The sequence below is a fragment of the Micromonospora sp. CB01531 genome (assembly GCF_001905095.1).
In the GTDB taxonomy this organism is placed as follows: domain Bacteria; phylum Actinomycetota; class Actinomycetes; order Mycobacteriales; family Micromonosporaceae; genus Micromonospora.
Map to the genome: position 1 here is coordinate 1 of NZ_LWLS01000070.1, position 57,421 is coordinate 57,421.

The following is a 57,421-nucleotide window of genomic DNA, read 5'->3' on the forward strand; positions in this document are numbered from 1 at the left end:
CGCCCTGCCGAGTTCCCGGACGCTCACTAAGAGCGGATAGCCTCGTCGGGCAGCCGGCCGGAGCGTCAGTTTGTCTCCGATGACTCTGTCGCGACGCCCGTGCCGTGCGTGAAAATCGGGGGTGGTCGCCCGCCGACGTCGCGTTGCGTTGGTCGTCGTGTTGTCCTGGTAGGTGTTGGAGACTGTGGGGATGGACGTCTGGTCGGTGCCACCGATGGATACCCGAGGACTGTTCGGCGAAGAGCGTCGCGATCTCCTGTCTCTGCTCGATCGATTGACGGCAGATCAGTGGGCCGAATCCACGCTTGCTGAGGGCTGGACGGTCAAGGACATCGCGTTGCATCTTCTCGACGGCGACCTTGGGCGGCTTTCTCGCGAACGCGACGCAGATACCACCGGACTGCTTCCGCACGGCGGTCCGGCGGCCACCTTCGCCGCCGCCTTGCATGAGAAGAACCAGCGGTGGCTGGACGCAGCGAGACAGCTGAGCCCTCGGGTCACTCGGGACTTGCTGGCCTACTCCACCGAGCAACTGCAGGAGTGGACAGCCGAGGCAGATCTGCTCGCACCCACGCGGGTGAGCTGGGCTAGCGATAAGCCCGTGCCAGCGTGGCTCGACCTGGCCCGGGAGTTGACCGAGACGTGGGTACACCACCAGCAGATCCGCGCCGCAATCGGTCGCGAGACCGGCACCGACCGGCTGCCGACGGTCCTCCGCACCTTCGTCTGGGCGTTACCGCACCAATACCGCGTCCCCGCCGAACCTCAAACGACGGTGCTCCTCGACCTCGACATCGGCGGACAATGGAGCCTGGTCGCCGGCAACGAAGGCCGATGGAGCCTTCACGAAGGCGCCATCAGCGATCCGGTCGCTTACATCAGGTTCACGGCCGAGGCCGCTTGGCGATCCTTTACCGGCGCCGCGATACCACGTGGCGGGATCACTTACGCAGGCCCGAGCCAACTCACCGACCCAATGCAGGACGTACGCGGCATCATCGTCTAACGGCTGCTCACACCGAGCCGGATTCGTCTACATGAGGGGCACGTCCCACTGGACGACTGTCAGCTTGGGATTGCCGATCTCCGGCAGGCCACGGGCTTGACGGGCTGGTCCCGGCAGTCTCGCGTGGTCTTGGCTGGCCCCTGTTGTCCTCGCCCAATGGCACGTTAATGGCACGACGGGTGCTTGCTCCGATCGCCGGCCGGAAGCGATCGCCGATCCCCGGCTCGCAAAGATCAGAACTGCTGTCAGCCGGTGTCGAACACTGCCGCTAGCCTGGGGCGCCGACGCCGGCCGGCGTACTCGGTGCAGTTGGTGACCTCGACCGTATCCAGGTGGGGCGGTCAGCGGGCCTGGTGGGGAGTTGAGGCCATGATCCGGCGGAATGACCCGCTCGCCCTGTTGGCGATCGCCATGGGCACGGCGACCGGCATATTCGTCTGCGTAGCGCCCACCCACCTCCCCTACACCCCCCAAATGCTGCTGCTGTTGTTTCTTACGCCGATCGGCACGCTTGTGCTGCTCATCTACCTCGCGGGGCCGGCTGCCTTCGTGGCGGTAACCCGCTCGCATGTCGTCGTGGGCAGCCCGCTCGTCAAATACAGCATTCCACGGTCACTGGTCGACGGAGTCCGGATCGATGGGTTCAGCATCGAGCTGCAGGTCTCCGGGCACTCGCCCATCCCGATTGCCGCACTGACCCCGGGCGTAGGCGGTCACAACCGGGGTGCTTCCGGGCGGGTACCGAACGCGCTTGAGAAGGATCGCGACACTCTTGGAATACACGCCGGCGACGCTCGTAGCCGGCACGATGGTGCGCCGGTACCGGTATGTACACCTCGTCCTCCTGGCGGTGGACGTGCTGGCTCTGGTCGGGATGGTGCTCTACATCAGCACATTCACCAGTACGTAGGACCGAACCGGCTCACGGGCGGGCCGGGTACACCCAGAGAAACATCAGCCCCGGACGGGCTGGTGAGGCGGATCTCTTCGTCGGGCAGTCGCAGACCGTCCAGCCTCCCGGGCCGGGGACAAGGTGGAGCGCCCTAACGGACGAATCCGGCCGCTGCCCTTTTCTGTCCCAGCCATCACGCGCGGCTTGCGGGGTCTTGGTGGTTGTCTCTGGGCAAGCCGGCCGACGCCATCACAGCCTTGAAGGAGGCTCGACAACTCATCGCCGCACGCCGCAAGTCGACCGCCGTCGTCCTCGGCAATCTCGCCCTTGCCGGCATCCTTCGTCGTGACGTCGATGCCGCCACGTCCTACCTGCACCAGGCCATCGAGGTCAGCGACGCCCTCGACAACGCGCTGATGGAATCCACCATCGGCCTCTACAAGACCGAACTGATCACGCCCAGGCGGCCGGGCCTGACCCGACTTTGAACTGGCTCCGTGCCCTCATGTGGACCCGTCGACCGGGTTGGTGGGGACACCACCTGCTCCTCGACGCCGGTTTCCGGGACGTCACCGTCGAAGCGCACACCGGCGCCTTCACCGAGCGCGGCGGACGGCTGTTCGTGGCGTTTCCGATGTTCGTCGCCGCCGCCCGCCGGGCTTGATCGCCACCTGGCCCGCGGATGCGACAGCGCCGTGGCCCCGGGCCTCCCTGCCAGCTGATCTATGGATGCGGAAGACGCAGCCGCGTGAGACGAGCCTGATCCCCGCTGGCCCCATCCGGCGGCAGTATGGGCGGTCACACCACTACGTGAGGTGTCTGCCGCCCGATTCGCGCACCCACCATCGCCTGGTAGTGCGGGCACGCGGTGAAGTCGTCGTGCTCGCACTACCAGGCCACCCTCGATGAACCGCAGAGGGTCCCGCAAGCGTCGATACGCGCGACGAGCTCGTCGCGATGGCGTCGCAGGATCTCCCGCCGCCCTGCCGACGCGGCGACGTCATCGTGTAGCGCGGAGCCGCATCCGAGCCGTGGCACGAGTCCTACCGCCACACTACGGTGGCGGAGTAGCCGGTCCGCCAGGTCAGTGGCTGAGGTGGCAGGCCACGCGGGCGCCCGACGGATGGGCGTCGAGGGCTGGCTCGACCCGGGCGCAGATCTCCTGTGCCATCGGGCACCGGGTCCGGAATCGGCAGCCCGACGGTGGGGTCAGCGGGCTGGGCACCTCACCGGAGAGCACGATGCGCTGTCGCTCACGGCCCGGCACCGCAGAAAGCAGGGCCCGGGTGTACGGGTGCAGCGGGTTGGTCCGGATCTGCCGAGCGGTGCCCACCTCGACGACCCTGCCGAGATACATCACTGCCACCCGGTCGGACATGTAGTCCACCACCGCCAGGTCGTGCGCGACGAAGAGGTAGGTGAGGGAGAACTGCTGCCGTAGGGCGGCCAACAGGTTGAGCACCTGCGACTGGACGGAGACGTCCAACGCGGAGACGGGCTCATCGGCGACGATCAGCTTTGGCCGCAGCACCAACGCCCGGGCGATACCGATCCGCTGCCGCTGGCCGCCGGAGAACTCGTGCGGGAACCGGCCGGCCGCCGACGCGTCCAGACCGACCGCTGCCAGGATCTCCTTTATTCGATGGTCGCGTTCGGCGCGGCTGCGTACCCCGTTGGCGTGCAGGCCTTCTCCCACGATGTCCCCGACGTGCATGCGTGGATTCAGCGAGCCCACCGGATCCTGGAAGATGATCTGCAGGTCCCGGCGGATGGCCTTCATCCGTCGGGCGTCCAGTGTGGCCACGTCGATCCCATCGAAGATCACCTGCCCCGCGGTCGGTTCGATCAGCCGCAGGATGGACCGGCCGAGCGTGGACTTGCCGCAGCCGGACTCACCGACCAGGCCCAGGGTCTCTCCCGGCATGATGTCCAGGTCCACTCCATCCACGGCCCGGATCTGGCCGACGGTCCGGCGCAGCGCGCCGGCCCGGACCGGGAAGTGTGTCTTCAGGCCCCGGACCGAAAGCAACGCGGTCACCGGTTCACCTCCCCGGCTGCAGCGGTGCGGGTGGCCGAACCGGTGCCGATTGACCGGTCAACCGGGAGCCAGCAGCGGGTCTGATGCCGCCCGACGGTGGCCGTTGGCGGCGGTTCCGCACAGCGTTCGTGGGCATACCGGCAGCGGGCGGCGAACCGGCAGCCGGCGGGCCATTCCAGCGGGCTGGGCACCACGCCGGGGATCACCCGCAGCGGCTCGTCCCGGCTCATCCCGAGCACCGGTACGGCGTGCAGCAGCGCCTCGGTGTAGGGGTGCCTCGGGTTGGTCAGGACCTCCTCAGCGATACCCGACTCAACGATCTGACCGGCGTACATCACCGCCACGTCGTCGGCCATCTCCGCGACCACCCCGAGGTCATGTGTGATCATCATGATCGCCATGCCCATCTTCTTCTGCAGGTCACGCATCAGCTCCAGAATCTGGGCCTGGATGGTCACGTCGAGCGCGGTGGTGGGCTCGTCGGCGACCAGCAGCTTCGGGTGCGAGCTCAGCGCGATCGAGATCATCACGCGTTGCCGCATGCCCCCGGAGAGATGGTGCGGGTAATCCCACAGCCGGCGTTCCGGGGACGGGATGCCGACCAGGGCCATCAGTTCCACCGCCCGGTTGAGGGCCGCCTTCCGGCTGACCGGCTGGTGCGCCCGGATCGCCTCGACGATCTGGTGGCCTACCGGGTAGACCGGGTCGAGGGAGGTCATCGGTTCCTGGAAGATCATGCTGAGATCTCGGCCCCGAATCCGGCGGTGCTCGCGGTCGCTGAGCCCGACCAGTTCCTGGCCGTCGAACCGGATCCGACTGCCGGGCTGGATCTCGCCGGGCGCCTCGATCAGTCCCATCACCGACAGCGCCGTCGCGCTCTTGCCGCTGCCGGACTCGCCGACCACGCAGAGCGTACGGCCGGCTCGCACGGTCAGGTCCACGCCGTCCACCGCCCGGTAGACGCCGCGGATGGTGTGAAAATACGTCCGGAGATCACGGATCTCCAGTACGGGTTCCGTCATGTCCGCCTCCGACGCGGGATCTTGATCCGGGAACGCAACCGGGGGTCGAGCACGTCGCGCGCGCCGTCGCCGAGCAGATTCACCGCGAGGATCACCAGCACGATGCAGAGCCCGGGGTAGGTGACCAGGGCCGGATTGCTGAAGATGAAGTCGCGGGACTCGCCGAGCATGGTGCCCCACTCCGGGGTGGGCTGACGGACCCCGAGGCCGAGGAAGCCTAGCCCGGCGGCGGTGAGGACGGCGCTGCCAAGCTCCAGCGGTGTCTGCACGATCACCGGGGTCATCGAGTTGGGTAGCACGTGCCGCCAGAGGATCCGCCCCCGACTCACCCCGAGCGCGAGCGCGGCCTCGACGAACGGCCGTTCCCGGACGCTGAGCACCTGTGCCCGTATCAGCCGGACGAACCGGGGGAACGAGGTGAGCGCCACCCCGATGATCAGGTTACGCAGGCCGGGCCCGAGCACCGCGACCAACGCGAGGGCCAGCAGGAAGCTCGGGAAGGCCAGCACCACGTCGACCAGCCGCTGGACCACCAGGTCGACCCAACCCCGGTAGAACCCGGAGAGCGCACCGAGCGGCAGGCCGACCAGGACTCCGGTGGCAACCGCACCCAGGCCGATGATGATGGTGTACCGGGCTCCGAGGACCAGCCGGACCAGCTCATCGCGGCCCAACTGGTCGGTGCCCAGCCAGTGCGCTGCGCTCGGCGGTTGGAGACTGGCGGCCAGGTTCTGGTAGGCCATGTCGCTGGACGGGCTGCCGCCGGTCAGCCAGGGGCCGAGCACCACCAGCGCCAGGATCAGGCCGAGCAGGATCAGCCCGAGTCGGCTGCTGCGGTGCCGCCACAGCCGGCGGAGCAGCCGGTCCGGCCGCGCGCTGCGCGGGACGGGAATGGATACTGGGTCGACAACAGCATCAGTCATAGCGGATCCGGGGGTCGGCGTAGGCGTACAGGATGTCGGTCAGCAGGTTGACCAGGATGAGGGCCGCCGCGAAGACGAAGACGGTGCCCTGAACGGTGGCGAAGTCCCGGGCGCTGATCGAGTCGATGAGCAGACGCCCCAGGCCGGGCCAGGCGAAGATGGTCTCGGTGAGCACCGCCCCGCCGAGGAGCTGACCGAACTGGAGCCCGACCACCGTCATGATCGGCAGGGCGGCGTTGCGTAGCCCGTGCCGGATGACCAAGGCGCTCCGGCTGATGCCCTTGGCCCGGACGCTGCGGATGAAGTCCAGCTCCATCGTCTCCACCATTGCCGACCGGGTCTGCCGGGAGATGAAGCCGACAGCGAAGAACGACAGTGCCACGGTGGGCAGCACGACGCTTGCCCAGGAGTCGGAACCACCGGCGGGCAGCCAGCCGAGTTGGACCGAGAACAGCATGATCAGCAACAGCCCGACCCAGTACACCGGCATCGAAACACCGAACACGGAGACCCCGGAGAGGATCAGGTCGACCACGCTGTCCCGGCGCAGTGCGGCGAGCACGCCGAGTGTGCAGCCGACAACCACCGCGACCACGATCGCCAGTACGGCCAGCGTGACCGTGGCCTGCGCCCGGGCGGCGATCTCGTCGATCACCGGGGTGCCGGTGCGGGCCGAGACCATCAGGTCGCCCTGCATCAGGCGGGTGATGTACTCGACGTACTGGCTCCAGATGCTGCCACCCAGTCCCAACTGCTGACGCAGCCGTTCAACGTCCTCGGCGGTCGCCTGCGGGCCGGCCATCACCCGGGCCGGATCGCCGGGGATGATCCGCATGAGCAGGAAGCTCACCGTGGCCACCCCGAACAAGGTCGGCACCGCGATCAGCAGGCGCCGGGCGACATAGCTCAGCATCGGCACGCCTCTCGTCCACGGTTGGAGGTGGATCGACCGCCGGTCACTCCCGGATGGTCCATACCGACTCGACCGGTACGCCCGCGTCCCGTAGCAGGGTGTGCATCGGGCAGAGCCGGTGTACTTCGTGCTTGAAGTGCTCCAGCCGCTCACCGTGCTCGGTGGTGACGAGTTCGACCCGCTGCACCACCTTTTGGTAGTGATCGGCGATCGGCACGACCTGTGAGTACTTCAACCCGGTGCGCTTCATCTCGATCCGTCGAATGTCGATCCAGCCGTCGGCCTCGAAGGTCACCCCCTGGAGGTCGAACTTCATTTCCCGACGGAGGACGTACATGATCATGGCGGTGCAGGAGTTCAGTGCCGCGAGGGTGGCCTCCAGGGCGGTCGGACCGGAGTTCTTGCCTCCGAGGTCGACGGGTTCGTCGAGGTAGATCGGGGGCAGGTCGCGGATGTGGTTGACCGACTGGTACCGGCCCAGGTACTCGGTGCGGACAGTGATCGGTTGGATCCGCTCGTCGCCCTGGACATCGTTCGCGGCGGTGTCGATATCGCTCATGGTGCCGATTCCTCCTGATCATGATTGGCCGGTCGACCGGATCGACCAACCAGGGGTGGGGGCTCGAAAACGGTGATGGGAGGCAGCGGACCGGTGAACACCTCGACCTCGACCAGTGCGCTGTGCGCGCTCGGCCCCTGACCCAGGCGGGACGTGCCGTGGTCAGCGGTGAGCGTGTTGGCATTGCCGTGCACGTCGAGGGCGCCGAGAACGCCGGGACGCAACGGGTCGTACCAGGCCCCGGTGGACAGTTGGAGCACCCCGCGCCGGACCGCCGGGTCCAGCCGGACGCCGGCCAGGCAGGCACCCCGGTCGTTGTGCACCCGGACCACGTCGCCGTCGCCGATGCCGCGCTCGGCCGCGTCGGCCGGGTGCATCCGGCACGGTTCCCGGCCCTCGATCTTGCTGGCCCGGCTGACCCGGCCCATGTCGAGCTGTCCGTGCAGCCGGGTCCGGGGCTGGTTGGAGACCAGGTGCAGCGGGTAGCGGGTGGCGAGGTCCGCGCCAAGCCACTCGCGCGGCTCCAGCCAGGCCGGGTGCGGTGGGCAGTCGTCGTATCCGAAGTCGGCGATGGTCTGCGACCAGAGTTCGATCCGGCCGGACGGCGTACGCAGCGGCCGGCCGACCGGGTCGGCTCGGAAGTCACCGAGCAGCACCCGCCCGCCGCTGGCCGGGATCTCGGCCTGGCCGTCTCGCCAGAAGGTGTCGAAGTCCGGCAGGGTGATCCCCTGGCCGGCCGCCGCCGTCCGGGTACGGGCGTAGAGGTGCCGGATCCAGCCCAGTTCGTCGCGACCCTCGGTGAACGTCTCCCGGAAACCCAGCCGGCCGGCCAGGTCCACGAAGATGTCGTGGTCGTTGCGGGCCTGCCCCCGGGGCGGCACCACCTGGTGCATGGCCAGCAGGAACCGGTCCCGGGAGGAGGCGCCGAGGTCGTTGCGTTCCAGGGTGGTCGTCGCCGGCAGCACGATGTCGGCGTACCGGGCGGTCGGGGTCCACCACGGCTCGTGGACGATCACCGTCTCCGGCCGCCGCCACCCCTCGACCAGCCGGTTGAGGTCTTGGTGGTGGTGAAATGGATTCCCGCCAGCCCAGTAGACCAGCCGGATGTCCGGGTAGCGCCGCCGCTCGCCGTCGAAGTCGTACCCGCCGCCCGGGTTGAGCAGCATGTCCACGATCCGGGCGACCGGGATCCAACTGTCGGTCGGGTTGGGGCCGGTCGGCAGGGCCGGGGCCGGGAACGGGTACCGGCGGTGGCCGATGCTCGCCGCGTCGCCGTAGGCGAAGCCGAAGCCACCTCCGGGTAAGCCGATCTGCCCGAGCACGGCGGCGAGCGCAATCGCCATCCAGAACGGCTGTTCGCCGTGGTCGGCCCGCTGCAGCGACCAGGTGGCACTGATCAGCGTTCGGTGGGCCGCCATCCGGCGGGCCAGCGCCACGATGTCCGGCGCCGGCACGTCGGCGATCCGGGCCGCCCAGTCGGCCGACTTGGCTCGGCCGTCGGTCTCGCCGAGCAGGTAAGCGCGGAACCGGTCCCAGCCGGTGCAGTACCGGGTCAGGAACTCCTCGTCGTGCCGGCCCTCAACGACCAGGGTGTGTGCGAGGCCCAGCATCAGAGCGGTGTCGGTGTTCGGCCGGACGGCGAGCCACTGCGCGTCGAGGAAGTCCGGCGCGTCGTCGCGCAGCGGGCTGACCAGGACGAACTCGGTCCCGGCGGCGTGGATTGCGCGCAGCCGTTCGACCGCGTCGTGCCGGACCACCCCGCCCGCCTCGACCTGGGCGTTCTTCACCGGCGTACCACCGAACATCACCCACAGTCCGGTGTGCTCCTCCAGCACGTCCCAGGAGGTGACCTCACCGGCGGTCGGGCCGGCGGTGCCGACGACGTGCGGCAGGATCGCCGACGCCGCCGCGTAGCTGTAGTTGTGCACCTGGCCGGTGCAACCGCCGAAGCCGTTGAGGAACCGGCCGAGCTGGGTCTTCGCATGGTGGAAGCGGCCGGCGCTGGACCAGCCGTACGAGCCGCCGAAGATCGCGGCGTTGCCGTGCTCGGCACGGACCCGGGTCAGTTCGGCGGCGACCAGGTCGAGCGCCTCGTCCCAGGAGACTTCGACGAACGGGTCCGCGCCCCGCCGGTCCGAGGTAGCCCCGGGCCCGTGCTCCAGCCAGCCGCGCCGGACCGACGGAGCGGCCACCCGGGCGGGCGAGTCCAGCGCGTCGGGGATCGACGCCAGCAGCTCCGCCGGCTCCGGGTCATCCGGGTGCGGGTGCACGGCCACCAGCCGGTCGGCGGTCACCTCGGCGGCGAACGCACCCCAGTGCGACGAATGCGGGACGCGCCGCCGGCCGCCGGTCACCACCGGTTGCCCCCTTCGCGGAGCGCCCGGCGTTGCACCTTGCCGGTGGCGGTACGGGGGATCGCCGGGTGCAGGTGCAGCCGGCGGGGGGCGGCGTGCCAGCCGACCCGCTGGCCGACCCAGGTACGCAGCTCGCGGAGCAGGTCCTCAGGCCGGGGCGTGGTGCCCGCGTCGGCGAGCACGATGTGTGCGGCGACCACTTGCCCCTTTACCGGGTCCGGTTCGCCGACGCAGGCGGCGTCGACGACCAGCGGATGCTCCAGCAGTACGGTCTCCACCTCCACCGGCCCGACGTTGTAGCCAGCCGAGACGATGACGTCGTCGGCCCGCCCGACGTACCAGTACCGCCCCTCCTCGTCCCGGCGGGCCAGGTCCTCGGTGAGGAACCAGCCGTCGGCAAAGCGGGCCGCCCACTCGTCTTCCCGGCCCCAGTAGCCCGCGCTGAGGAAGTAGCCGTTGTCCCGGACCGCGACGCGGCCCTCGCCCGGTCCACGGACCGGGCTGCCGTCCGGGTCGAGCAGGTCGACCTCGAACCCGGGCAGGGCCACCCCCATCGAGCCCGGGGCGACCGCGGGTGCGCCGGGGTGCCGCAGGTTGCCGGTGACCATGCCCAGTTCGGACAGGCCATAGCTGTCGTGCACGACCACCCCGACGGTCCGGTCGAACCAGTCGATGGTGGCCGCGTCGAGCGGCTCACCGGCGCTGGTCGCGGCCCGGAACCCAGGCGGGACCAGCTTCGCCCCGGCGGCGGCGAGCTGCCGGAACGCGGTCGGTGCCGCCGCGACGTGCCCGGCGTCGACCGCGCGGACACATGACCACCAGCCCTCGGCGCTGAACGGCCCCTCGTACACCACCCGAGACACCCCCTGGCTCATCGGGGCGAGTCCGGTGGTGAACAGACCGAACGACCAGCCGGCATCCGCCCCGGAGAAGAGCACGTCACCGGGGCCGACGCCGAGGCAGTACCGGACGTACGGCAGCAGGCTGAGCACCGCCCGGTGCGGGATGAGACAGCCCTTGGGGCGACCGGTGGTCCCGGAGGTGTACATGATGGTCGAGGTCTCGTGCAGACCGGTGGCGACCGGCGCGGGCACCCCGTTCAGCCGGTTGATCATGTCGTCGAGCAGCGCGTCGCCCGGCTCGCCGGCACCACCAACCATCAGGGTCCGCAGGTCGGGCAGGACGTCCTGGACGGCGGCGAGGTTGGCCCGGTTGGCCGGGTCGGTGACGACCACCTTCGGGCCGCTGTCAACGAGCCGGACCCGCAGCCCGTCCCCGCCGAACCCGCTGAACAGCGGGACGTACACCGCGCCCAGTCGCCACACCGCGAGGGCGGTGGCGAACACCGCTGGCCGGCGGGAAATGAGGCCGGCCACCCGGTCGCCCCGGCCGACCCCCAGGGCCGAGAGCACCCCGGCGATCTCACCGGCCCGTCGCATCAGTGCCGCCCCAGAGTACCGGTGGGTGCTGCCGTCCTCCCGATGCCAGATCACCGCCGGGTCTGCGCCGAGGTGCAGCAGGCCGGCGTTGAACGACCCGTCGGCGCCGACGCCCAGGGCCCGGCCCTGCGCTGTCCAGTCCCACTCGGGGGTCACGTCGCGGGCGCTCATCGAGCCACCCCCGCCTGGGGCGCGGCCGGGCCCGAGGCCAGCCACTGTTCGTACCGGCTCGGGCGGGCCTGCAACCACAGCCCTTCCAGTTTGGCCGGCGAGCCGTCGGAGAACCGCTGCGGACGGAAGATGCCCAGCGGGATGGCCGGTTCCCCGCCCCGGATCTCCGCGCCGATGCTCGGGGCCAGCCCCATCCCGATGCAGATGCCGTGCCCGCTGAAGCCGGCCGCGCTGTAGACGTTGGCCAGGTGCGTCCAGCCGAGCACCGGATTGTCGTCCGGGGTCACCTCGATCACCCCGGCCCAGGCCCGGGTGAACGGGCGTCCGGCGAGGGCCGGCACGCGGCGGCCGACCCGGCGGGCCAACTCCTCGGCCTCCACCCACTCGGCGGCCATTCCCGGGGTCGGCGGCGCCTCGTCCAGGATGGGTTTGAAAGCGGCGCCGGACCAGACGTCCCGCTGGTGGGGGCGGACGTAGAAACGTGACCCGCAGTCGAAGGTGTGCGGCATGGTCGGCGACAGTGGCGGCACGTCCGCCATCACGAAGACCTGGGACCGACGCGGGACAATCGGCAGGTCACCGCCGTAGCTCCGGGCCAGCGTCGGTGCCCAGGCGCCCGCGCAGTTCACCACCGTCCCGGCCGGGATGGTGCCGACGGCGGTGACCACGCCGGTGGCCCGGTCACCGTCGCTCTCGATCCGGTGCACGGCGGTGCCCTCCAGCACCCGTACGCCGCTGCGCAGCACCCGGTTGCGCAGCGCCGCCGCCAGCAGTATCGGGTCGAGGTAGCCGTCGGTCGGGCCGAAGCAGGCGCCGAGCACACCGTCCAGGTCAACGTCCGGGGCGATCTCCGCGATCTCGTCCGGCGCGATCATGCGGGTGTCGACACCGAGGGCGTTCTGCCGGACCACGCCCTCGGCGAGCCGGTCCCGCTGTGCGTCGTCGGTGTACAGCAGCAGGTAGCCGACCTGCCGGTAGTCGACCGGGCCGTCCTCGGCCACTAGTTGGCGCAGCCGGGCCGAGGTCTCTAGCGCGGCGAGGATGTTCGCGTCCTGATAGAACTGGTGCCGGACCCCGCCGGCGTTGCGCGACGTTGACGCCCCACCCAACCGGTCCCGATCGACCAGTAGGACGTCCGTGCCGGCCGCGTCGAGTTCCAGGGCGACAGACATGCCGACGACGCCTCCGCCGACGACGACAACTTCGTATCCTCGCTGCTCCGCCTGCATGTCCGTGTACCGCCCTCTCAGCGATCCAGCCGGGTTTGCAATCGACCTGGGCCCACGTCCGTGCGGACCACTCCGTCGGTCATCAGGATTTCGCCACGTCGGATGGTCACCACCGGCCGTCCGACGAGTTCGCGCCCCTCCAGGAGGCTCATCCGGGCCCGGGTCTGCAACTGGGCGCCGCGCACTGTCCAGCGCCGCTCCGGATCCCAGACCACCAGGTCCGCGTCGCTGCCCACCGCGATGGTGCCCTTGCGCGGGAACAGCTTGAACAGCTTGGCGGCCGCCGTCGAGGTCACCTCTACGAACCGGGACAACGACAGCCGACCGGTACGCACGCCCTCGCTGTACAGCGAGCAGAGGAGGGTTTCCAGGTCCGCCATGCCCGGCCGGGTGCGGGCCACGCTGAGCGTGGGGTCGAGCTTCGCCTCCCGGGTCCACGGTGCGTGGTCGGTGCAGCAGGTGCTGATCGTCCCCTGCTCCAGCCCGCGCCACAGCGCATCGACGTCGGCGTCGGTGCGCAGTGGTGGGTTCCCGACGTACAGTGCCGGTTCGTCGCCGCTGAACCGTTCGTCGGTGAAGAGCAGATAGATCGGTCTGGTCTCGACGTGGACCGGCACCCCCCGCTCCCGGCCGTGGGTGGCGGCCCGCAGCGCCCGTTCGCTGGACAGGTGCACGAGGTAGATGGGCGCGCCGGTCACCTCGGCGAAGGCGACCGCCCGTTCCACCGCCGCCACCTCGCTGGCCACTGGCCGGGTGGCCGGGAAGTACGACAGGTCGGTGTGACCGGCCTGCACGAGCTGGTCGGTGAGATGGCCGATGATGCAGCCGTCCTCGCAGTGCACCAGGGTCAGCAATCCGGCGCGACCGGCGGTGGTCAGCACCGAGAGGTAGTCGCGGGCCCGGCTGTCGAAGTCGCCCATGTGCATGAATATCTTGAGGCTGGGGTAGCCGGCCGCCGCCAGGGCGGGCAGCTCGGCGATCCGCTCCGGGCTCGGGTCCAGCAGCACCGGGTGCAACAGGAAGTCGACGAGGCTCTGCTCGGCCGCGGCCCGGCCGATCCGGTCCAGTCCGGTCAGCAGGTGCTCGCCCGGGCGGGTGAAGGCGATGTCGCCGACCGTGGTGATCCCGCCGGCCGCGGCGGCCCGGGAGCCGGACGCGTAGTCGTCGGCCCAGGCCAGTCGCCGTTCGGCGGTCTCCACCGGGGTGAAGTGCACGTGCGCGTCGATCCCGCCGGGCAGCACCAGCAGACCGGTGGCGTCGATCTCGCAGCGGGCCGGGCCGACCCGTTCGCCGAGCTGCACCACGCGCCCGTCGCGGACGCCGATGTCGGCCGGTCCGTCGGATGCAGCGGTGATCACCCGCCCGCCCCGGATCACCAGATCCAGGTCGGCGGTGGCCACGCCCTCGGTCAGTCGGCTCACTGCGCGGTCCATCCCCCGTCGACCAGCAATGTCGTCCCCGTGACGTACGAGGACGCGTCGCTGGCCAGGAAGAGCGCGGCGCCGACGAGTTCCTCCGTCTCGCCGACCCGCCCGAGGGGGATGGCCGCCCGGACCTTGGCACCTTGGGAGCTGGCCAGGTACGGCTCGGTCATCGCGGTACGGAAGTAGCCGGGGGCGAGGCAGTTGACGCGTACCCCCCGGTCGGCCCACTCGACGGCGAGCGCCTTGGTCAGCATCTCGACCCCGCCCTTGCTGGCCGCGTACGCGCACATCCGGGGCACCCCGACCGAGCCGTGCACTGAGGAGACGTTGACGATGCTGCCGCCACCGTTGGCGATCATCAGACGGCCCGCCTCGCGGCAGCAGTAGAAGGTGCCGCTGAGGTTGACGTCGATCACGTCGTGCCAGGCGGCGTCGCTGAGGTTCTCGCTGCGGACCACGGTGGGGCTGATGCCGGCCATGTTGACCAGCACGTCGAGCGTGCCCCACTCCTCGGCGATGCGTTCGGCGACCTCGCGGACCGCCGCCGCGTCGGAGACGTCGGCCGTGAAGGGGCGCACCTCGCCGGGGTAGTCGGACAGCTCGGCGCCGAGGGTCGCCAACTGCTCGGCGCTGCGGGCGGTCACCGCGAGCCGGGCGCCGGACCGGCCGACGGCGGCGGCGATCGCCCGGCCGAGCCCTCGGCCGGCGCCGGTCACCCAGACCACCTTGTCCGCCAGCGAGCGTTCCCAGAACGGGAGCTGGTCGACCTGGTCGGCGGGAAGCATCATTCGCCCGGCTCCGTCACCACGCGGGCGGTGAGCCCGGCGATGGCCTCGTCGAGAGAGATCACGTCGCCGTACTTGGTGTCGATGTCGTTGAGCGAGGCGCGCATCGACGGGCCGGAGGCGTCCGCCACGCAGTCTCGGGGCACGAGCACTCGATAGTTGTGGGAGAGCCCGTCGACGACGGTGGCGCGGACGCAGCCGCTCAGGCTGGTGCCGCAGACCACCAGGGTGTCCACCGACAGCGCGGCGAGCCGCTGTTGCAGGTCGGTGTTGAAGAAGGACGATGGTGCCCGTTTCTCCAGGACCACGTCGCCGTCCACCGGGGCGATCAACTGGTCGATCTCGCAGCCCCAACTGCCTCGGACGTTCTCCACCAGGGTGGCGGCCTTCATCCCCCAGACCCCGGCGTCGGGCGCCTCCGGGTCGTACCCCATGTAGGTGTAGAAGACCGGGACCCCTTGCTCGCGGGCCGCGGCGAGCAGGACTGCGGTCGCCTGGACCGGGGCGAGGCTCGCCGACCGCCAGGTCCGGGTGTACGTCTGCTGGAAGTCGACAACGATCACGGCGGGACGGACGCCGAAGCCGACCCGGCCGCCGACGCCGTGACTGGCGTAGAGCTTCCGGGCTTCGTCCTCGGTGGTGGCGGCGGAGTCGTTGACCGGCATGTCTTCCTCACCCATCTCCGGGCCGCCCACCGGCGGCGATATGTCCGCCACCGTACAACAGACCGGACGTTCGGTCTAGTGCTCCGGAGGCGCTCCGAATAGGTCCGACGAATCGCTGCCACCAGCGGGAATCCGGCCCCGAAAGAGCTATTGACTGGCTTGCCGCCCTGGGGTTTCATGTGCCAGACCGAACGTTCAGTCGGCACCCTCCTCGGGAGGCGACGTGATCCGCTGTGGAGTGCCGTCCCGCCCCGCCGGGCGGCGACGGTGAACCAGGAACCGGGCGACCCCGACCGGTCGACGGCGCTCGCCGACGCGATCCGGGAACTGGCCGCCTGGTCCCATGAGCTGGACTGGCCCAGCCAGCCCGACGACACTCGGGATCGGTTCACCCTGCTGGTCTATGACACCCTCGCGGTCACCCTGGCTGGCGCCGGCACGGAGGAGAACCGGGCGCTGCGCACGGTCTGGCCGTCCGCTGGCGGGACTGCCACCGCTCTGGGGCAGGGCCGCTCCCCCGCCGACCGGGCCGCCTGGCTCAACGGCGCGGCAGCGGTCTCCCTGGAGCTGGACCCGGCCAGCCGGGTCACCCGGGGGCATGCCCCGGCCCAGACCATGTTCGCGGTCCTGGCCGCCGCCGAGGAGCACCGCGCCGATGCCGCCGAGACCTGGGCCGCCCTGCTGGTTGCGCACGAGGTGGCCTCCCGGTTCGGCCGGGCCTGCACGCTGCGTCCCGGACTGCACCCGCACGGCTCGTGGGCGGCGACCGGCGCCGCCGCCGGGGTCGCCCGGGTGCTCGGCCTGACCGCCCCGATGATCGCCGAGGCGATCGATGTCGCCGGTGGCCTGCTGCTCGCCGCCCCGTTCTCCGTGGCCCTCGACGGTGGGGGTGCCCGCAACCAGTGGGCCGGGTTCACCAACCACGCCGGGCTGCTGGCCGCCCGGGTCGCCGCGACAGGTCAGGGCCGGGCCCCGACCGGCGCGATGGCCGAGGCCCTGCACCTGGCCCTGGGCCGCCTGGACACGGCCGCGCTGACTGCCGGACCGGACGACCGGCTCGCCCTGCACACCGACTTCGTCAAGCAGCACGCCGCCTGCGGATACACCCATGCGGTGCTGGACGCCGCCCTGCAACTGCGGGCGGCCGGCGCGGTTCCCGTCGATCTGGACCGGATCGAACGGGTCATCGTGGGCACCAACTCGACCAGCGCGGAACTGGCCGGCCTGCGCGCCGACAGCCGGCTGGCGGCGATGTTCTCGCTGCCCTTCATGACCGCGGTGGCGCTTGCGCTCGGCGAGACCGGCCCGGCCGCCACCAGCCCGGCCGTCCGGCGGGACCCCGTGATCCGCCGACTGGCCGGACGGGTCACCGTCGAGGTGGACCCGGAACTGGAGGCTCGGATGCCCCTCGACCGGGGTGCCCGGGTCACCCTGGTCCGCACCGGCGCCCCGGACGCGGTCGCCGCCGTGCCCAATGCCCGCTGGGATCCCCGGCACGCCCCCGCGACGTGGGACGACGTCCGGGGCAAGGCCCGCCGTCTGCTTGGCCCGCTCGGCGTCGACGCCGAGCGACTGGAGCACTGGGTACGCGACACGGCCGTCACCCGGGGTCCCCTGCCGGCCCTGATCGACGAGTTCGGCGCGTTCGGCACTCCGGCTGAGGAGCCCCCGGCGTTCGGCGAGCAGGCCGGAGCGAGAAGCCAGGAATCCGGCACAAGGAGTCAGGAATGAGGAGTCCGGTATGAAGATCATCGCCCTCACGCCCGCCCACGTCGGCCCGGCGGAGATCCGCCGTCGGCAGGCCCGCTACGACTCGTTCAGCTCGACCGACTGCCCGGTGGTCGTCCTCGACCAGCCGGACGAACCGGGCGTACCCCGGTCCTTCGACACCCCGGACCTGATCAGGTCGGCCGACCGGTGCGTGGTGGCCCGCGCCCGGGGTCTCACCCTCGAACCCGGTGACGTGCTGATGCCCGACTGCATCCTGGACACCGCGCTGGAGACCGTTCGGTCCGGGATACCCGGTCACGCCCTGGGCATCCTGGAGATCACGGTCAGCACGCTGACCGGGCTCGGCCTTCGGTTCGGCGCGGTGGCCCGGAACCAGGCGGTGGCCGACGCGCTGACCCGGCGGATCCAGGACTACCACCCGGGGGACCTGTTCGTCGGCACCCGGATCCTGGCACTGCCGACCGAGGCGGTGGCGGATGCCGCGACCTGGGGCGCGGCGTTGCGCCGGCACGTCGACGAGTTGGCCGCGCAGGGCGCCGAGTGCGTGATCAACGGGTGCTCGGCGGTGGACGTCGACAGCCGCGGCATCCCGGTGATCGACCCGGCCCGGCTGGCCGTCCGGATCGTCAGCACGGCCGCAGCCGCCGGGCTGCCGCTGCCCCCGCTGCCGGCCGGCGGCGACCGGGGCGGCCCAGCGGGGGCACCCCGACAACCCGAATCACACAGCAGACACCCGGAGGTAGGGCCATGGGAACGGTAGCCGTATTCGGCGCGGGCGGACTGGTGGGTGCCACGGTGGCCCGGATGATGGCCCTGGCACCGGAGGTGACCCGGCTGCACCTGTTCGACATCAACGAGTCGGCGCTGCGGGTGGAGGCGATGGACGCCGCGATGACGGCGGAGAAGCTGCGCCCGCAGAGCCTGACCGTGCACACCCGTACCGTCGACATGACCAACGTTGAGGCGGTTGCCGAGGCGATCGACCAGGCTGCGCCGGACGTGCTGCTCCAAGCCGCGATCCCGCGCTCCTGGTACAGCTTCCCCCACCGATTCGATCCCGTGACCTGGCGACGGCTCAACCGGGAGGCCCGGATGGGGCCGTGGCTACCGCTGTTCATGCTGCTGCCGATGAAGCTGATGCAGGGCCGCGCCCAGGCCGGTTCCACCGCGCCGGTGGTGCAGATCTCGTACCCGGACGCGGTCAACCCGGCGCTGGCCGCCGCCGGGCTCGCCCCGATCTGCGGGTCGGGCAACTCGGAGAACATCTGCACGGTGATGCGGGTGGTCGCGGCCGAGCACCTGGGGTTGCCGGTGCAGGACGTGTACGTCCGGCTGATCGCCAACCACTTCCATGCCTGGGCGTTGGCCGCCGACGATCCGGAGTTCGCCGAGCGTCCGATGTGGTATCGCATCCTGGTCGGCCCGGACGACGTGACCGAGACGGTGACCACCGACGCGTACTGGGCAGACGTGCGGCAGCGCTATCCGCGGACCCGGCCCGCGTTTGCCGCCACCTCGGCGGTGAAGAACGCCAGCCGGCTGCTCCGCGATGACCTAACACTCAGCCACGTCACCGGGCCGGGCGGCCTGATTGGTGGGGTGGATGCCCGGCTCGGCCGGTCCGGTGTGGAGCTCGTCTGGCCATCGGGGATCAGCGAGGTCGAGGCCCGGCAGCTACTGGCCCGGGCACAGCAGGGTGACGGCATCGAGCGGATTGCCGACGACGGCGCGGTGCACTTCACCGAGGGTTCCGCGCAGGCGATGCGGGAGCTGATGAACTACGACTGCGACGTGCTCCAGCCCGACGAGGTGGAGCAGCGGGCCGAGGAGCTCATGTCCCGGATCCCCCATGACTAAGCACGGGTATCGGCTGGGCGTCGATGTCGGCGGCACCTTCACGGACCTGGTGCTGCACGACGAGGTCACCGGGGCGCAACGGGTGCACAAGGTGTCCAGCACTCCGGACGACCCGTCCCGAGCCATCGTCGAAGGGCTGCACCAGCTCTGCGAGCTGGCCAGGGTCGGCCCGGCCGACATCCGCCTGGTGGTGCACGGCACCACGGTCGCCACGAACATGGTCATCGAGCGCACCGGCGTCCGGGTGGGGATGCTGACCACCGAGGGCTTCCGGGACGTGATGCACATCGGGCGCAAGAAGCGGCCGTACAACTTCTCCCACTCGCAGGACGTGCCGTGGCAACGGCACCCGCTGGTCCGCCGGCGGGACCGGCTGACCGTGCCGGAGCGGGTTACCGCGCCGGCCGGTGCGGTGGAGGTCCCGCTCGACACCGAGGCGGTCCGGGCAGCGGCCCAGCGGTTCCGCGAGGAGGGGGTCGGCGGGGTGGCGGTCTGCTTCCTGTTCAGCTTCCTCAACCCCGAGCACGAGCGGCGGGCCGCCGAGATCCTGCGCGCAGAGCTGCCCGGGACGTTCGTCTCGGCCAGCCACGAGGTGGTCCCGCTGCACCGGGAGTACGAGCGGTTCAGCAGCACCGCGATGAACGTGTACGTCGGTCCGGGCACCTCGCGCTACCTGCGCAACCTGCAGGACTCGCTGGCGACGTACGGGGTGGCGTCCGGGGTGCGGCTGATGACCTCGTCCGGTGGGGTGGTCACCGCGTCGGCCGCCGCTGAACTACCGGTCACCCTGCTGATGTCCGGGCCGGCCGGTGGACTGCTGGCCGGGATCCAGACCGGTGTCGACACCGGGCACCGATCGGTGATCACCCTGGACGTCGGGGGCACCTCGTCGGACATCGGGGTGGCCCCGGACGGCGAGCTGCGGATGAAGCACCTGCTGGACACCCGGATCCGTGACTACCAGGTGATGGTGCCAATGGCCGACATCGAGACGATCGGCGCCGGCGGCGGGAGCATCGCCACGGTCTCCGGGCAGGGCGTGCTGGAGGTGGGGCCGGCGTCGGCCGGCGCGACCCCCGGCCCGGTCTGCTACGGCCGGGGCGGCACCGAGCCGACCGCCTCGGACGCGGCGGCGGTGCTGGGCTGGCTACGGCCGGAGACGTTCTTCGGCGGTCGGCTGCCGCTGCGCGTCGAGGCGGCCCGGGCGGCCGTCAAGGCCAGGATCGCCGATCCGCTCGGGCTCTCCGTGCCGGAGGCAGCGCTGGGCATCCACACCGTGATGACCCACACCATGGCCGCCGCGATCCTGCAACTGTCCGTGCGGCGCGGCCACGACCCGCGCCGGTTCGACCTGGTCGCTCAGGGGGGAGCGGGGCCGCTCTTCGCGTGCAGCGTCGGCGCGGAGGTCGGGGCACGCCGGGTCGTCGTGCCCCCGCACCCGGGCATCGCCTCGGCGCTCGGGTTGCTCAGCACGGACCTGCGCTACGAGTACGCCGCCTCGGTGTGGCAGTCCTCCGGTGCGCTGGACATCGGGCGGCTGGGGACCGTGCTGGCCGGGCTGGCCGACACCGCGACCGCCCGGCTGCGCGCCGACGGGCTGGGCCCGGACGAGACCGACCTGGAGTTCTTCGCCGACTGCCGGTACGCCGGCCAGGGCTATGAGCTGCGGGTGCGCACCATCGGCCCCCGGGTGGACGACAGCTGGGTGGCCGAGACGGTGGGCCGGTTCCACGACCTGCACGAGGCGACGTATCGCAGCCGGTTCGAGCAGACCGAGGTGCAGATCGTCAATATCCGGGTGATCGGGGTGGGCCGGATGCCCCGGCCGCCGCACCTGCGGGTGGCGCCGGCCCCGGCGGGGGCGACGCCCTGGCCGGTTGCGGTGATCAAGAGCTGGTTTCGGTACGACGACCGGCCCCGGCTGTTCGAGACGCCGGTCTACCAGCGGGCCGATCTCGCGCCCGGGATGCGGTTCACCGGCCCGGCCATCGTCGAGCAGCCGGACACCACCACCGTGGTCGAGCCCCGGTTCACCGGGTCGGTGGACGACGCCGGGAACCTCGTGCTGGTCCGAGAGGAGCGGGGATGAGAGCAGCAGGGACGGTCGAGCCGGTCGGCACCTCCCCCGGCCCGTTGACCGAGCGGTTCTGGCGTACCGTCGAGGTGGACCCGGTGACGTTCCGGGTGATCGGGGGCGCGCTGAAGTCGATTGCCGGGGAGATGGCGCAGATCCTCTACCGGATGGCGTACTCCTCGGTGATCCGGGAGTCGGAGGACCTGGGCGCCGGGCTGTTCGACGTGGACGGCCGGGAGTTCTGCGAGAGCGACTCGACGCCGATGCACATCGGCAGCCTGCCGGCGTACATCCGGGGTTGCAACGCGCGCTGGCGGGGCCGGTACGAGCCGGACGACGTGATCGTCCACAACCATCCGTTCTCCGGCTCGTCGCACTCTCCCGACTACGGGGTGCTGGTGCCGATCTTCTGGCAGGGGCAGCACATCGCCTTCGCCGGCTGCACCGGTCACCTGCTCGACGTCGGTGGCGCCGCCCCGGCGATCAGCATCGACGCGATCGACGTTTACGCCGAGGGCCGGCTGCTCGACGCTGTCAAGATCGAGTCTCGTGGGGTCCGCAACGAGGAGCTGTGGCGGCACGTCATGGGCAACGTGCGCACCGGCGAGGCCAACGCCGGTGACGTGGAGGCGATGATCGCCTGCTGCCGGCTCGGGGTGACCCGATTCGGCGAGTTGGTCGACCGGTACGGCATCGACACCGTGATGAGTTCGATCGAGCGCTGGCAGTCGTTGGTGGAGTCCCGGCTGCGGGCGGTCATTGAGGCAGTGCCGGACGGCACGTACCACGCGCCGGACGGCTTCTACGACGACGACGGGCTGAACCATGGCGTACCGGTGCCGCTGCGCACCTCGGTCACGGTCTCCGGTTCGGACATCGTCATCGACCTGACCGGCAGCGCGGACGAGACACCGACGGCCTGCAACTGCCCGTTCGAAGGCAGTGTGCTGCCGACCGCCAACTACGCGGTCCGCACGCTCTTCCTCGACGAGGCGAAGACCGACGAGTTCCTGCCGCAGAACGACGGTATCTTCCGGCCGGTGTCGGTCCGCGCCCCGCGCGGGACGATCTTCAACCCGACCTTCCCCCGGGCCACCTCGGGTCGCTTTCCGCTGATCAACCGGATTCCGGACCAGGTCAACCTGGCACTGGCCCAGGTACTGCCGGAGCTGGTCACCGCCGGCAACTCCGCCTCTGTGCAGGGGGTGGCCTACTCCGGGGTGGACGAGCACACCGGCAACTACTGGGTGCATCTGGAGATCGGTGAGGGGGCGTACGGCGGGCGGTACGGCCGGGACGGCATCGACGCGGTGGACAACCTGATGGCGAACACCCGCAACGCGCCGGTTGAGGAGGTCGAGCTGCGCAGCCCGCTGCGCTGTGAACGGTACGAGCTGCGGGACCATCCGCCGGCACCGGGCCGCTGGCGGGGTGGGGTGGGTAGCGTACGCCGCTGGCGGTTCCTGGTGCCGACCATGCTCGGCGCGAACGGGGACAGCCGTAGCGACGTGCCGCGTGGACTGTTCGGCGGGGCGGACGGGGTCAGCGGCCGTCTGGTTCGCAACGCCGGACGACCCGACGCCGTGGTGCTGTCCAGCCGCTTCTCCGGGCTGCGGTTCGCCGCCGGGGAGACCCTTGACGTGGAGGTGCCCAGCGGCGCCGGGTACGGCGACCCGCTGGAGCGGGACCCGTCGGCCGTGCTCGCCGACGTGCGGGACGGGTTGTATTCCCCGGACGCGGCACGGGAGGCGTTCGGCGTGCTGCTGACCGCTGACGGGTCCATGCTGGATGTCGACGGCACCGCGGGGCTGCGCGGCCGGCGGGTGGCGGAGCCGACCACCGGGCCGGTCGACCGGGTCACCGGGTAGGGCGCCGTGCACACCCGGGAGGCCGCCGAACGCATCGAGGCGTACGCCGAGGTGGGTGCCTTCATCTCGCGCACCGCGGAGGACTCGGCCGGCCCGGTGGTGGCGGTGAAGGACGTGGTGGACGTGGCCGGTCAGGTCACCACGGCCGGGAGCGTGGTGCTGCCGGCGGTCCCGGCCGGTCGGGACGCCCCGGTGGTGGCACGGATCCGGCGCGCCGGTTGCGCGGTGATCGGCAAGACCAACCTGCACGAGTTGGCGTTGGGTCCGACCAGCGAGAACCCGCATTTCGGTGTGGTGCGCAACCCGCACGACCGGAACCGGGTGGCGGGTGGGTCGTCCGGTGGGTCGGCCGCCGCGGTCGCCCTGGGCATGTGCGACTGGGCGGTGGGCAGTGACACCTCGGGGTCGATCCGGATTCCGGCGGCGTTGTGCGGGGTGGTCGGGGTCAAGCCGACCACGGGCACCGTGGACGTGACCGGCACCGTGCCGGTGAGCCACACCCAGGACACCCTGGGCCCGTTGGCCCCCGACGTGGCCACCGCCGTCCGCGCGCTGGAGCTGATGACCGGGGTACGGCTCGCCCCACCGGCGCGCCGGGCGCGGAACCTGCGGCTGGTCGTACCGGACGGCTGGGGCGCGGACCTCGATCCGCCGACCGCCGAGGTGTGGGTGGCGGTGACCGATGGCCTGCCGAGGATCCGGCTGCCCGACCGGGATCGGCTGGTCGCCACGGGCTCGACGATCGTCATGGCGGAGGCCGCCGCGCGGCACGGGCGCTGGGTGAGCGAGGCGCCGGACCGGCTCGGCGCGGACGTGCGGGAGCTCCTGCGGGAAGCCTGCACGGTGCCCCGGGCGCGGTACGTCCGGGCGCTGTTCGAGGCGGGCGTACTGCGCACGGAGCTGGCAGCGGCGTTGAGCGGTTGGGACGCGCTGCTGGTGCCGGCCACCCGGATCGTGGCACCGCTGGTCGGCGCCCCGGTGGCCCGGGGCGAACTGACCGACTACACCCGGCCGTTCAGCGTCACGGGTCACCCGGTGGTGACCCTCCCGGCGCCGTCGACCGGCCTGCCCGTGGGCATCCAGCTCGTCGGGCACCACGGGGGCGATGAGGAGCTGCTTGGGGTAGCCGCCGCGTTGGAACGGGCGTGGCGGTGACAACGTCGAGAAGCGCCGGTCGACACCGATCCAGGCGACGAAATCCCAGCTCATAGCGCCTGGCTACCTGCCATCGCCAGACTCTTTTCGACCGACCGACCGTCCGGTAGATTCCCGCCAGGAAGGCTTGCTCTCCGCAAACCCCCTGACACCCGTTGAGAGTGGAGGCCCACCGTGAAGCGCAGACTTGTCGCGGCGACACTCGCCGTCCTATTGATTGCCGGTTGCTCCGGCCCGACTGGTTCCTCGGGAGGCAGCACCGCTTCCGCCAACGTGCTGACCACCGCGATCGGCTTCGACATCGACACGCTGGACCCGGCCGCCCAGGTGACCACCAATGTGATGCAGCTACTCAAGATGGACGTCGAGACCTTCACCGCCATGAAGCCCGACGGCTCGATCGTGCCGAGCCTGGCCACCGAGTGGACGACCGCACCGGACGGGCTGAGCTGGACGTTCACCCTGCGGGAGGGGGTCAAGTTCCAGGACGGCGAGCCGTTCGACGCCACGGCGGCGAAGTTCAACTTCGACCGGGTGATCAGCCCGAAGACCTTCAAGGCCGCCCCGAACGTGCTCACCGTGATCTCCGGGGTCGAGGTGGTCGATGCCACCCACCTGAAGATCAACCTGAAGAAGCCGTTCGGGCCGCTGCCCGCCGCACTGTCCTTTCCGGTCTCCGGCATGATCTCCCCCAAATCGGCGACCGTCGCGCCGAACACCGTCGAGCAGATCAAGGAGCCGGTCGGCACCGGGCCGTACAAGCTGGCCAACTACACCAAGGGCCAGGACGTCACCTTCGAGCGCAACGCCACCTACTGGGGTGAGAAGCCGGCGTACGCCAAGCAGGTCTTCAAGATCGTGCCGGAGGCGTCCGCCCGGGAGGCGCTGCTGAAGTCCGGCGGGGCCGACGTGCTGGCCGCGCCGCCAGCCAGCAGCCTGCCCGCCCTGGAGCAGGGCAACACCAAGGTGATCTGGGCGGACACCAGCTACGTGATCCAGCTCGTGTTCAACACACAGAGCGCGAGCCAGCCGCTGCTGAAGAAGCCCGAGGTGCGTAGGGCGCTGAACTACGCGGTGGACCGGTCCGCGATCATCAAGAGCGTCCTGTTCGGCGCCGGCAAGGAGATCAACGGCCCGCTGCCGGGCAACGTGTTCGGCTCCTGCCCCATGCCGAAGCCCTACAACTACAACCCCGACGAGGCGAAGAAGCTGCTCAGCGCCGCCGGAGCGGCCGGGATGAAGCTGTCGGTGGTCTCCCCCAACGGTCGCTACGTGCAGGACTACAAGGTCGCCGAGGCCGTGGTCGGGCAACTGCGGGCGGTCGGGCTGGACGTCTCGCTGGCCAACCCGACCGACTGGCCGACCTACCTGTCCCAGCTCTACGTCCCACTGGACAAGGCGAAGAACGAGGCGTCGCTGCTCGGTTGGGGCACCCTCTACGGTGACGCCAGCCAGAGCCTGCTCCAGATGCGCAACGACTACCTGCCGCCGAACGGGCTCAACGCCACCTACTGGGACAACGCGGAGTACACCGCACTGGTGAACAAGGGCAACGAGGCCACCGACCAGAACGAACGCAAGCAGGCGTACTGCGACGCGCAGAAGATCGCCTGGGACGCCGCACCGGTGATCTGGCTCTACCAGCTCCGCAACCCGGTGGTCACCACGGACAAGGTCACCAACGTCAACGGCCTGCCAAACCTGATGTTCGAGACCACCTGGGCCCGACCGGCGTAACACCACCGGTCGGCAGACACCCCGGATAGGGCCGGTCACCGCCACCCGGCGGTGACCGGCCGCATCCGGGCCGGCGAAGGGAACGGGGTACATGCCGAACGACGACCGGCCCGACGGGGTCGACTGGGCACCGGCGAACATCGATCGGAGCTGGGTCAGCGAGGCCGTCCGGCTGGTCGAGGCGGACGCCAACCGCAGCGCCGACACCCACCTGCACGTGCTGCCCCTGCCCGCCGAGTGGGGCATCGACGTCTATCTCAAGGATGAGTCGGTGCACCCCACCGGCTCACTGAAGCACCGGCTGGCCCGGTCACTGTTCAGCCACGCGCTGGTCAACGGCAATCTCCGCGAGGGGATGACCGTCATCGAGGCGTCCAGCGGGTCGACCGCGGTCAGCGAGGCGTACTTCGCCCGGCTGCTCGGGCTGCCGTTCGTCGCCGTCGTGCCGGCGTCGACCAGTCCAGCCAAGCTGGAGCTGATCGAGTTCTACGGTGGATCCTGCCGGCTGGTCGACGACCCGGGCAGCGTCTACGAGGTGTCGCACCGCCTCGCCGAACGGACCGACGGCTACTTCATGGACCAGTTCACCTACGCCGAACGGGCCACCGACTGGCGCGGCAACAACAACATCGCGGAGAGCATCTACGGCCAGATCGCGCGGGAGCGATACCCGGTGCCGGACTGGATCGTGGTCGGTGCGGGCACCGGGGGCACCGCGGCGACCATCGGCCGGTACGCCCGGTTCAAGCGTCATCGCACCGGGCTGTGCGTGGTGGATCCGGAAGGTTCGGCGTACTTCGACGCCTGGTCGACCGGTCGGTGGGAGGTCACGGCGCCAGGTTCCCGGATCGAGGGGATCGGACGGCCCCGGATGGAGGAGTCGTTCCTGCCGAACGTCGTGGACGCGATGATCCGGGTGCCGGATGCGGCAACCGTGGCGGCGATGCGCTGGACCTCGGCCATGATCGGCCGCCGGGTCGGCGGGTCCACCGGCACCAACATGTGGGGCGTGCTGCGGATCGTGGCCGACATGCTGCGCACCGGGCGTACCGGCAGCATCGTGACGCTGATCTGCGACGGCGGCGAGCGGTACGCGGACACCTACTACGCCGACCGGTGGGTCGGCGCCCAGGGGCTGGACCCGGTGCCGTACGCGGCGGCGATCGACGCCCTGGTCACCGGGGGCACCGTCCCGGCCGCCCTGACCACCGGCGGGCGGTGCCGGAAGCCACACCGTGACACTTCTATACCGAACGGTCGGTCGGCTGTTATGCTCGGCCCGCGCCGCGGGTAACACGACCGACCCCGAGGCCTCGCATCGCTGGCGTGGAGCCGGGAGGACGCATGAATCAATCCGAGTACGACACGTTCAGGGATCGGCTGTTCTCGCGGATCTGGCGAGAACTCGATCCACTGGAGACCCAGATCGAGGACGAGGAGCGGCTGCCGCTGGAGACCCTCATCCCGACGCTGCGGGAGATGGGTGCCTTCGGGCTGCTCGTCCCCGAGGAGTACGGCGGCCTCGGCCTGACCATCGAGCAGTACCTGCCGGTCATCGCCGAGTTCGCCAAGGTGCAGGGCGGCATCCGGGTCCTGGTGCACGTGCACAACTCGTTCGCGCACGCGCTGTCCGAGATCGGCAGCCCCGAGCAGCGGGCGGCGATTCTCCCCGGCGCTGCCGACGGCCGGCACTCGATCGCCTTCGCGCTGACCGAACCGGAGCACGGCACCGGCGCCGACCTCGGTTCGACCGCTCACCGCGACGGCGACGAGTACGTCCTCACCGGACGCAAGTGGCTGATCACCAACTCCGACATCGCCTCGCACTTCATCGTCTTCGCCCGCACCTCGGCGACCGAGGTGTCGGCGTTCGTCGTGGAGCGGGACCGGCCCGGATTCACCATCACCCCGCTGCCGGAGACCATGGGCTGCAAGGGCGGCGAGCACGGCGAGTTGGTCTTCGACGGGGTACGCATCCCGGCGGCGAACCGGATCGGCGCCGAGGGCCAGGGCCAGGAGCACCTGGAACGGGCCCTGGAGATCAGCCGGGTGTTCATCGCGGCCAGCTCGCTCGGCACCGCCCAGCGCGCCCTGGACCTGTCGCTGGCGCACGCCCGCCAGCGGGTCACCTTCGGCAAGCCGATCGCCCACCGGCAGGCCGTCCAGCGCTACCTCGCCGAGATGGCTACCGACGTGTACGCGCTGCGCCACATGCTCCTCGACGCCGCCCGCAAGTGGGACGCCGGCCAGCGGATCCCGCTGGAGGCCTCACTGTGCAAGCTGTTCGGGCTGGAGGCGGTCGGCCGGGTCACCGACCGGGCGCTGCTGGTGCACGGCGGCATCGGATACACCCGCCGTACCCCGATCGAACGGCTCTATCGCGACGCCCGGCTGAACTGGCTGGAGGAGGGGCCGCCCACCATCCAGTATCTGGTCGCCGCCCGGGAACTCGTCGCCGGGCACGACTGGGCCGACGCGTTCGCCGGCACCGGCCATGCCTGAGGCGCTGATCGTCGACGCCGTACGGTCCACCTCCGGCCGAGGCAGGCCGGGTGGCCGGCACGCCGACACCCACCCGGTTGATCTGCTCGCCGCAGTGCTCCGCGCGCTGGTCGACCGCAATGGGCTGGACCCGGCGGTGATTGACGACGTGATCGGCGGCTGCGTCACCCAGGCCGGCGAGCAGGCGATGAACGTCACCCGACAGGCCGTGCTGGCCGCCGGCTTCCCGGTGGGCGTGCCAGCGACCACCGTGGACCGGCAGTGCGGGTCGAGCCAGCAGGCGTTGCATTTCGCCGCGCACGCGGTGCAGTCCGGCGCGCAGGACGTGGTGATCGTGGGCGGGGTCGAGTCGATGAGCCGGGCCCCGATGTGGTCCAACTGGCTGGACCGGGACCCGTACGGTGCGGGGGTGGCCCGCCGCTGGCCTGACGGGCTGGTGCCACAGGGCGTCTCGGCCGAACTCGTGGTGGCCGCCGCCGGGCTCACCCGAGCAGACCTCGACGGGTATGCGGTCCGTTCCCAGCAGCGCGCCGCCCAGGCCAGTGCGGCCGGCTGGTTCGACCGGGAACTCGTCCCGGTCAGCCCCGGGACCGAGGCGGGGCCCGGCCGACTGGCGGACGAGACGCTGCGTCCGGACACCACCGTCGAGTCGCTGGCTGGGCTCCGGGCGGCGTTCCACTCCCCGGCGTTGGCTGCCCGGTTCCCCGAGGCCACCTGGCAGGTCACCGCCGGCAACTCGTCGCCGCTGACCGACGGCGCCTCGGCCGCCCTGGTGGTCAGCGGGGCCGCCGCCGACCGGCTGGGCCTGCGTCCCCGGGCCCGGGTGGTGGCCACCGCGGTGCGCGGCGACGATCCCCGGCTGATGCTGACCGCCGTGGTGCCGGCCACCCGACGGGTGCTGGACCGGGCCGACCTCACCCTCGACGACATCGACCGGTACGAGGTGAACGAGGCGTTCGCCTGTGTGCCGCTGTACTGGCAGCGGGAACTCGGTGCTGATCCGGACCGGCTGAACGTGGCCGGTGGGGCGATCGCCCTCGGCCACCCGCTCGGCGCGTCCGGTACCCGCATCCTCGGCACGCTCCTAGGCAACCTCGAACGGGCCGGTGGGCGCTACGGGTTGCAGACCATCTGCGAGGCGGGCGGCATGGCGAACGCGCTGATCATCGAGCGGCTGCCGTAACTGGGCCGCGCCGGAAGAGGAGGATGTGACGTGACGGAGGACCAGTCGGACCAGGCCGGGGCGGGCTCGCCGCCGGGTACGGGGGCGTTGGCCGGGATTCGGGTCGTCGACCTGTCCCGGCAGGCGCCCGGACCGTACTGCTCGATGTTGCTGGCCGACTTCGGCGCGGACGTGGTGCTGGTCGAGCCGCCGGGCGGGTCCACCCGGGGCCGGGAGACCAACAGCTATTGGGAACTGGAACGCGACCCGGAGGTCAGCGGGTACGCGGCCCTGCGCCGCAACAAGCGCAGCATCAGCCTGGACCTCAAGGACCCGGCCGAGCGGGAGATCATGGACCGGTTGGTCGACCGGGCGGACGTGCTGATCGAGGGGTTCCGCCCGGGGGTGGCCGAGCGGCTCGGGGTCGACGCGCGGCGGTGCCGCGAACGCAACCCGGGGCTGGTGTACTGCTCGATCACCGGGTACGGGCAGGACGGTCCGCTGGCCCAGGCCGCCGGGCACGACCTCAACTACCTCGCGCTCAGCGGGATGCTTGAGACGATGGCCGACCCGACCGGGCGTCCGGTGCCGCCGCTGAACCTGCTCGCCGACTTCGCCGGGGGCGGGCTGATGGCGGCGTACGCGATCATGGTTGCGCTGCTGCACCGGGAGCGGACTGGGGTCGGGCAGGAGATCGATCTGGCCATGCTGGACGGCGCCTTCTCGCTGCTCAGCCATGCCGCCAGCCTGCACTTCGCCCGGGGCGCCGACCTACAGGCCCGGCGGTTCTTCCTCAGCGGGCAACTGCCGCAGTACGACAGCTACCGCAGCGCCGACGGCTCCTGGTATGCCGTCGGCGCGCTGGAGCCGTGGTTCTACGAGCGACTGCTGCAGCTCACCGGCCGGCCCGACCTGGGCAACGGCCACGCCGAGCCGGAACTGGTGGACCACGTCCGCCGGCACCTCGAAGCGTGGTTCGCCGCGCGGACCGCTGCGGAGGTCGACGCGGTGCTCGGCGACGCCGACGTGTGTGTGACCCGGGTGCGGTCCTTCGCCGAGGGGATGGCGCTGGCCGAGCGGCGCGGCGTGCTGGTCCGGACCCCCGACGGCGTGTCGCAGATCGGGGTGGCTGCCCGGCTGTCGGCCACCCCGGGGTCGGTGCGGTCCCGTCCGCCCTCGATCGATGAACACCGGGCCGAGATCGTCGCGGAACTGAGTACCCGACTACCCGGCGTGGCCCGGCGGCGGGTTAGATGACCACCGTCGGGGAGGGGGCCGGCTCGATACGATCGAGCCGGCTCAGGTACGGGAAAAACCATTACTTCAGCCGCCGACAGCATGTCGGACGCTGAATCGGAGGTCGAGCTGTGTCACGAGTGGCGGGAACGCGTTCCGAGGAGACCCGGAAGAAGCCGGGTCCGGCGGCGGGCGCACGGCCGGAGGGTACCGGGCGTACGGCCCGTAAGGGTGGCGGCGCCGCGGCGGGAGCGCCGGCCGTGACCATCGACTCCACCTGGGAGCGCATCCTGCGCACCTCGGCCGAGTTGTTCGCCCGCAACGGGTACCATGCGACCGGCATCGCGGAGCTCTCCGCCGAGCTGGAGTTGAGCCGGGGCGCGCTCTACCACTACATCGACGGCAAGCAGTCCCTGCTGTTCGAGATCAGCCGGACCCAGGTCCAGCGACTCAACAAGCTGGCCAACGAGATCGCCGAACGGGACGTCTCGGCCCGCACCCGGCTGCGGGAGCTGGCACGGTCCCTGCTGCGCAACATCAGCGACCACCGGGCCGAGTGGACCGTCTTCTTCACCGACTTCGGCGCGCTGACCGGCGAACGGCGAGCGGAGATCTACGCGGCCCGCGACGAGTACGAGTCGTACTGGCGGCGGGTGGTCGAGGACGGTGTCCGTGGCGGTGAGTTCCGGGAGGCCGGCCCGATCATGGTCAAGGGCCTGCTGGGCATGTTCAACTACACCTACCTGTGGATGAGCCCGGACGGCGAACTCACCGCCGAGCAGGTAGCCGACTCGTTCCTGGACATGGTGCTGAGCGGCCTGGACCGCACGCCGACGACCGACGAGCCGGAGCCCGGGGTGGCACGCACGATCGCCCCGGCGGCCCGATCCAGGCGGGCCCAGCCAGCCGGCTGAGTCCCGTCGTCGCACCCGCCTGACCTGCCCGGTCTTTCGTGGTGTTCGACCTCGTCGGCCGATTGAATAGCGACCGAACGGTCGGTAGATTCGTAGCCAGGGTCGCCGCTGGCCGGCGGGTCGACCGCTGCGCCACACGCCCGGTTTGGCCCGGAACGGTCGCGGGGCGCGGATGTCGTTCCCGGGCGGCGAGGAGATCATGGTGGAAGCACCGACCCGATACGACTATTCGGCAATAATCGACCGCCCGCCGCTGGTGTTCCCCGGCGCCGCCAAGGTGGCGCTCTGGCTCATCGTCAACGTCGAGCACTACGAGTACCTCCCCCGGCCCCACCCGCAACGCGATCCCTGGCCGGCCCGACCGCATCCGGACGTCGTCAACTATGCCCGGCGCGACTACGGCAACCGGGTCGGCCTGTGGCGGATGCTCGACCTGCTCGACCGGTACGAGCTGAAGGCGACCATCTCGATCAACGCCGCAGTGCTCGACCACTACCCGCACATCGCCGAGGCGCTGGCCGCGCGCCCGGTCGACTTCATGGGCCACGGGGTCTACAACACCCGGTACGTGGCCGGCCTCGACGTCGACGCCGAACGCGAACTGATCGACGACGTTCAGCAGACGGTGTTGCGGCGTACCGGCCGGCCGGTCACCGGCTGGCTCGGGCCGTCGCTGACCACCACCCCGGCCACCCCGGACCTGATCGCCGAGGCCGGGGTAAGCTACCTGGCCGACTTCCTGCACGACGACGAGCCGTGCCCGCTGCGGGTCCGCACCGGCCGGCTGGTGTCGATGCCGTACAGCCTCGCGCTCAACGACTCGCCGCTGATCGGCCGGATGCAGCACTCCGCGGCGACATTCGCCCGGGTGGTCACCGATCAGTTCGACGTGCTGTACGACGAGGGCCGGCACCGACCGAAGGTGCTGGCGGTCTGCCTACACCCGTACGCGGTCAACGCCCCGTCCCGGCAGGAGGCGCTGGAGCGGACCCTGCGATACGTGGTGGAGCAGCCAGACGTTTGGGTGGCCACCGGGACCGAGATCGCCACGATCGGCGCGGACGCCTGGTGGGGCGGGACGAGCGCGGAGGAGCAGCGATGACCGAGCCATACCACCGGGGCCGGCGGCTGGTTGCCGACGGCATGGACCACCGGCTCTACCCGTACTCGGCGCTGCCGGACCGGCCGCCGCTGCGCTGGCCCCACGGCGCCCGGGTGGCGGTGGTGGTCGCCGTGGCCGTCGAGTCCCGGCTCACCGACCCAGCCGCCGCCGGCTGGCGGCCCCCGGGCGCACCGGCCTGGCTGGACGTCTCGGTGGCCAGCCTCGCGGACTACGGCTCCCGGGTCGGCTATTTCCGGCTGGCCGGGCTGCTGGCAGAGGTCGAAGCCCCGGCCACCGTCCCGATCAGCGACACCGTGGTCCGCACCGCGCCACGGCTGGTCAACCACGTGCTGGAACACGGTGGGGAACTGGTCGGTCACGGGCCGACCGGGGACCATCTGGTCACGTCGAAGCTGACCGGGGCGGCGGAGACCGGGCTGCTCGCCGGCTCACGCGCCGTGCTCGGCGCGGCAACCGGTTCGGCCCCCCGGGGCTGGTCGGGGCCGGGCATGAGCGAGTCGGACCGGACACCGGTGCTCGCCGCCGAGGTCGGCTACGACTACCTGCTCGACTGGGGCAACGACGACCAGCCCTATCAGATGCGGGCCGGCGAGCGGTCCATTGTGTCCCTGCCGTTGTCGGTGGACACCAGTGACCTGTTCGTCCTCGGCGGGTATGCCCAGACGCCGTGGGACTTCGGCGACGCGCTCCGGGCGCACCTGGACCGGCTGCTGGCCGAGTCGACGGGGACCGGCACCTGCCTGGCCGTCTCGCTGCACGCGCACCTGTCCGGCCAGGCCCACCAGTCCAGGTACGTTCGCCGGTTCCTGGAGTATGCCGCCGGCCTGGACGGGGTGTGGTTCGCCCGCGCCTCAGACGTGGTCGATGCGTACCTGGCTAGCACCGCGTCGAGCCGTGAGCCGACGAATTCCAGGACTAACGCTCCCGACCGATCGTTCGGTATGCTGCTGTCGCGCGACGGCGCGGCCGAGGAGGTTTGACCTATGGGCACCGAACATGTGCAGGCTCTGGTGATTGGTGGTGGCATCGTTGGCGCGGGTGTCGCCTACTACCTGGCCCGCGAAGGGGTGACCGATGTCCTGCTCGTCGAGGGAGACGTGCATGGCGCGGGCGCGACCGGCGGGTCGTTCGGCAACATCCGACAGCAGTACGGCACCCCGCTGGAAGTGGAGTGCTCCCGCCGGGGCCTGACGTTCTGGAAGACGATCGAGGACGTCTTCGGGGTGCCCTGCACCTTTCACCAGGACGGCTACCTCATGTTGACGGCCGACCCGGACACCACGGCGATCCTCCACCGCCACGCCGAGGTGCAGCGGGCCGCCGGCATGCCGAACATCGAACTGCTCGGGCCGGACGAGATCGCCAAACTGGTGCCCTTCGTGGACACCACCGGATTGCGCTGCGGCTCGTGGACCCCGCAGGACGGTCACGTCATGCCGATGGATGGCGTGACCGCATACCTGCGCGGCGCGCGGGAACTCGGGGCCCGGGTCCGCCAGCATTTCCCGATCGAGCGGTTGGAGCGCCGGCCGGACGGCTGGCACGCGTACGGGCCTGAGGAGATCGTGGCCGAGCACGTCGTGGTGGCGGCCGGCATCGGCACCCGGGACCTGCTGGCACCGCTCGGCGTCACCCTCGACATGCGCGAGGTGATGCACTACGCGCTGCTGACCGACACCGCGTACGACGGTCTGCCCATCCCTACCACGATCGACCTGGACACCGGGCTCTGCGTCGAGCGGGAGGGGCGCGGGCTGGTCCTGGCCATGCTCAGCCGCAACCCCGCCCCGCGCGACCACGAGCACCTCGCCGAGCTGTTCTTCGAGGCGGCGGGCGAGCGGGCGCCAGACCTGACCGACCTGTCGATCACCCACCAGCTCACCGCCCGGCCCACCGTCGGCGGCGACGGCCATCCGTACGTTGGCCGAGTCGACGAGGGACTGTGGTGCATCGCGTTCGTCGGCCACGGCGCGATGCACGGGCCGCCGGTCGCCGAGGCGATCGCCCGCGAGGTGGCCGGCCGGCCGGACCCGACGCTCGACCTCTCGCCCTGGGACCTACGCCGGGAGCCCGGGGAGCGCACCGTGTTGTGGCGGCGTCAGGCCACCGGCTGACCCCCGAACAGAAAGAGAGCCTCCATGCAGATCGTCGACGCGGTGGCCCTGGTCACCGGGGGCAGCTCCGGTCTTGGCCGGGCCACCGCCCGCCGACTTGTCGGCCGGGGAGCCCAGGTGGTGCTTGTTGACCGGGACGGCGCGGCGGGCCAGCGGACCGCCACCGAACTCGGCGCCGCCGCCACCTTCGCCGAGGCCGACGTGACCGACGAGGCGTCGGTGTCGGCCGCGCTCGACCGGGCCGGCCAACTCGGCGACCTGCGGGTGGTGGTCAACTGCGCGGGTATCGCCCCGGCGGCCCGGGTGGTCGGACGGACCGGGCCGCACCCGCTGGACACCTTCACCCGGGTGGTGCAGGTCAACCTGATCGGCACCTTCAACGTCGTCCGGCTCGCGGCGGCCCGGATGGTCAACGTCGAACCGGTCGGTGAGGAACGCGGCGTCATCGTCAACACCGCCTCCGTCGCCGCCTTCGACGGGCAGATTGGGCAGGCCGCGTACGCGGCCGCCAAAGCCGGCGTGGTCGGCCTGACCTTGCCGGTGGCCCGGGAACTCGCGGCGTCGCAGATCCGCGTGGTCACCATCGCGCCGGGCCTGTTCGAGACACCGATGCTGGCAGGGCTGCCGGAAGCCGCCCGGGAGAGCCTCGGCCAGCAGGTGCCGCACCCGAGCCGACTGGGCCAGCCCAGCGAGTACGCCGCCCTCGTCGAGCACATCATCGACAACCCGATGCTCAACGGGGAGACGATCCGGCTCGACGGAGCGATCCGGATGGCGTCCCGCTGATCCGGCCCGCGTTCATGACCCTGGTCGAAAGGTCAGGACGCATGGTGGAGGTTCCGCCTGCTGACAGCGGTCTGCATCTCGTCCGGCCCGACGGGCACATCGGGTACCACTCCGGCGGCAGCGATCTGACCGGGCTGCTGGTCTGACCTGGACTGCTGGCTCTGCTCGTCAACTCGCGGCATGCCCTCGTCGCCACCGCCGCACCCTACTCGATCAACTGCGATGCCATAACGTGATATCGCTGCTGGTGGCAACCACGAGCGTGCGCCCGGACGCTGAGAAGCCTGCGGCGCGAAGCTCTGAGTAGTCGGAGTGGAAGATGTGCCACCAGTGCGTACCAGCCGTGCCGCGATAGATGTCGCCGTTGATAGACAGCACGACGCGTTCGTTGGGCCAGTCCGGTGCTACAACATCGACGGTCCAGCCGTCCTCGGTGGTGGTGTGGAGTCCGCCGCCGAACAGCCCGGCGATACGGACGCGCGTGTCGGCCAGCGGACCGAACCCTGGACATGACAGGTCCGTCCCCATCGGGATGCAGAGGTCCGGATCAGGATTCCGATCGCGGGCGATCTTCACGCCCGTGATCGGATCGAACAGACCTCGCCCGTCGTGCGAGACGACCATGAGAATGTCCGCACCGCTCGCCGGATCTGCTGTGAAGCCGACACCCTGTAGCTGCCGAATATTGCGTCCGCGCTGATCGGTAGGCCTTCAACCTGCGGCCCTGATCTTGGCCTACCCGCCCCGCGTGTCCTCCGATCAGCGAACCCCCGGCGCTCAGGCCAGCATGCGCTCGACCGCCGCCATCGTCTGCGCCCAGGCGACCGAGCCGGGGTCGATCACGTCGAAGTGGTTGCCGGGCGGTTCCAGCAGCTCGACCTTGTCGCCGGCCTCCATTGCGGCCCGGACATAGCGTCGCGACATGTCGACCAGGTCGGGCCCGTCCTGCCGGCCCTGCACCACCACCTGTGGCACACCGACCGGGAGCCGGCGCATCGGGTCTGCGGCGGCGTAGACTTCCGGCACGTCGGATAGCCCGCCGCCGAGGGCAGCGGACACCGCTCCGTCGCCGATCCGCCGTCGCGTCCCCTCCTCCAGGTCGAGTATCCCCGCGAGCGAGACCAGCAGGTTCACGGTCTCCGGCGCGTCGGCCGCCGCGCGTACCACGAGCTGGCTGGATGCCGAGTGTCCAAACGCGACTATCCGGGAGGTGTCGAGGCCGGCGAGCTCGCCGGTACCCACGGCGGCGAGGCCGGCGGCGACGTCGGCCGTGGTGTTCGACCAGCCGTGCCGGTCGGGGCGCCGGTACTCGACGTTCCAGGTGGCGAAGCCGCGGGCGACGAGGTCGACGGCGAGTGCGTCCATGAGGTCGGCGTTCCAGATCGAGCGCCAGAATCCGCCGTGCAGCAGCACCGCGACCGGCAGGCGCTCGACGCCGTCCGGCAGGCGAAGTTCACCCCACTGGTCCGGCTCGGGCCCGTAGGCGATGCGGCGTGCGGGGTACCGCATCCGGTGCACGGCGCGCCTGACCGCCCAGGTGATGCCCCATACTCCGCGGCCCTGGTGGTGTTCGGCGCCGTCGGTGACGTCGACCGGCACGGTGGCCGTGATGTCGAGCCAGACGGTACGTTCAGTGTGGTCGCCGGGCACGGTCATCAGGGACCGGTCGGCCGGGCCGGGTAGCGCCACGATCGCGCCGGGCGCCTCGGCTAGTGCGGCGGCGAAGTCGTCGGGTTCGCGTAGCACGCCGTCGATGCCGAATGCGGCGAACTCGGCGGTGGCGAGGTCCCGCAGCAGGTCCCGGTCGACGACCACGCCGTGGCCGATCAGCACGGACACGGACAGCGTCGAAGGCTCGCTCATGGTTTCCTCTCCAGCTGGGGCAGCACCGTGGTGGCGAGCAGGTGCACGCCGCCGGCGTCGGTGAGTCCGTGTGGGGTGCCGAACTCGACGCGTCCGACCCCGGCGTCGATGAGGCGTTGAGCCTGGTCGGCGACGCGGTCGGGGGTACCAGAGAAGGCGAACATGTCCAGCACGTCGTCCGGTACAAGCCGGCCGGCCTCCTCGTGCTGGCCCGCGTCCACCAGTGCCCGGACGCGGTTGACCAGCTCGGCGGGGATTTCGGCGGTGGGGTCGAGGGCGGCGACGACGGCGAGGTACATGGCGACCTCGGTCCGTGCCCGGGCACGCGCCGCGGCCCCGTCCCGGTCGACGACGGTCACCGCGCCGAGCACGATGCGTACGTCGTCCGCGCAGCGTCCGGCCGGTTCGGCACCGGCCTGCAGGCGGGCCCGGATCACCGGTACCACGGCCGGGTTGGCGCTGCCGCCTACCTTGATCTCGGCGGCGATCCGGCCGGCCAGGGCGGCTGCCCGTGGCCCCCAGGCGCCGATCAGCAACGGTGGGTCGGGCCGCTGGACCGGGTACCGCAGGGCGGCTCCGGGGGCGAGGCGGAAGACCTTCCCGGTGAAGCCCTCGACGCGGCCGCCGAGTAGGCGATAGATGACCTCGGCCGCCTCCGACAGCGCGGTCACCGGGTACGGCTGGTCGATGCCGACCGCGTCGAGCCAGGTACCCCGAGCCAGGCCGAGGTAGGCACGACCACGGGACGCCAGGTCGAGCGCGGCGACCTGCCCGGCGATCTCGTGGGGGGCGAGCGAGTACGGGTTGTAGCAGGCGGCGCCGAGGCGCACCGTGCTCGTCGCGGCGGCCATCTCCAGCAGCGGACCGATCGGCGGCTGGTACATCAGGTCGCCGAAGACGCTGACCACGTCGAAGCCGCCGGCCTCGGCGGCGGCGGCAAGCTTTGCGTACTCCCCCGGCCGTTTGTCGCCCTGCACGCCGAGTCCTATCTCGACCCGGGTCATGTCAGATCCGCCGAGTTCATCCCCCGGCGCCGGGTGCGTTCGACCCGCATCACGAGACGCTCCTCCGGATCTGGGCAGCAGAACAGCGTGTCGCGTTCGAGCCAGTCGCGGGCCGGCAGCGATCGCTGCTTCGCGGCGAGGAACGGCAGCACCGCCGCGAGCGCGTACACGCAGAAGTGCTTGCCGTCAGGCAGTCGCAGGTGGGCGCTCTGCTCGAGTTCGAAGTAGTCGCCGACGGCCATCCCGCATACCGAGCGGCCCCCGATGCGCTCGACGGTGCAGCGCAGGTCGAAGATCTCCATGTCGTGTTCTGCCGCGTTGGTCTCACTCATGCGGCGAGTCCGATGCGGTCGTCGCGGACGATGCCGCCGCCCTTCATGACCCAGCGCAGCGAACGCAGCGCCGAGATGTCGGTGGTCGGATCATCGTCCATCGCGATCAGGTCGGCGTACTTGCCGGGCTCGACCGTCCCGATGTCATCGCCGGCGCCGAGCCAACGGGCGGGGACGATCGTCGCCGCGCGGAGTGCGGCAAGCGGGGTCAGGCCGTAGGTAACCATGTGTTCCAGTTCCAGCACGGTCGCGGTGGTGCCCTCGGTCTGCTGGAACGGCGGCATGTCGCTGCCGAGCATGATTTCGACACCGGCGTCGAGCGCGAGTTGGTAGCTCTCGATGTGCTGCGGTCCGGCGTCGAGCGAGCGGCGCTGCATCCATTCCGGTACGCCGAGGGAGTCGAAGAAGTCCTTGCATCGGGTGACGATGAGGGTGGGTACCAGGCTGGTTCCGTTGTCGGCCATCAGCCGGGCGACCGGTGCGGTGAGTTGGTAGCCGTGTTCGACGCAGTCCAGGCCGAGGCGAACCGCCTGCTCGATCACCGCGGCGGGCCCCGCATGCGCGGTGACCTTCCGCTGCCAGGCGTGTGCCGTCTCGATGACCGCGGCCATCTCGTCATTGGTCATCTGCGGCGTGTCGATGGCCTCGTGCTTGCCGGCGATGCCGCCGGAGATCATCACCTTGATCAGGTCCGCGCCGGCGCGGATCTGCGCCCGGGTGCCGGCGCGGAACCCGTCGGCGCCGTCGCATTCGAGGGTGTCGGTGCCTTCGTGGCCGTGCCCGCCGGTGCAGACCAGACCGCGTCCGGCGGTGTAGATCCGTGGTCCGGCGGTCCAGCCGGCTTCGATCGCGTCGCGCAGCGCGAACTCGGCGTGTGCCTTCTCGGCGACGCAGCGCACGGTGGTGACGCCCGTGTTCAGGGTGCGGCGCGCGCCGGAGGCCATGTACAGGGCGAGCGCGTGTGGTGACAGTCGGCTGACCGTGTCGCCGCCGGGGCCGGGCAGGGACAGCGACAGGTGGGTGTGCATGTTGAGCAAGCCGGCCATGACCATGGCGCCGCCGAGGTCGATGGTATGCGCGCCCGGTGGTGCGGCGGCCCGTACCTCGGCCTCGGGGCCGACTGCCGTGATGCGCCCGTTGCGGATGGCGACTGCGGCGCCGGGCGTGGGCGTGTCGGCGACACCGTCGAAGACGGCGCAGTTGTGCACGACCGTTACGTCAGTTTCGCTCATGGTGCCCCTCAGGATGACCCGGTTTGTGATGACTGAGGTGCGTCGGTGCCCGGCTTCGACCGGTGCGTCGACGACCAGGCGTTCAATCTAGACGAACAAAGTTCATCATGGCTATAGTGAGCCCGGCCGGAGCGAGGAGTACCGGCGGTCCGGGCGGTATCGGTCGGCACGTCGGTCGGGCGCAAGAGGTGTTGTCATGGTCGACGGGGAGGCGCTGCACCCGTACGTCGAGTTCCTGTTCGAGGCCGATCCGATCCTGGCGTCGACTAAGGGCGACGAGCGGGGCAACTGCCGGCTGGGCGACATCACGCCCGAGGCATTCGCCGAGCAGGACCGCCGGCGACGCGGCATGCTGGCCGCCGCCGAGGCGCAGGCACCGGCCGCGACCGGTACGGTCGACTGGCTGGAGCAGCAGGTCCTGCTGACCGAGCTGCGTACCACCGTGCGCCGCGCCGAGTTGGAACGGGTGTGGCAGCGGGCGCCGTACTGGTACACCGAGCGGCTCGGCGAGGCGCTGTCGGTGCTCATGGCTGGCGGCACCGAGGCGGACGCCATGGCCCTGGCGGCCCGGCTCGGCGCGGTCCCGGAATACTGCGCCCAGGCACAGCGCAACATCTCGCCCGACGCTCCGCGGTTGTGGGTCGAGATGGGCGTCTCCGGCGCTCGTGGCCTGGAACGGTTCCTCGCCCACGCGGTCCCGCTGTTCGCGCGTGACGTGCCCGAGGCGCTGGCGGCCGACATCAACCGCGCGGCCGGCGCGGCCGGGGCCGCGGTAGGCGCCTTCGCCGGCCACCTCGAAGGCCTGGTCGAACAGGCTGAGGGCGCGTGGGCGTGCGGGACCGAACAGGTCGACTTCCTGCTGCGCACGTACCATCACCTCGACCTGGATGCCGCGGGCCTGGCCGAGCATGGCCGAGAGCTGGTCGAGCGCGAACGCCGCCAACTGGAGCGGCTCGCCGCCACCCGGGACCGCGACACGGGCTGGCAGGAACAGATCGACCGGATCAAGGACTGGCACCCGCAGCCGCCGGACTTCCTCGCCACCTATGGGGCGGCGATGCAGCGCGCGTTGGAGCACACCCGCGAGCGCGACCTGATCGGTATCCCGGACGGCGCGGTGTGCGAGATGGAGTGGGTGCCGGAGTACCGCCGCGACGGCCTGCCCTTGGGTGTCATGTCTCCCAGCCCGCCGTACGGGTCCGGCCTGCGTAGCGGGTTCCTCATCACGCCCGGCGACCCGGCCGCCGATGACGAGCGGCGGCTCCAGCACATGCGGGACAACTGTTATGTCTTCGCGACGTCCATCGCGGGCCACGAGACATTTCCCGGCCACCACGTCCAGTACGTGCACCACAAGCTGGGCACGCCGCGCGGCTCGATCCGGCGGTACTTCAGCACGCCGCAGTTCGTCGAGGGTTGGGGCCTGTACGTCGAGGACCTGCTCGAGGAGACCGGCTTCATGACCGACGACCGGGTTCGCCTGTTTAAGCAGCGCAACGCGCTGTGGCGGGCCCTGCGCATCGTCGTCGACACCGGCCTGCACGCCGGCGCGATGTCCATCGCGGAGGCAACCGACCTTATGCGGCGCGAGGCCGGCATGGACCCGCACATGGCTGCGGGCGAGGTGCGCCGCTATGCCCGGCACGACAACCCGACATACCCGTCGTCGTATGCGCTCGGCAAGGACCTGATCCACCAGGTCCGCGCCCGACACGAGCAGCGGCGGGGCAACGCCTTCACGTTGCGCGGATTCCATGACTGGCTTCTGTCCTTCGGCACGCCACCGGTCGCGCTACTCGGCGTGTTCGAGCTGTAACGGTGGCGGCGTTGACATCCCGATGAGCAGTGCGCTTTAGTTCGGATGAACGGGGTTCAGCCTCAATAAACAACGGCGCTTCGCATCGCCGAGAGGTGGAGGAACAGGATGACCGGTCGTTCCAGCCATCGGGCGTTGCGCCCGATGGCCGCGCTGATCGCGGCGGCGGTGGTGGGCGTGGTCGGCCTCAGCGCCTGCAGCGGCGAGGACTCAGGCGACAACGGCACGAACTCAACACTGACGGTGGACACCTCGTTCGTCGTCAAGAGCCTGGACCCGGGGGCGGTGTACGAGCCGACCGGCAACGTGGTCGTCCACGCGCTCTACGACACCCTGGTCACCTTCGACGGAGCGGACATCTCCAAGCCGGTGCCCGCGTTGGCCTCGGCCTACGCGGCGTCGCCGGACGGCAGGACGTTCACCTTCACCCTGAACCCCGATGCGAAATTCGCTGACGGTTCGCCGGTGACCGCGGCCGACGTGGTGTTCAGCCTCGACCGGCTTAAGAACCTCAAGGGCAGCGCGGCGGCGATCGTCAAGGACCTCAGCTTCTCGGCGTCGGACGACAAGACGGTTGTCGTCACCAGCACCGTGGTCAACCCGAACGTGCCGACGATCCTGGCCGCGCCGTACGCCGGCATCCTCAACTCCAAGCTGGCCAAGGAGCACGGCGGCCAGGCCGGCACCGACGCCACCAGCGCCGACAGCCTCGGCACGTACCTCAACGAGAACGCACTGGGCAGCGGGCCCTACAAGATCGAGTCATTCGACGTGGCATCGCGGATCGTGCTGACCGCCAACCCCAACTACTGGGGCAAGAAGCCGGCGTTCGGCCGCGTGGTGTTCCAGAACATGGACGTGCAGAACCAGAAGCTGACCATGTCGAAGAAACCGACCTCCGAAATCGCGCTCGACCTCGCCGGCGACCAGCTGTCCGGCCTGCCCACCGAGCTGCAGCAGACCAGCAGCCCCAGCACCTACTACCAGCTGCGGCTGCACGCCGACCCGGCGATCAGCCCGGTCACGTCCAACCACGACTGGGCGCACGCCCTCCAGGCAGCCATCGACTACCAGGGCGTGGCCGCGCTGTTCGGGTCATCCGGCGTCCCGGCGGCCGGCATCGTGCCCACCGCGTACGCCGGCGCGCTGCCCGACTCCGAGGCGCAGAAGCAGGACCTGGCCAAGGCGACGGCGCTGGCGGCCCAGTCCGGTGTCGCCGACCAGACAGTGAAGCTGCTCTACCCGGCGATCACCTTCAGCGGCGTGGACCTCGGCACCATCGCCGCGAAGGTGCAGAGCGACGCCGCCAAGGCAGGGCTGAAGATCGAGCTGGACCCGGCCCCCATCGCGTCCTTCCTCGACCAGCGCCGCGGCGGCAAGGTCGCCTTCAGCTTCAGCCCGCAGTCGTTGGACTACCCGTCAGCGGCATCCATCGTTGCCGACCTGATGCCCGGCGGCGGCGCGGCGACGGCCGCTGGCTGGACCACTGCCAAGGCCGACCCGGCCACGGTCGCCGCGGCCAACGAGGTGCGGGACGCGCTCGACACGGAAAAGCAGGTGGCGGCCCTGCAGAAGTGGCAGCGGCTGATGATCGAGCACGCACCGTACATCACCCTCGCCTACAACGCCGGCACGGTCGTCGCCAGCAGCGACCTGAGCGGGGCGCAGTACACGGCCGCCGGATGGACCGTCGACATCGCGGACATCGGCACCAAATGACCGGACCACACCTGCCGGCGGCCGGCCCCGGCGACCTCGTCGCCGCCGAGCTCGAGCCAGACGCGGACGCCACGGGACGGCCGGCCGGCGGCCGGCCGGCCCACCGGCTGCTCCGATTCATCGCCAGGAAGGTCGCCATCACCGCCGGCCTGCTGTTCGGCGTCACCATCCTCACCTTCCTGCTCGTGCAGGCGGTCCCCGGTGACCCGACAGCCACGAACCTGTCGGAGACGGCGCAGAAGGACCCGTCGATCGTGGCCGCGTACCGGGCGAAGTGGGGCCTGGACCAGCCCCTACCCGTGCAGTACGCGACCTACCTGAACAACCTGGTCCACGGCGACCTCGGCACCTCGCAGAGCACCGGCAACCCCGTCCTGCACGACCTGGGCACCTACATCCCGGCCACAATGGAAATCGCCATCCCCGCGATGGTGCTGTCGCTGCTGATCAGCCTCGGACTGGGCATGTGGGCGGCGACACGCAAGGACCGCGCCGCCGACCACACCATCCGCGCCGGCGCGCTCGTCGGACTGTCCACGCCGTCGTTCTGGCTCGCCATCGTCGTGCTCTACGTCTTCTTCTTCATGCTCGACATCGCACCCAACGGCGGCCGGCTGAGTACGAGATACACGCCGCCACGACACGTCACGGGGATGTACACGGTGGATGCACTGCTGCAGGGCCGCCCCATCGCGTTCCAGGACGCGTTGTGGCACCTCATGCTGCCCGTCCTGGTGCTGACCGCGCTCACGGTCTCCGTCCTCATCCGGTTCGTCCGCTCGGCGATGCTGGAGGTACTCGACCAGCAGTACGTCCGGGCCGCGTACGCCAAGGGCCTGCCCCGGCAGATCGTGCTACGCCGGCACGTACTGCGCGCCGGACTCGTCCAGGTGGTCACGGTCGGCGGCTTGGCCTTCGCGTCCCTGCTGTCCGGCACCGTTCTGATCGAACAGATATACAGCTGGCCGGGCATCGGGCAGTACGCGTTCAGCGCCTCACTCAACCTGGACCTGCCGGCAATCATGGGCGTGGGCCTGTTCGTCGCCCTCGTCTACACCGTGGTCAACCTGCTCATCGACATCCTCTACGGCATCATCGACCCCCGGATCCGGGTCTCATGACCAACAAACGAATACCCGCCATGCCGGCCCGCCGCTGGTTCGGGCTGCGCCCCGGATCACCCCGCGCCGAACGGCGCCGCCGCCGTCCACACGGCCGGGCCGTCACCGCCGCCGCGATCGCCATCCTCGCCGCCTGGGCGGTCGTCGCCATCGCCGCTCCCCTACTCGCCCCGCATGATCCGCTGCAGCAGGCCGGGCCGTACTACACACCCCCGTCGTCCGCGCACTGGCTGGGCACCGACCAACTCGGCCGCGACATCCTCAGCCGCATCATCTACGGGGCCCGGCTGTCGCTGCCGCTCGCCGTCATCATTGTCGCGCTCGCGCTGCTGCTCGGCGGCGGCATCGGCCTCATCGCCGGCTACCTCGGTAAATGGGCCGACGAGTCGCTGATGCGCCTGACCGACCTGGTGTTCGCCTTCCCGCCGATCATCCTGGCCATGGTCGTCACCGCCGCATTCGGACCCAGCGCCCGCAACGCGGTACTAGCGCTGGTCCTCGTATCGTGGCCCACCTACGCCCGGGTGGTCCGCAGCGCCGTACTGTCAATCCGCGGCTCGGACTTCCTGCACGCCTCCCGGCTGCTGGGCGTCGGACCGTGGCGGGCACTGGTCCGCGACGTACTGCCCAACAGCGTCGGCCCGTCCGTCGTGCTGGCCAGCCTCGAACTCGGCAACGCCGTACTCATGCTGGCCTCACTGTCCTTCCTCGGCCTCGGCCCGCGCCCGCCGGCACCCGAGTGGGGTGCGATGATCGCCGCCGGGGCCAGCGACCTGTCCAAATGGTGGGTGAGTATCGTGCCCGGCATCGCGATCCTGACCACCGTGCTCGCGTTCAACCTGCTCGGCGACGCGGTACGCGACTGGCTGGACCCGACCGCAGCGCGGGCCAGCGCCGATCGGCGACATCGCGACCGGCGGAAGGTCGGACCACCACCGGCCCGCACGCAGCCGGTCACCGCTCCTGAACCGCAGGCCGCGCCGCTGCTGGACATCCGCGGCCTGTCGGTGGCCCTGCCCGGACCGGCCGGGCCGCTGCCCGTCATCAAGAACCTGGACCTGCGGGTCGACGCCGGCGAGATCGTCGGCATCGCCGGGGAGAGCGGATCGGGCAAGAGCCTGACCGCGCTCACCCTGCTCAACCTGCTGCCACCCGGAGCGCGGGTCAACGGCTCCATCATGTTCCAGGGTAAGGAACTGACCGAACTAGACGCACGCGGCTGGCAGCGGGTACGCGGATCCGGCATCGCCATGGTGTTCCAGGAATCCGCCGCCGCACTGCACCCGATGCTCACCGTCGGCCTCCAACTGACCGAGCACCTGCGCGCCGCCCAGGGAATGAGTAAGGCCGCCGCCCGCGCCCGGGCGGTCGAACTGCTCGACCAGGTTCGGATCCCACAGCCTCGACGGGCCTTGCGTGCCTACCCGCACCAATTCTCCGGCGGTATGCGCCAACGCATCGCCATCGCCAGCGCACTGGCCTGCCGCCCCCGCCTGCTGATCGCCGACGAACCCACCACCGCGCTCGACGTGACGGTTCAGGCCGGCATCCTCGCCCTGCTCGACGAACTGCGCCGCGACAACGACCTGTCGGTGCTGTTCATCACCCACGATCTGGGCGTCCTCTCCTCGCTCACCCAGCGGGCCTACGTCTTCTACGCCGGCCGGGTGATGGAGAGCGGCGGTACTGCCGAGGTGCTGACCCAGCCGGCCCACCCGTACACCTCGGCGCTGCTCGGCGCCCGACCGCATGGCCTGAGCACGGAGCGGACCCTCCGCGCGATCCCGGGCGCACCTGTCGTGCCAGGCCAGGAACCACCTGGCTGCCCGTTCGAGCCGCGCTGCGCATACGCCCGCGACGAGTGCCGCACCGGGCCGCCGCCGGTCGAGGCGACGAGCACCGACCGCACTCTCGCCTGCGTTGTCGCGCCGGACTTGGCGGCGGCACGATGACCAACGACACCGCCGCGACCAACCACACCGCCGTTGGCCCCGCCGGGCTGCCGGCCTGGGACCGGGCCCCGGTGCGGCTGTCCATCGAGGATGTCTACGTCGACTACCGGCCGCGCGGTCGCGGCGTTGTCCGCGCCGTCGCGGGCGTCGACCTGAACGTTGCCGCCGGCGAAGTGGTCGGGCTGGTCGGCGAGTCGGGCTGCGGCAAGTCGTCACTCGCGCGGGTTGCCGCCGGCCTGTCCGCACCGAGCTCCGGCACGGTGCGCTTCGACGGCGCACCAGTCGCTCCGCTCGGCTGGCAGCGCCGGCCCACCGCGCAGACCCGGCTACAAATGATCTTCCAGGATCCGGGCGGATCGCTGAACTCGCGACGTACCGTCGGAGCGCAACTGCTCGACGGCGTCGGCGACGAGTTGCCGGCCGCAGCCCGCGAGCAGCGCCTGGCTGAACTCCTCGACCGGGTCGGCATGCCTGCAGAGGCGTCCACTCGGTTCCCGCACGAGTTCTCCGGCGGGCAGCGGCAGCGGCTCGCCATCGCCCGGGCGCTGGCCGCGGAACCGGAACTGATCATCGCGGACGAGCCGGTCACCGCGCTGGACGCCTCCGCCCAAGCGCAGGTGGTATCGCTGCTGCTGTCGCTGGTACGCGAGCTGAACATGGGCCTGCTGTTCATCTCGCACGACCTCGCGCTGGTCCACGAGATCGCCGACCGCACCGCGGTGATGTACCTCGGGAAGATCATCGAGACCGCGCCCACCCGCCAGCTGATGGCCGCACCGGTCCACCCATACACGCGGGCGCTGGTCGGCGCGATACCGCAGATCTCGGCCGCGCCCCGGCTGCCGGCCGTGCTGCGCGGCGAGGTCCCCGACCCGTCGCGGGCGCCGTCCGGATGCCGGTTCCGGCCGCGCTGTCCACACGCTGCAGAGGTGTGCCTGACCGAGCCGCCGTTGCGGCACACCTTGCACACACTCGTCGCTTGCCACCGTGCCGAGGAGATCGCCGCCGCGACCGAGGAGGAGATGTGAGTCAAGGACGGGTACGCGAAAGCGACGGACCGGTCGCGGACGCCGTGCGTGCGATGTACGCCGCCTACCCCAACCCGGCCCGCTTCGACGAACACCTGCACTCCCAGATCACCATCTGGGAAACCGATCAGACTGGCCCGCCGATCGGCCTGGCGGAACTGGCCGCGCTACGGGAACGCCGCAGGTCCGGCGTCGAGCCGTCACGGGCGACACTGTCCGTCGAGAACCTGCTCATCGACCGGTGGGGCGACACGGCGGCGGTGGCCCGCTACGTGCTGCGAGCAACGACGCCCGCCGGCGACACGACATTCCGGGTCAGCGACGTGTGGGATGCGGCGGAAGGCAGCTGGCAGATCGTCCATCACCACGCCGAACTGGTGGCGACCCCAGCAGCCAGGGCCGTCGTCGGTGATCCACACTGACGGGTGACGAGTATGCGGGAAGAGAGGCAGTAGGGATGTTGGGAGATCGCCTGCGCGAGCTACGCCTGCGCCATGGCATGACCCTGCGCCAGCTGGCGACTGCGGCCGAGGTGTCACCCGCCCTGCTCAGCCAGCTGGAGAACAACGTCACCGACCCGAGCCTGTCCACCCTGCGCAAGCTGGCCACGGTGTTCAAGGCGGAAGTCTCCGCTTTGTTCAGCGAACCCAACGCGCCGACGGTGCACCTGTCCCGGCCCGGCGAGCGGATGCGCCTGACCGCGCCGCTGGGCGAGATCGCCTACGAGCGGCTCACGCCCGGCCGAGGCGACCTCGAGATGCTCTCAGCGACAATGAACCCCGGCGACGTCAGCGCGTCCGAGCGGCGCGGCCACGAGTCGACCGAGTGCATCGTCGTCCTCGAAGGTGAGGTCGTCGTCGAGGTCGAGCAGCACCGGTACGTGCTAAACGCACAGGACTCGCTGACCTTCGACTCGCGCCTGCCGCACCGGTTTTGCAACGAGAGCCTCAAGCCGGCCAGGTTCCTGCTCGCCGTCACCCCACCGGTGCCGTGACACGGCTGCCACTTTCGATGACGCACGCGGTAACGCCGGCTTCCAGACCGGCAAGTCCGCGGCCGCCTACGCGCGCCTGGCCACCGGTGCCAACCGCGTCGTCCGGCATGCACGGCCACACTGACGAGCACGGCGTCGAACTGCTTGGCAAGCGCGTGCTGCCGGCATCCAAGGAGGTCCCGTGAGTGAGCTTGCGACCCGCGCGGACGCCGCCGCCATCGCCGACCGGCTGCTGGCCGACCTGGCACCGGTCGACCCGCTTGCCGCCGCGAGCCTCGGCGCGGAGCCGGACATCGTCATGCCGGCACTCGGCCCCGACGACTTCGCCGCCCGGCGGGACGCCTACGCCGCCGCACATGACGCGCTGGCCCGGCTCGCCTCCACTTGCGGAACGGCCGCCAGGCCGGTGGCCGTATCCGGGACCGATCCGTCACCCGTGACGCGCGACCACGTGCTCGCTGCGGCCCTGACCGAGCGGGCCGCCAGCGAGCTGGCTCTGCACGACGCCGGGTTCACCACCGCGCTGCTGGCACCACTGGCCACACCCGTACACGCCGTGCGCAGCGTCTTCGACGAGCTTCCCCGGCGTACCGAGGCCGATTGGGCGCGGGTGGCCGCCCATCTCGCGCTCGTACCCTTCGCTCTCGAAAACTACGCCGACACCCTGCGCGTGGCCGCCGACCGTGGCCACATCGTCGCTGCGCGCCAGATACGTGGTGTCGCCGATCAATGTGACCAGTGGATCGGTCCGGACGACTTCTACCGCCGGCTCGTCGCGCCCGCACCGCCGGTGTGTGGAGTAGACGATGGCGCCCGGCTGGCGACCGAGGCGACCGCGTCCTTCGCCCGGTTCCTGCGCGAGGAGCTGCTCTCCCGCGCTCCAGAGGCCGACGCTGTCGGGCAACAGATGTACGCCGTGACCGCCCGGGCGTTCCTCGGCGACGACGTCGACCTGGCCGAGACGTACGCCTTCGGCTGGGACGAGCTGGCCCGGCTGACCGCGGAGATGCGCGAGGTCGCCGGCCAGCTCGGAGCCACTTCGATAGAGGAGGCGGCTTCCCTGCTGGACACCGAGCCGGGGCGCCGGCTCAGCTCTGCGAACCAACTGCTGGGCTGGCTTCAGGGCCGGTTGGACGAGGTGGTGGACGCGGTCGACGGTGTTCATTTCGACCTGCCGGCTGTCGCCCGCCGCCCGGAGTGCGCGATCTCGACGGCGTCCTCCGGTGTCATGTACTACGCGCAGCCCGATCCGGCGTTCACCCGGCCAGGCCGCGTCTGGTGGTCCCCGCCCGAGACCGGCGGCTCGTACACCTGGCGTGAGGTCACCACCCTGCACCACGAGGGGGTACCCGGCCACCACCTACAGATCGTTACCGCGATGGCCGAACCCGGCCTGCACCCCTGGCAGCGGTCGATGGCGCACGTTCACGGCTACGTCGAGGGCTGGGCGCACTACGCCGAGCGGCTGTGCGACGAGATCGGCCTCCTCCGCGATCCCGGCGAACGGCTAGGCATGCTGTACGGGCAGCGCTGGCGCGCCGCGCGCATCGTCATCGACATGGGCCTGCATCTCGGCCTGCCGATCCCGCCGGGCAACGGCCTGACCGACGCGACCGCGTGGACACCGGAGGTGGGTGTCGCCGTGCTCCGCGCCGCGTCCGGTGCGACTGAGGCGGCGGCCCGATTCGAAGTGGACCGCTACCTCGGCTGGCCCGGCCAGGCACTGGCGTTCCGGATCGGCGCCCGGCTGTGGCGACAGATCCGTGAGGCGGCGCAGCGGCAACCCGATTTCGACCTGCGCACCTTCCACATGACCGCGCTACGCCTCGGACCGCTCGGTCTGGGACCGCTGCGGGAGCTCCTCGCACCTCCCACCAACACGCCATGACCGGTCTGTCACCAGCTCGCGGTGTTGCAGCGGCAACTAGACGGGCAGCGGGTCCCGTTAGCGTCACATCCGGGATTTGCAGCGATGGGACTGGTTTATCGATGACCAGTCACATCACTGCGCCATCCGTGAGTGCTCGGCTCGCTCTGGCCGGATCCCTCAGCCCGGTTGAGCTGGGGTAACAGACCGACTGGGGTGTCGCATGGTTCGCGACGGCGTCGGCGGTCCGACGCCGCCCCGGACCGAGGCGGAAATTCTCCCGCTTAGCGGGCTTTGGTCGCTAGGTTCTTCACACTTGAGTCGTTAGCTCAGCTGTCTCCGCTCGCGTTGCCGTGCGGCCAGCCGCTCCAGTGCGGCCTGATGGGCGCGCCGGTGCTTGCACCAGTACCGGACGCGCCACCAGCGCAACTGCACCCACTGCAGGAACGACGCGCGCTGAAACGATCCGATCTCGTAGCCGTACCAGACGTGCGCACCTGCGGCTTCGCTCGGTCCCTGTTTGCCGGTCATGCGGCCAGAGTCGCAAGCCTTGCAGCACGGTGGAAGCACTCGGGGCTGCTGCTCGACGTGGTGTCCGCGTCCGTGATCGTCCGCGCTGCTCGCCGGTGGCTGCTCCTTGGGCTGTTCGGCGAGCCCCTGGGACGCCTCTCGCGTGTGAAGGTGTCAGAGCCGGTTCTTGACGGTGGTCTGAACCTGCCCGTCCTTCGAGGTCACCTCGGAGGTTAGGGCGACCGACGTCGGCGTCTGGCCGAGCAGCGGGGTTGTCATGGTGATGTTGGCGGTGCCGTTGACGGACCAGCCATTGTCCGTCTCCCACGTCTCCTGGAGATCCACACCGGTCACCGAGATCAGCACGTCCTTGCTGCCGCTGCCGACGCGGTCGGCGCGCTGCTCAGCCTCCCGCTCCAGTGCGGTGCGGCATTCCCGCTGGGCCTGCTCCCGGATGAGGTCGTTGCGCCCGACGAACCAAAGCGTGCCGCCGATCGCGATGGCGATCAGCACAACGAGGACGCCGGCGGCGGCCAGGATCATGGGCAGGTTGCTCCGCTTCGGAGCCGGCACCGGCGCGTACGCACCGCTGGCGGGGGGTCCCTGTCCCCTTCCCGCTGGTCCCCGGAAGACACGGCGACGTCCCAGTGACTGGAATCCCTATTTAATCTGTAGGTATTGGGGATTAATGTAGGAGCCATGATCAGCCAAGGAACCCCGCTCGACGGCACCGCGGTCGCGGTGTCCCGGGGATGTTGCCGTGGCTGGACCACCACGCGCGGCTGCTGCCGCTGAACGCGGATACCTGACTTCTCCCTACCGCTGCGCCGCCGGCTCGACGACGAGCGGCCGCGTCTCCGCGACCTGATGAACGGCCGCTCCATGCGCGCCGCACCCCCGCCTGCCCGGGATGGCGCGTGCCCGTCCTTCTCGACCAGGAGGAACGTCATGAATGTCATCGCCGAACCGCACGCACCGGTCGATCCGGACACCTTCCGTGTCCTGCTGCGCCGGCAGGCCGCATCGGTCGCGGTGGTCACCGCCGCGGGCGACCCGCCGGTGGGATTCACCGCCACCTCGTTCACGTCGGTGTCGCTGCGCCCGCCGCTGGTGTCGTTCTGCCTGGCCCGGTCGTCGTCGAGTTGGCCGACCGTCGCCGGCGCGGAGCACGTCGCGGTGCACCTGCTCGGTGAGGACCAGCGGGACGTCGCGCAGACGTTCGCGACCAGCGGCATCGACCGGTTCGCCGCGCACTCCGGATGGCGGCACGGCCCGTACGGGGTGCCGCTGCTGCAGGAGCCGGTCGCCTGGCTGCTGTGCAGGGTGACCCAGCGGGTGCTCGCCGGCGACCACGCGATCGTGCTGGCCGAGCCGCTGACCGGCCAGCACGGCGAGGGCGCGCCCCTCCTCTACCACATGGGGCGGTACGCCGCCCTGCAACCAACCACGAAGGAGTCGTAAGTGAAGCCGCCATCCCTCCTGGACCGTCGGGCGTTCTTGTCCGCCACCCTCGGCGCGGTCGCGCTGGGCCTGACCGCCTGCGCCGGCGACGAGGCACCGGATGCCGCACTGGCCGCCGCACCGCTCCGCGACTCCGTGCCGAAGGGCACCAAGCTCGTCGTGGGCGACAAGGAGCACCAGAAGGCGCTCGAATTCTCCGGCGAGGTGGAGAAGTTCACCTTCCAGGTGGAGTTCGCCAACATCAGCGGCGGCCCGCAGACGCTGGAGGCGTTCCGGGCCGACGCCCTGGACATCGGGGCGGTCGCGGACATCCCGCCGATCCACTCCCACTGGACCGGCATTCCCACAAAGATCGTCGCATCGAAGTTCCGCCAAGACCCGCTGAACCACGCCATCTACAAGCTCGGCATCGCGCCCGGCGTCACGGTCGCCACGCTCACCGACATCCGCGGCAAGAAGGTCGCGTACAGCCCGGGGCAGGCATAGGGCGCGCTGGTGCTGCGGGTCCTGCACAAGGCCGGACTGACCAAGCAGGACGTCAAGCTGGTCGAGCTGCCGAGCACCGGCGACGTCTACGCGACCGCGCTCGCCAGCCACCAGGTCGACGTCGCCCCGATCGGGGGTGTGCAGGTCAAGCGCTACGAGACCAAGTACGGCAAGGATGGCGCCACCACCATCGCCCACGGCCTGCGGGACGACCCCGGCCACCTGTACGCGCCGGTCACCGTGCTGGCCGATCCGGCGAAGGCGGCCGCGATCCGCGAGTACGTGCAGGCGTGGGCGCGGGCCTGGCGGTGGCGCGAGGCCAACCCGGACGAGTGGATCGAGCGGTACTACGTCAAGGACCAGGGCCTCAGCGCCGACGACGGCAGGTGGCTGGTCGAGAACGCCGGCGTGGCCGACATCCCGGCGAGCTGGACCGAGGCCATCGCTCGGCACCAGGAAACCATCGACCTGCTGGCGAAGGAGACCGGCAACAAGCCACTCCGGGCCGAGGACCTGTACGACCGGCGGTACGAATCCGTCGCCGCGGACGCGCTCGCCGCGGGAGGGGCCCGGTGACCGCCTCCGTACTCGCCCGGCCCCGGGCGGCGGCGACCGCGCCCGCCCGCAAACCGAGGCGCCGGCTTAAGCCGGGCCGCCCCATCCCGTTCGGGGCAGCGCTCGGTCCGTTCCTGCTCCTCGCGGTGTGGGCGGTCGGTTCGGCAGCCGGTTGGCTCGACTCTCGTACCCTGTCGGCGCCCTGGACCGTGGTGACGACGGCGTCCGACCTCGTCGCGGACGGCCGACTTCAGGACAACCTGGCCATCTCGGCCCAGCGGGCCGGCCTGGGCCTCGCCATCGGCACCGTCATCGGCACCGTGCTCGCGTTGATCGCGGGACTCAGCCGGTGGGGCGAGGCCATCCTCGACGGCCCGATCCAGATCAAGCGGGCCATCCCGGCCCTCGCGCTGGTGCCGCTGCTCATCCTCTGGCTCGGCATCGGTGAGCAGATGAAGGTCACCACCATCACGCTGGGCGTGCTCGTGCCCGTCTACATCCACACCCACAACGGATTGCGGAGCATCGACAGCCGGTACGTCGAACTGGGCGAGTCTCTTCGGCTGCGGCGGGCCGTCTTCCTCCGCCGGATCGTGCTGCCCGGCGCGCTGCCCGGCTTCCTGCTCGGCATGCGGTTCGCGGTCGTGGGCGCCTGGCTGGCCCTCGTGGTGGTCGAGCAGATCAACTCGACCAGCGGCATCGGCTACATGATGGAGCTGGCCCGCCAGTACGGCCAGACCGACGTGATCATCGTCGGGCTCGTGCTGTACGGGCTGCTCGGGCTGCTGTCCGACGGCGCCGTCCGACTCGCGCAGAGGAGGGCGCTGTCGTGGCGACGCACGCTGGCGGACTGACCGCCACCCGCCCCGTACGGGTCCAGGGACTGGTGCGTGGCTTCGGAGAGCGAACCGTCCTGGACGGCCTCGACCTGGAGGTCGGCGCGGGGGAATTCGTCGCGCTGCTGGGCCGCAGCGGCTCGGGCAAGAGCACCCTGCTGCGCGCGCTCGCCGGCCTGGATGGCGACGTGACGGGCTCGGGCCTGGTCGACGTACCGGAGAACTCGTCGGTCGTGTTCCAGGACGCCCGGCTGCTGCCGTGGCAGCGCGTCCTGGACAACGTCGTCCTCGGCCTGCGCGGGTCGGCGGCACCCGAGCGCGGCCGCGCGGCCCTCGCCGAGGTCGGACTGGCCGGGCGCGAACGGGCCTGGCCCAGTGAGCTGTCCGGTGGTGAGCAGCAGCGGGTGGCGCTCGCCCGGGCCCTGGTGTCCGAGCCGGAGCTGCTGTTGGCTGACGAGCCCTTCGGCGCGCTGGACGCGCTGACCCGGCTGCGCATGCACGACCTGCTGCGCGAGCTGTGCGCCCGACACCGGCCCGCGGTGCTGCTCGTCACGCACGACGTGGACGAGGCCGTCACGCTGGCCGACCGGGTGCTGCTGCTCGACGCGGGCCGCGTCGCGGTCGACCTCGCCATCGACCTGCCGGCGCCGCGGTCGCACCGGCAACCGCAGTTCCTCGCCTACCGGGAGTCCCTGCTGCGGGCGCTCGGCGTCGACCAGACGGAAGGATGACCATGCTGCACCTCAACGCGTTCCTGATGGGTGTCGGCCACCACGAGGCGGCCTGGCGGCTGCCGGAGAGCGACCCGTTCGCGCAGACCGACGTCGAGCACTTCACGCGTCTGGCGCGCATCGCCGAGCGCGGCAAGCTCGACTCGCTCTTCCTCGCCGACAGCCCGGTGTTGTGGAACAGCATCGGGCGGCGGCCGGGCGGCACGCTGGAACCGACCGTGCTGCTCACCGCCCTGGCCGGCGCGACCAGCCACATCGGCCTGATCGCGACCGCCTCGACGACGTACAACGAGCCGTTCAACCTGGCCCGCCGGTTCGCGTCGCTGGACCACATCAGCGGCGGCCGGGCCGGCTGGAACATCGTCACCACGGCCGGCGAGAATGCGGCCCGCAACTTCAACCTGGACGAGCTGCCCGCCCACCGGGACCGGTACGAGCGGGCCGCCGAGTTTGTCGAGGTGTCGCTGAAGCTCTGGGACAGCTGGGACGACGCCGCGCCGCTCGGTGACAAGGACGCCGGGCGGTGGGGCGACGACGACCTGCTCTACCCGCCGGAGCATGTCGGGCGGTACTTCCGGGTGGCCGGCCCGCTGAACGTTCCCCGCTCGCCGCAGGGCTACCCGCTGCTGGTGCAGGCCGGGTCGTCCGAGGACGGCAAGGAGTTGGCCGCCCGGTACGCCGAGGCCGTCTTCACCGCCCAGCAGACACTCGCCGGGGCGCAGGCGTTCTACCGGGACCTCAAGGGACGCGCCGCGCAGGCCGGCCGCGATCCGGACACCATCAAGATCCTGCCGGGCATCGTGCCGGCGATCGGCGCCACCGAGGCGGAGGCCCGCGCGCTGGAGGACGAGCTGGATCGGTTGATCAAGCCCGAGTACGCCCGGCAGCAGCTCGCCGCCACGCTGCGGGTCGCGCCGGAGGTCCTCGACCTGGACAAGGAGCTCCCCGCCGACCTGCCCAGCGAGGACGAGATCGAGGGCGCCAAGAGCCGGTACACGTTGATCGTCAGCCTGGCCCGGCGGGAACGGCTGACCGTACGCCAGTTGATCGGCCGGCTCGGTGGCGGGCGCGGGCACCGCACCTTCGCCGGCACGCCGGAGCAGGTCGCCGACGCCATCGAGGAGTGGTACGGCAGCGGCGCGGCGGACGGGTTCAACATCATGCCGCCGGTGCTGCCGTCCGGGCTGGAGGCCTTCGTCGACCATGTCGTGCCGATCCTGCAGCGCCGCGGGCTGTTCCGCACCGAGTACACCGGGGCGACCCTGCGCGACCACTACGGGCTGCCCCGCCCGGCCAACCAGTTCACGCGGCAGCTCACGGCCACCGCCCGCTGATCCCTGGAAAGGAGAGCTCATGGTCGACTACCGGCCCTTCGGGCGCACCGGCGTACGGATCAGCTCGCTGACGCTGGGCGCGATGAACTTCGGGCAACGCGGCAACCCGGACCACGGGGACAGCATTCGGATCATCCACCGGGCGCTCGACGAAGGCATCAACTCGATCGACACCGCTGACGTCTACTCCGACGGCGAGTCGGAGGAGATCGTGGGCAAGGCCCTCGCCGGCGGGCGGCGGGACGACGTCTTCCTCGCCACCAAGTTCCACGGCCAGGTCGGCGACAACCCGCAGCACCGGGGCAACTCCCGCCGCTGGATCGTCCGGGCGGTGGAGAACAGCCTGCGCCGGCTGCGCACCGACTGGATCGACCTGTACCAGGCGCACCGGCCGGAGCCGGACACCGACTTCGACGAGACCCTGGGCGCGCTCAGCGACCTGGTGCGCCAGGGCAAGATCCGCTACATCGGCACCTCCACATTCGAGCCGTCGGCGATCGTGGAGGGTCAGTGGATCGCGCAGCGGCGCGGGCGGGAGCGGGTGGTCAGCGAGCAGCCGCCGTACTCGATCCTGGCCCGTGGGGTCGAACGCGAGGTGCTGCCCGTGGCCCAGCGGTACGGGTTGGCGGTGATCCCGTGGAGCCCACTGGCCGGCGGTTGGCTGTCCGGTCGCTACCACGCGGGGCTCGACGCCCCGATCTCCCGCCGGGCGGGCCGGTTCCCGGCGCGATTCGACCCGACCCTGCCGGCCAACGCCGCCAAGCTGGCCGCCGTCGACCAGCTGGCCGCCCTCGCCGACGAGGCCGGGCTGTCGCTGATCCACCTGGCGATCGCGTTCGTCCTGGAACACCCGGCCGTCACCTCGGCGATCATCGGACCACGCACCCTGGCACACCTGGAG

52 protein-coding genes and 1 pseudogene (1 of these 53 cut by a window edge) are annotated in these 57,421 nt (G+C 70.8%); 35 read left to right on the top strand and 18 right to left on the bottom strand.

Annotated features, from left to right (window positions below):
• Positions 1 to 190: 190 nt before the first annotated feature.
• The 4 genes from A6A27_RS18400 to A6A27_RS44275 all read left to right on the top strand — a co-directional run bounded on the left by A6A27_RS18400 (position 191) and on the right by A6A27_RS44275 (position 2,562).
• Positions 191 to 1,006: a maleylpyruvate isomerase family mycothiol-dependent enzyme gene (locus tag A6A27_RS18400; protein WP_143194062.1), complete on the top strand. Its 816-nt coding sequence runs from the start codon at positions 191 to 193 to the stop codon at positions 1,004 to 1,006.
• A 772-nt stretch (positions 1,007 to 1,778) separates the two neighbouring features.
• The gene (locus A6A27_RS44270; protein ID WP_158074004.1) at positions 1,779 to 1,916 is read left to right on the top strand and encodes a hypothetical protein; all 138 of its coding nucleotides are present in this window, start codon (positions 1,779 to 1,781) and stop codon (positions 1,914 to 1,916) included.
• Positions 1,917 to 2,119: 203 nt separating this feature from the next.
• Entirely contained in the window at positions 2,120 to 2,386 is a 267-nt protein-coding gene (locus tag A6A27_RS18405) for a hypothetical protein (protein WP_143194063.1), read from the top strand.
• Positions 2,387 to 2,403: 17 nt separating this feature from the next.
• Entirely contained in the window at positions 2,404 to 2,562 is a 159-nt protein-coding gene (locus A6A27_RS44275; RefSeq protein ID WP_158074005.1) for a hypothetical protein, read from the top strand.
• A 420-nt stretch (positions 2,563 to 2,982) separates the two neighbouring features.
• Here A6A27_RS44275 and A6A27_RS18410 read toward each other — a convergent pair whose 3' ends face one another.
• The 11 genes from A6A27_RS18410 to A6A27_RS18460 are packed head-to-tail and all read right to left on the bottom strand — an operon-like array spanning position 2,983 to position 15,435.
• Entirely contained in the window at positions 2,983 to 3,936 is a 954-nt protein-coding gene (locus A6A27_RS18410; protein WP_073835862.1) for an ABC transporter ATP-binding protein, read from the bottom strand.
• Positions 3,933 to 4,958 (bottom strand): ABC transporter ATP-binding protein, encoded by a 1,026-nt coding sequence (locus A6A27_RS18415; protein WP_073835863.1) that lies wholly within the window; start codon positions 4,956 to 4,958, stop codon positions 3,933 to 3,935. Before A6A27_RS18415 ends, A6A27_RS18410 begins: the two co-directional genes overlap by 4 nt.
• Positions 4,955 to 5,881: an ABC transporter permease gene (locus A6A27_RS18420; protein WP_073835864.1), complete on the bottom strand. Its 927-nt coding sequence runs from the start codon at positions 5,879 to 5,881 to the stop codon at positions 4,955 to 4,957. Before A6A27_RS18420 ends, A6A27_RS18415 begins: the two co-directional genes overlap by 4 nt.
• Complete coding sequence (locus tag A6A27_RS18425; RefSeq protein WP_073835926.1) at positions 5,874 to 6,794, bottom strand: ABC transporter permease; 921 nt, start codon at positions 6,792 to 6,794, stop codon at positions 5,874 to 5,876. Before A6A27_RS18425 ends, A6A27_RS18420 begins: the two co-directional genes overlap by 8 nt.
• Positions 6,795 to 6,837: 43 nt before the next feature.
• Positions 6,838 to 7,353, bottom strand: coding sequence for an OsmC family protein (locus tag A6A27_RS18430; RefSeq protein WP_073835865.1), 516 nt, complete (start codon positions 7,351 to 7,353; stop codon positions 6,838 to 6,840).
• Entirely contained in the window at positions 7,350 to 9,710 is a 2,361-nt protein-coding gene (locus A6A27_RS18435; protein WP_241825326.1) for a molybdopterin guanine dinucleotide-containing S/N-oxide reductase, read from the bottom strand. Before A6A27_RS18435 ends, A6A27_RS18430 begins: the two co-directional genes overlap by 4 nt.
• Positions 9,704 to 11,317 carry an acyl-CoA synthetase gene (locus tag A6A27_RS18440; protein WP_143194064.1) on the bottom strand — a complete coding sequence of 538 codons (1,614 nt, stop codon included), beginning with the start codon at positions 11,315 to 11,317 and terminating at the stop codon, positions 9,704 to 9,706. The genes A6A27_RS18435 and A6A27_RS18440 overlap by 7 nt, the downstream gene beginning before the upstream one ends.
• Entirely contained in the window at positions 11,314 to 12,546 is a 1,233-nt protein-coding gene (locus tag A6A27_RS18445; protein ID WP_073835866.1) for an NAD(P)/FAD-dependent oxidoreductase, read from the bottom strand. The genes A6A27_RS18440 and A6A27_RS18445 overlap by 4 nt, the downstream gene beginning before the upstream one ends.
• A gap of 17 nt (positions 12,547 to 12,563) precedes the next feature.
• Positions 12,564 to 13,967: a dihydroorotase gene (locus A6A27_RS18450; RefSeq protein WP_158074007.1), complete on the bottom strand. Its 1,404-nt coding sequence runs from the start codon at positions 13,965 to 13,967 to the stop codon at positions 12,564 to 12,566.
• The gene (locus A6A27_RS18455) at positions 13,964 to 14,758 is read right to left on the bottom strand and encodes an SDR family NAD(P)-dependent oxidoreductase (protein WP_241825327.1); all 795 of its coding nucleotides are present in this window, start codon (positions 14,756 to 14,758) and stop codon (positions 13,964 to 13,966) included. The genes A6A27_RS18450 and A6A27_RS18455 overlap by 4 nt, the downstream gene beginning before the upstream one ends.
• The gene (locus tag A6A27_RS18460; protein ID WP_143194065.1) at positions 14,755 to 15,435 is read right to left on the bottom strand and encodes an isochorismatase family protein; all 681 of its coding nucleotides are present in this window, start codon (positions 15,433 to 15,435) and stop codon (positions 14,755 to 14,757) included. The genes A6A27_RS18455 and A6A27_RS18460 overlap by 4 nt, the downstream gene beginning before the upstream one ends.
• A gap of 252 nt (positions 15,436 to 15,687) precedes the next feature.
• On the opposite strand from A6A27_RS18460, the gene A6A27_RS18465 reads away from it, so the two are divergent.
• The 16 genes and pseudogenes from A6A27_RS18465 to A6A27_RS18540 all read left to right on the top strand — a co-directional run bounded on the left by A6A27_RS18465 (position 15,688) and on the right by A6A27_RS18540 (position 35,679).
• Positions 15,688 to 17,151 (top strand): MmgE/PrpD family protein, encoded by a 1,464-nt coding sequence (locus A6A27_RS18465; RefSeq protein ID WP_073835868.1) that lies wholly within the window; start codon positions 15,688 to 15,690, stop codon positions 17,149 to 17,151.
• 10 nt (positions 17,152 to 17,161) lie between these two features.
• Complete coding sequence (locus A6A27_RS18470; protein WP_073835869.1) at positions 17,162 to 17,911, top strand: aspartate/glutamate racemase family protein; 750 nt, start codon at positions 17,162 to 17,164, stop codon at positions 17,909 to 17,911.
• Complete coding sequence (locus A6A27_RS18475; RefSeq protein ID WP_143194066.1) at positions 17,899 to 19,008, top strand: hypothetical protein; 1,110 nt, start codon at positions 17,899 to 17,901, stop codon at positions 19,006 to 19,008. Before A6A27_RS18470 ends, A6A27_RS18475 begins: the two co-directional genes overlap by 13 nt.
• Positions 19,001 to 21,097 carry a hydantoinase/oxoprolinase family protein gene (locus A6A27_RS18480; protein ID WP_073835871.1) on the top strand — a complete coding sequence of 699 codons (2,097 nt, stop codon included), beginning with the start codon at positions 19,001 to 19,003 and terminating at the stop codon, positions 21,095 to 21,097. Before A6A27_RS18475 ends, A6A27_RS18480 begins: the two co-directional genes overlap by 8 nt.
• Positions 21,094 to 22,950: a hydantoinase B/oxoprolinase family protein gene (locus tag A6A27_RS18485; protein ID WP_073835872.1), complete on the top strand. Its 1,857-nt coding sequence runs from the start codon at positions 21,094 to 21,096 to the stop codon at positions 22,948 to 22,950. The genes A6A27_RS18480 and A6A27_RS18485 overlap by 4 nt, the downstream gene beginning before the upstream one ends.
• Before the next feature lie 6 nt (positions 22,951 to 22,956).
• Entirely contained in the window at positions 22,957 to 24,105 is a 1,149-nt protein-coding gene (locus A6A27_RS18490; protein WP_073835873.1) for an amidase, read from the top strand.
• 174 nt (positions 24,106 to 24,279) lie between these two features.
• Positions 24,280 to 25,842: an ABC transporter substrate-binding protein gene (locus A6A27_RS18495; protein WP_073835874.1), complete on the top strand. Its 1,563-nt coding sequence runs from the start codon at positions 24,280 to 24,282 to the stop codon at positions 25,840 to 25,842.
• A 91-nt stretch (positions 25,843 to 25,933) separates the two neighbouring features.
• Positions 25,934 to 27,040, top strand: a pseudogene (locus tag A6A27_RS18500) (PLP-dependent cysteine synthase family protein); the annotation flags it as partial.
• Positions 27,041 to 27,186: 146 nt separating this feature from the next.
• Complete coding sequence (locus A6A27_RS18505) at positions 27,187 to 28,344, top strand: acyl-CoA dehydrogenase family protein (RefSeq protein WP_073835875.1); 1,158 nt, start codon at positions 27,187 to 27,189, stop codon at positions 28,342 to 28,344.
• Complete coding sequence (locus tag A6A27_RS18510) at positions 28,337 to 29,527, top strand: thiolase family protein (RefSeq protein WP_073835876.1); 1,191 nt, start codon at positions 28,337 to 28,339, stop codon at positions 29,525 to 29,527. The genes A6A27_RS18505 and A6A27_RS18510 overlap by 8 nt, the downstream gene beginning before the upstream one ends.
• A gap of 30 nt (positions 29,528 to 29,557) precedes the next feature.
• Positions 29,558 to 30,763 carry a CaiB/BaiF CoA transferase family protein gene (locus A6A27_RS18515; RefSeq protein ID WP_073835877.1) on the top strand — a complete coding sequence of 402 codons (1,206 nt, stop codon included), beginning with the start codon at positions 29,558 to 29,560 and terminating at the stop codon, positions 30,761 to 30,763.
• A 239-nt stretch (positions 30,764 to 31,002) separates the two neighbouring features.
• On the top strand, positions 31,003 to 31,656 hold the full coding sequence (locus A6A27_RS18520; protein WP_073835878.1) for a TetR/AcrR family transcriptional regulator: 654 nt from the start codon (positions 31,003 to 31,005) through the stop codon (positions 31,654 to 31,656).
• 172 nt (positions 31,657 to 31,828) lie between these two features.
• Positions 31,829 to 32,758 carry a polysaccharide deacetylase family protein gene (locus A6A27_RS18525; protein WP_083672685.1) on the top strand — a complete coding sequence of 310 codons (930 nt, stop codon included), beginning with the start codon at positions 31,829 to 31,831 and terminating at the stop codon, positions 32,756 to 32,758.
• Positions 32,755 to 33,759: a polysaccharide deacetylase family protein gene (locus A6A27_RS18530; RefSeq protein WP_073835879.1), complete on the top strand. Its 1,005-nt coding sequence runs from the start codon at positions 32,755 to 32,757 to the stop codon at positions 33,757 to 33,759. Before A6A27_RS18525 ends, A6A27_RS18530 begins: the two co-directional genes overlap by 4 nt.
• Before the next feature lie 3 nt (positions 33,760 to 33,762).
• Positions 33,763 to 34,893, top strand: coding sequence for an NAD(P)/FAD-dependent oxidoreductase (locus A6A27_RS18535; RefSeq protein WP_073835880.1), 1,131 nt, complete (start codon positions 33,763 to 33,765; stop codon positions 34,891 to 34,893).
• 24 nt (positions 34,894 to 34,917) lie between these two features.
• Positions 34,918 to 35,679: an SDR family NAD(P)-dependent oxidoreductase gene (locus A6A27_RS18540; RefSeq protein ID WP_073835881.1), complete on the top strand. Its 762-nt coding sequence runs from the start codon at positions 34,918 to 34,920 to the stop codon at positions 35,677 to 35,679.
• 213 nt (positions 35,680 to 35,892) lie between these two features.
• On the opposite strand, the gene A6A27_RS18545 is transcribed toward A6A27_RS18540, so the two are convergent.
• The 5 genes from A6A27_RS18545 to A6A27_RS18565 all read right to left on the bottom strand — a co-directional run bounded on the left by A6A27_RS18545 (position 35,893) and on the right by A6A27_RS18565 (position 40,110).
• Positions 35,893 to 36,303, bottom strand: a complete 411-nt coding sequence (locus tag A6A27_RS18545; RefSeq protein ID WP_241825328.1) for a hypothetical protein — start codon at positions 36,301 to 36,303, stop codon at positions 35,893 to 35,895.
• Positions 36,304 to 36,456: 153 nt separating this feature from the next.
• The gene (locus A6A27_RS18550) at positions 36,457 to 37,542 is read right to left on the bottom strand and encodes an alpha/beta hydrolase (RefSeq protein ID WP_073835883.1); all 1,086 of its coding nucleotides are present in this window, start codon (positions 37,540 to 37,542) and stop codon (positions 36,457 to 36,459) included.
• Positions 37,539 to 38,546: an LLM class flavin-dependent oxidoreductase gene (locus tag A6A27_RS18555; RefSeq protein ID WP_073835884.1), complete on the bottom strand. Its 1,008-nt coding sequence runs from the start codon at positions 38,544 to 38,546 to the stop codon at positions 37,539 to 37,541. Before A6A27_RS18555 ends, A6A27_RS18550 begins: the two co-directional genes overlap by 4 nt.
• Complete coding sequence (locus tag A6A27_RS18560) at positions 38,543 to 38,878, bottom strand: TIGR04076 family protein (protein WP_073835885.1); 336 nt, start codon at positions 38,876 to 38,878, stop codon at positions 38,543 to 38,545. Before A6A27_RS18560 ends, A6A27_RS18555 begins: the two co-directional genes overlap by 4 nt.
• On the bottom strand, positions 38,875 to 40,110 hold the full coding sequence (locus A6A27_RS18565) for an amidohydrolase family protein (protein ID WP_073835886.1): 1,236 nt from the start codon (positions 40,108 to 40,110) through the stop codon (positions 38,875 to 38,877). Before A6A27_RS18565 ends, A6A27_RS18560 begins: the two co-directional genes overlap by 4 nt.
• Before the next feature lie 196 nt (positions 40,111 to 40,306).
• Between A6A27_RS18565 and A6A27_RS18570 the strand changes: the two genes are divergently transcribed.
• The 8 genes from A6A27_RS18570 (at position 40,307) to A6A27_RS18605 (ending at position 50,628) form a co-directional block, all read left to right on the top strand.
• Positions 40,307 to 41,926 (top strand): DUF885 domain-containing protein, encoded by a 1,620-nt coding sequence (locus A6A27_RS18570; protein WP_073835887.1) that lies wholly within the window; start codon positions 40,307 to 40,309, stop codon positions 41,924 to 41,926.
• A gap of 108 nt (positions 41,927 to 42,034) precedes the next feature.
• Complete coding sequence (locus A6A27_RS18575) at positions 42,035 to 43,645, top strand: ABC transporter substrate-binding protein (RefSeq protein ID WP_073835888.1); 1,611 nt, start codon at positions 42,035 to 42,037, stop codon at positions 43,643 to 43,645.
• Positions 43,642 to 44,766, top strand: coding sequence for an ABC transporter permease (locus A6A27_RS18580; RefSeq protein ID WP_083672686.1), 1,125 nt, complete (start codon positions 43,642 to 43,644; stop codon positions 44,764 to 44,766). The genes A6A27_RS18575 and A6A27_RS18580 overlap by 4 nt, the downstream gene beginning before the upstream one ends.
• Complete coding sequence (locus A6A27_RS45980; protein ID WP_083672687.1) at positions 44,763 to 46,718, top strand: dipeptide/oligopeptide/nickel ABC transporter permease/ATP-binding protein; 1,956 nt, start codon at positions 44,763 to 44,765, stop codon at positions 46,716 to 46,718. Before A6A27_RS18580 ends, A6A27_RS45980 begins: the two co-directional genes overlap by 4 nt.
• Positions 46,715 to 47,746: an oligopeptide/dipeptide ABC transporter ATP-binding protein gene (locus A6A27_RS18590; RefSeq protein ID WP_083672688.1), complete on the top strand. Its 1,032-nt coding sequence runs from the start codon at positions 46,715 to 46,717 to the stop codon at positions 47,744 to 47,746. The genes A6A27_RS45980 and A6A27_RS18590 overlap by 4 nt, the downstream gene beginning before the upstream one ends.
• Positions 47,743 to 48,168, top strand: a complete 426-nt coding sequence (locus A6A27_RS18595) for a nuclear transport factor 2 family protein (protein ID WP_083672689.1) — start codon at positions 47,743 to 47,745, stop codon at positions 48,166 to 48,168. The genes A6A27_RS18590 and A6A27_RS18595 overlap by 4 nt, the downstream gene beginning before the upstream one ends.
• Before the next feature lie 35 nt (positions 48,169 to 48,203).
• Complete coding sequence (locus A6A27_RS18600) at positions 48,204 to 48,740, top strand: helix-turn-helix domain-containing protein (RefSeq protein ID WP_073835889.1); 537 nt, start codon at positions 48,204 to 48,206, stop codon at positions 48,738 to 48,740.
• 181 nt (positions 48,741 to 48,921) lie between these two features.
• Complete coding sequence (locus tag A6A27_RS18605; protein ID WP_241825329.1) at positions 48,922 to 50,628, top strand: DUF885 domain-containing protein; 1,707 nt, start codon at positions 48,922 to 48,924, stop codon at positions 50,626 to 50,628.
• A gap of 303 nt (positions 50,629 to 50,931) precedes the next feature.
• Here A6A27_RS18605 and A6A27_RS18610 read toward each other — a convergent pair whose 3' ends face one another.
• Together A6A27_RS18610 and A6A27_RS18615 are read right to left on the bottom strand one after the other, a co-directional pair.
• Entirely contained in the window at positions 50,932 to 51,138 is a 207-nt protein-coding gene (locus A6A27_RS18610; RefSeq protein WP_073835890.1) for a hypothetical protein, read from the bottom strand.
• A gap of 153 nt (positions 51,139 to 51,291) precedes the next feature.
• Positions 51,292 to 51,660, bottom strand: coding sequence for a hypothetical protein (locus A6A27_RS18615; protein WP_073835891.1), 369 nt, complete (start codon positions 51,658 to 51,660; stop codon positions 51,292 to 51,294).
• A gap of 405 nt (positions 51,661 to 52,065) precedes the next feature.
• Between A6A27_RS18615 and A6A27_RS18620 the strand changes: the two genes are divergently transcribed.
• The 7 genes in view from A6A27_RS18620 to A6A27_RS18645 are tightly spaced (at most 19 nt apart) and all read left to right on the top strand, a layout consistent with a single transcriptional unit that may run on beyond the window.
• Complete coding sequence (locus tag A6A27_RS18620) at positions 52,066 to 52,578, top strand: flavin reductase family protein (RefSeq protein WP_073835892.1); 513 nt, start codon at positions 52,066 to 52,068, stop codon at positions 52,576 to 52,578.
• Positions 52,579 to 53,064, top strand: a complete 486-nt coding sequence (locus A6A27_RS45985) for a hypothetical protein (protein ID WP_241825330.1) — start codon at positions 52,579 to 52,581, stop codon at positions 53,062 to 53,064.
• A gap of 9 nt (positions 53,065 to 53,073) precedes the next feature.
• Positions 53,074 to 53,640, top strand: a complete 567-nt coding sequence (locus tag A6A27_RS45990; RefSeq protein ID WP_241825331.1) for a hypothetical protein — start codon at positions 53,074 to 53,076, stop codon at positions 53,638 to 53,640.
• On the top strand, positions 53,637 to 54,473 hold the full coding sequence (locus A6A27_RS18630) for an ABC transporter permease (RefSeq protein WP_198940357.1): 837 nt from the start codon (positions 53,637 to 53,639) through the stop codon (positions 54,471 to 54,473). The genes A6A27_RS45990 and A6A27_RS18630 overlap by 4 nt, the downstream gene beginning before the upstream one ends.
• Positions 54,449 to 55,186 (top strand): ABC transporter ATP-binding protein, encoded by a 738-nt coding sequence (locus A6A27_RS18635; protein ID WP_073835893.1) that lies wholly within the window; start codon positions 54,449 to 54,451, stop codon positions 55,184 to 55,186. Before A6A27_RS18630 ends, A6A27_RS18635 begins: the two co-directional genes overlap by 25 nt.
• A 2-nt stretch (positions 55,187 to 55,188) precedes the next feature.
• Entirely contained in the window at positions 55,189 to 56,520 is a 1,332-nt protein-coding gene (locus A6A27_RS18640; RefSeq protein ID WP_241825332.1) for an LLM class flavin-dependent oxidoreductase, read from the top strand.
• Positions 56,521 to 56,539: 19 nt separating this feature from the next.
• Positions 56,540 to 57,421: the 5' portion of an aldo/keto reductase gene (locus A6A27_RS18645; protein WP_073835895.1), read on the top strand. 183 nt of this gene lie beyond the right edge of the window; only the first 882 of its 1,065 coding nucleotides appear in the window; it begins with the start codon at positions 56,540 to 56,542; its stop codon lies beyond the right edge, outside the window.

Excerpts from the sequence above, each read along its gene's own strand:
- A6A27_RS18445 (WP_073835866.1), bottom strand. The coding sequence starts at position 12,546 with ATGCAGGCGGAGCAGCGAGGATACGAAGTTGTCGTCGTCGGCGGAGGC.
- A6A27_RS18425 (WP_073835926.1), bottom strand. The coding sequence starts at position 6,794 with ATGCTGAGCTATGTCGCCCGGCGCCTGCTGATCGCGGTGCCGACCTTG.
- A6A27_RS18580 (WP_083672686.1), top strand. The coding sequence starts at position 43,642 with ATGACCGGACCACACCTGCCGGCGGCCGGCCCCGGCGACCTCGTCGCC.
- A6A27_RS18510 (WP_073835876.1), top strand. The coding sequence starts at position 28,337 with ATGCCTGAGGCGCTGATCGTCGACGCCGTACGGTCCACCTCCGGCCGA.
- A6A27_RS18540 (WP_073835881.1), top strand. The coding sequence starts at position 34,918 with ATGCAGATCGTCGACGCGGTGGCCCTGGTCACCGGGGGCAGCTCCGGT.
- A6A27_RS18485 (WP_073835872.1), top strand. The coding sequence starts at position 21,094 with ATGAGAGCAGCAGGGACGGTCGAGCCGGTCGGCACCTCCCCCGGCCCG.
- A6A27_RS18475 (WP_143194066.1), top strand. The coding sequence starts at position 17,899 with ATGGGAACGGTAGCCGTATTCGGCGCGGGCGGACTGGTGGGTGCCACG.
- A6A27_RS18535 (WP_073835880.1), top strand. The coding sequence starts at position 33,763 with ATGGGCACCGAACATGTGCAGGCTCTGGTGATTGGTGGTGGCATCGTT.
- A6A27_RS18600 (WP_073835889.1), top strand. The coding sequence starts at position 48,204 with ATGTTGGGAGATCGCCTGCGCGAGCTACGCCTGCGCCATGGCATGACC.
- A6A27_RS18620 (WP_073835892.1), top strand. The coding sequence starts at position 52,066 with ATGAATGTCATCGCCGAACCGCACGCACCGGTCGATCCGGACACCTTC.
- A6A27_RS18570 (WP_073835887.1), top strand. The coding sequence starts at position 40,307 with ATGGTCGACGGGGAGGCGCTGCACCCGTACGTCGAGTTCCTGTTCGAG.
- A6A27_RS18560 (WP_073835885.1), bottom strand. The coding sequence starts at position 38,878 with ATGAGTGAGACCAACGCGGCAGAACACGACATGGAGATCTTCGACCTG.
- A6A27_RS18400 (WP_143194062.1), top strand. The coding sequence starts at position 191 with ATGGACGTCTGGTCGGTGCCACCGATGGATACCCGAGGACTGTTCGGC.
- A6A27_RS18530 (WP_073835879.1), top strand. The coding sequence starts at position 32,755 with ATGACCGAGCCATACCACCGGGGCCGGCGGCTGGTTGCCGACGGCATG.
- A6A27_RS18455 (WP_241825327.1), bottom strand. The coding sequence starts at position 14,758 with ATGATGCTTCCCGCCGACCAGGTCGACCAGCTCCCGTTCTGGGAACGC.
- A6A27_RS18550 (WP_073835883.1), bottom strand. The coding sequence starts at position 37,542 with ATGAGCGAGCCTTCGACGCTGTCCGTGTCCGTGCTGATCGGCCACGGC.
- A6A27_RS18430 (WP_073835865.1), bottom strand. The coding sequence starts at position 7,353 with ATGAGCGATATCGACACCGCCGCGAACGATGTCCAGGGCGACGAGCGG.
- A6A27_RS45980 (WP_083672687.1), top strand. The coding sequence starts at position 44,763 with ATGACCAACAAACGAATACCCGCCATGCCGGCCCGCCGCTGGTTCGGG.
- A6A27_RS18615 (WP_073835891.1), bottom strand. The coding sequence starts at position 51,660 with ATGATCCTGGCCGCCGCCGGCGTCCTCGTTGTGCTGATCGCCATCGCG.
- A6A27_RS18590 (WP_083672688.1), top strand. The coding sequence starts at position 46,715 with ATGACCAACGACACCGCCGCGACCAACCACACCGCCGTTGGCCCCGCC.
- A6A27_RS44275 (WP_158074005.1), top strand. The coding sequence starts at position 2,404 with ATGTGGACCCGTCGACCGGGTTGGTGGGGACACCACCTGCTCCTCGAC.
- A6A27_RS18545 (WP_241825328.1), bottom strand. The coding sequence starts at position 36,303 with ATGGTCGTCTCGCACGACGGGCGAGGTCTGTTCGATCCGATCACGGGC.
- A6A27_RS18525 (WP_083672685.1), top strand. The coding sequence starts at position 31,829 with ATGTCGTTCCCGGGCGGCGAGGAGATCATGGTGGAAGCACCGACCCGA.
- A6A27_RS18460 (WP_143194065.1), bottom strand. The coding sequence starts at position 15,435 with ATGGGTGAGGAAGACATGCCGGTCAACGACTCCGCCGCCACCACCGAG.
- A6A27_RS18640 (WP_241825332.1), top strand. The coding sequence starts at position 55,189 with ATGCTGCACCTCAACGCGTTCCTGATGGGTGTCGGCCACCACGAGGCG.
- A6A27_RS18415 (WP_073835863.1), bottom strand. The coding sequence starts at position 4,958 with ATGACGGAACCCGTACTGGAGATCCGTGATCTCCGGACGTATTTTCAC.
- A6A27_RS18575 (WP_073835888.1), top strand. The coding sequence starts at position 42,035 with ATGACCGGTCGTTCCAGCCATCGGGCGTTGCGCCCGATGGCCGCGCTG.
- A6A27_RS18480 (WP_073835871.1), top strand. The coding sequence starts at position 19,001 with ATGACTAAGCACGGGTATCGGCTGGGCGTCGATGTCGGCGGCACCTTC.
- A6A27_RS18420 (WP_073835864.1), bottom strand. The coding sequence starts at position 5,881 with ATGACTGATGCTGTTGTCGACCCAGTATCCATTCCCGTCCCGCGCAGC.
- A6A27_RS18555 (WP_073835884.1), bottom strand. The coding sequence starts at position 38,546 with ATGACCCGGGTCGAGATAGGACTCGGCGTGCAGGGCGACAAACGGCCG.
- A6A27_RS18470 (WP_073835869.1), top strand. The coding sequence starts at position 17,162 with ATGAAGATCATCGCCCTCACGCCCGCCCACGTCGGCCCGGCGGAGATC.
- A6A27_RS18505 (WP_073835875.1), top strand. The coding sequence starts at position 27,187 with ATGAATCAATCCGAGTACGACACGTTCAGGGATCGGCTGTTCTCGCGG.
- A6A27_RS18565 (WP_073835886.1), bottom strand. The coding sequence starts at position 40,110 with ATGAGCGAAACTGACGTAACGGTCGTGCACAACTGCGCCGTCTTCGAC.
- A6A27_RS18440 (WP_143194064.1), bottom strand. The coding sequence starts at position 11,317 with ATGAGCGCCCGCGACGTGACCCCCGAGTGGGACTGGACAGCGCAGGGC.
- A6A27_RS18610 (WP_073835890.1), bottom strand. The coding sequence starts at position 51,138 with ATGACCGGCAAACAGGGACCGAGCGAAGCCGCAGGTGCGCACGTCTGG.